This window comes from Pseudalkalibacillus sp. Hm43 (assembly GCF_051842935.1).
Taxonomy (GTDB): domain Bacteria; phylum Bacillota; class Bacilli; order Bacillales; family Fictibacillaceae; genus Pseudalkalibacillus.
In genome coordinates this window covers 57672-115342 of the sequence record NZ_JBPXRR010000001.1, presented here as the reverse complement: position 1 = coordinate 115342, position 57671 = coordinate 57672, and the positions used below count along the sequence as shown (strand labels likewise).

57 protein-coding genes (1 of these 57 only partly in view) are annotated in these 57671 nt (G+C 43.9%); 18 read left to right on the top strand and 39 right to left on the bottom strand.

Translation table 11 applies throughout. The features are described 5' to 3' along the window. From ACSVDE_RS00640 to ACSVDE_RS00620, 5 genes are all read right to left on the bottom strand, one after another. Positions 1-261 carry the beginning of a HelD family protein gene (locus ACSVDE_RS00640; protein WP_439301906.1) on the bottom strand. The gene continues 1848 nt to the left of window position 1, outside the view, so 261 of the gene's 2109 nt are visible here — the first part of the coding sequence; the start codon lies at positions 259-261; its stop codon lies beyond the left edge, outside the window. Between the two features lie 147 nt (positions 262-408). Then, on the bottom strand, positions 409-1356 hold the full coding sequence (locus ACSVDE_RS00635; protein ID WP_439299030.1) for an ArsA family ATPase: 948 nt from the start codon (positions 1354-1356) through the stop codon (positions 409-411). Between the two features lie 21 nt (positions 1357-1377). Then, complete coding sequence (locus ACSVDE_RS00630) at positions 1378-1644, bottom strand: cory-CC-star protein (protein WP_439299029.1); 267 nt, start codon at positions 1642-1644, stop codon at positions 1378-1380. Then, a complete protein-coding gene (locus tag ACSVDE_RS00625; RefSeq protein WP_439299028.1) occupies positions 1641-1952 on the bottom strand; it encodes a hypothetical protein in 312 nt (103 codons plus the stop codon). The genes ACSVDE_RS00630 and ACSVDE_RS00625 overlap by 4 nt, the downstream gene beginning before the upstream one ends. Positions 1953-2098: 146 nt before the next feature. Further along, positions 2099-3841 (bottom strand): carbon starvation CstA family protein, encoded by a 1743-nt coding sequence (locus ACSVDE_RS00620; protein ID WP_439299027.1) that lies wholly within the window; start codon positions 3839-3841, stop codon positions 2099-2101. Positions 3842-4001: 160 nt separating this feature from the next. Between ACSVDE_RS00620 and ACSVDE_RS00615 the strand changes: the two genes are divergently transcribed. After that, positions 4002-4382: an NUDIX hydrolase gene (locus ACSVDE_RS00615; protein WP_439299026.1), complete on the top strand. Its 381-nt coding sequence runs from the start codon at positions 4002-4004 to the stop codon at positions 4380-4382. A gap of 152 nt (positions 4383-4534) precedes the next feature. Here ACSVDE_RS00615 and ACSVDE_RS00610 read toward each other — a convergent pair whose 3' ends face one another. From ACSVDE_RS00610 to ACSVDE_RS00585, 6 genes are all read right to left on the bottom strand, one after another. Then, positions 4535-5557: a hypothetical protein gene (locus ACSVDE_RS00610; protein ID WP_439299025.1), complete on the bottom strand. Its 1023-nt coding sequence runs from the start codon at positions 5555-5557 to the stop codon at positions 4535-4537. A 39-nt stretch (positions 5558-5596) separates the two neighbouring features. Further along, on the bottom strand, positions 5597-6451 hold the full coding sequence (locus ACSVDE_RS00605; protein WP_439299024.1) for a hypothetical protein: 855 nt from the start codon (positions 6449-6451) through the stop codon (positions 5597-5599). Positions 6452-6598: 147 nt separating this feature from the next. Further along, entirely contained in the window at positions 6599-7927 is a 1329-nt protein-coding gene (locus ACSVDE_RS00600; RefSeq protein WP_439299023.1) for a S8 family serine peptidase, read from the bottom strand. Positions 7928-8263: 336 nt separating this feature from the next. After that, positions 8264-9163, bottom strand: a complete 900-nt coding sequence (locus ACSVDE_RS00595; RefSeq protein WP_439299022.1) for a glycine betaine ABC transporter substrate-binding protein — start codon at positions 9161-9163, stop codon at positions 8264-8266. Between the two features lie 9 nt (positions 9164-9172). Beyond that, positions 9173-9763, bottom strand: a complete 591-nt coding sequence (locus tag ACSVDE_RS00590) for an ABC transporter permease (protein WP_439301905.1) — start codon at positions 9761-9763, stop codon at positions 9173-9175. Positions 9764-9838: 75 nt separating this feature from the next. Beyond that, the gene (locus ACSVDE_RS00585) at positions 9839-10957 is read right to left on the bottom strand and encodes an ABC transporter ATP-binding protein (RefSeq protein WP_439299021.1); all 1119 of its coding nucleotides are present in this window, start codon (positions 10955-10957) and stop codon (positions 9839-9841) included. A 176-nt stretch (positions 10958-11133) separates the two neighbouring features. Here ACSVDE_RS00585 and ACSVDE_RS00580 point away from each other — a divergent pair, with 176 nt between their 5' ends. Beyond that, positions 11134-13677, top strand: a complete 2544-nt coding sequence (locus ACSVDE_RS00580) for a transglycosylase domain-containing protein (protein WP_439299020.1) — start codon at positions 11134-11136, stop codon at positions 13675-13677. 92 nt (positions 13678-13769) lie between these two features. On the opposite strand, the gene ACSVDE_RS00575 is transcribed toward ACSVDE_RS00580, so the two are convergent. From ACSVDE_RS00575 to hemE, 4 genes are all read right to left on the bottom strand, one after another. Continuing rightward, the gene (locus tag ACSVDE_RS00575) at positions 13770-15011 is read right to left on the bottom strand and encodes an ATP-binding protein (protein ID WP_439299019.1); all 1242 of its coding nucleotides are present in this window, start codon (positions 15009-15011) and stop codon (positions 13770-13772) included. Between the two features lie 198 nt (positions 15012-15209). Then, positions 15210-16598: a protoporphyrinogen oxidase gene (hemY, locus tag ACSVDE_RS00570; RefSeq protein WP_439299018.1), complete on the bottom strand. Its 1389-nt coding sequence runs from the start codon at positions 16596-16598 to the stop codon at positions 15210-15212. A 2-nt stretch (positions 16599-16600) separates the two neighbouring features. Beyond that, complete coding sequence (gene hemH / locus ACSVDE_RS00565) at positions 16601-17539, bottom strand: ferrochelatase (protein WP_439299017.1); 939 nt, start codon at positions 17537-17539, stop codon at positions 16601-16603. A gap of 33 nt (positions 17540-17572) precedes the next feature. After that, positions 17573-18604, bottom strand: a complete 1032-nt coding sequence (gene hemE / locus ACSVDE_RS00560; RefSeq protein WP_439299016.1) for a uroporphyrinogen decarboxylase — start codon at positions 18602-18604, stop codon at positions 17573-17575. Between the two features lie 402 nt (positions 18605-19006). On the opposite strand from hemE, the gene ACSVDE_RS00555 reads away from it, so the two are divergent. Then, positions 19007-19729, top strand: a complete 723-nt coding sequence (locus ACSVDE_RS00555) for a hypothetical protein (RefSeq protein WP_439299015.1) — start codon at positions 19007-19009, stop codon at positions 19727-19729. Positions 19730-19771: 42 nt separating this feature from the next. Here ACSVDE_RS00555 and ACSVDE_RS00550 read toward each other — a convergent pair whose 3' ends face one another. Beyond that, complete coding sequence (locus ACSVDE_RS00550; protein WP_439299014.1) at positions 19772-21817, bottom strand: methyl-accepting chemotaxis protein; 2046 nt, start codon at positions 21815-21817, stop codon at positions 19772-19774. A gap of 889 nt (positions 21818-22706) precedes the next feature. Then, on the bottom strand, positions 22707-24839 hold the full coding sequence (locus tag ACSVDE_RS00545; RefSeq protein ID WP_439299013.1) for a transglycosylase domain-containing protein: 2133 nt from the start codon (positions 24837-24839) through the stop codon (positions 22707-22709). A gap of 266 nt (positions 24840-25105) precedes the next feature. Here ACSVDE_RS00545 and ACSVDE_RS00540 point away from each other — a divergent pair, with 266 nt between their 5' ends. The 3 genes from ACSVDE_RS00540 to ACSVDE_RS00530 all read left to right on the top strand — a co-directional run bounded on the left by ACSVDE_RS00540 (position 25106) and on the right by ACSVDE_RS00530 (position 27228). Further along, complete coding sequence (locus tag ACSVDE_RS00540; RefSeq protein WP_439299012.1) at positions 25106-25621, top strand: antibiotic biosynthesis monooxygenase family protein; 516 nt, start codon at positions 25106-25108, stop codon at positions 25619-25621. A gap of 75 nt (positions 25622-25696) precedes the next feature. Next, a complete protein-coding gene (locus ACSVDE_RS00535; protein ID WP_439299011.1) occupies positions 25697-26599 on the top strand; it encodes a diacylglycerol/lipid kinase family protein in 903 nt (300 codons plus the stop codon). Positions 26600-26622: 23 nt separating this feature from the next. Beyond that, positions 26623-27228, top strand: a complete 606-nt coding sequence (locus tag ACSVDE_RS00530; RefSeq protein WP_439299010.1) for a class I SAM-dependent methyltransferase — start codon at positions 26623-26625, stop codon at positions 27226-27228. Between the two features lie 38 nt (positions 27229-27266). Here ACSVDE_RS00530 and ACSVDE_RS00525 read toward each other — a convergent pair whose 3' ends face one another. Together ACSVDE_RS00525 and ACSVDE_RS00520 are read right to left on the bottom strand one after the other, a co-directional pair. After that, positions 27267-27602 (bottom strand): DUF3243 domain-containing protein, encoded by a 336-nt coding sequence (locus tag ACSVDE_RS00525; protein WP_439299009.1) that lies wholly within the window; start codon positions 27600-27602, stop codon positions 27267-27269. Then, positions 27595-28122: a type 1 glutamine amidotransferase domain-containing protein gene (locus ACSVDE_RS00520; protein ID WP_439299008.1), complete on the bottom strand. Its 528-nt coding sequence runs from the start codon at positions 28120-28122 to the stop codon at positions 27595-27597. Before ACSVDE_RS00520 ends, ACSVDE_RS00525 begins: the two co-directional genes overlap by 8 nt. Positions 28123-28330: 208 nt before the next feature. Between ACSVDE_RS00520 and ACSVDE_RS00515 the strand changes: the two genes are divergently transcribed. Then, a complete protein-coding gene (locus tag ACSVDE_RS00515; protein ID WP_439299007.1) occupies positions 28331-28765 on the top strand; it encodes a ferritin-like domain-containing protein in 435 nt (144 codons plus the stop codon). 166 nt (positions 28766-28931) lie between these two features. Then, on the top strand, positions 28932-30131 hold the full coding sequence (locus ACSVDE_RS00510) for a M20 family metallopeptidase (protein ID WP_439299006.1): 1200 nt from the start codon (positions 28932-28934) through the stop codon (positions 30129-30131). Positions 30132-30166: 35 nt separating this feature from the next. Here ACSVDE_RS00510 and ACSVDE_RS00505 read toward each other — a convergent pair whose 3' ends face one another. From ACSVDE_RS00505 to ACSVDE_RS00495, 3 genes are read right to left on the bottom strand one after another with little or no spacing between them, the layout of a single operon-like run. After that, the gene (locus ACSVDE_RS00505; protein ID WP_439299005.1) at positions 30167-30898 is read right to left on the bottom strand and encodes an EcsC family protein; all 732 of its coding nucleotides are present in this window, start codon (positions 30896-30898) and stop codon (positions 30167-30169) included. A gap of 19 nt (positions 30899-30917) precedes the next feature. Then, positions 30918-32156: an ABC transporter permease gene (locus tag ACSVDE_RS00500; RefSeq protein WP_439299004.1), complete on the bottom strand. Its 1239-nt coding sequence runs from the start codon at positions 32154-32156 to the stop codon at positions 30918-30920. Positions 32157-32159: 3 nt separating this feature from the next. Further along, complete coding sequence (locus tag ACSVDE_RS00495) at positions 32160-32897, bottom strand: ABC transporter ATP-binding protein (RefSeq protein ID WP_439299003.1); 738 nt, start codon at positions 32895-32897, stop codon at positions 32160-32162. 570 nt (positions 32898-33467) lie between these two features. Between ACSVDE_RS00495 and ACSVDE_RS00490 the strand changes: the two genes are divergently transcribed. Next, the gene (locus tag ACSVDE_RS00490; RefSeq protein WP_439299002.1) at positions 33468-33890 is read left to right on the top strand and encodes an HIT family protein; all 423 of its coding nucleotides are present in this window, start codon (positions 33468-33470) and stop codon (positions 33888-33890) included. Between the two features lie 57 nt (positions 33891-33947). On the opposite strand, the gene ACSVDE_RS00485 is transcribed toward ACSVDE_RS00490, so the two are convergent. After that, positions 33948-34880, bottom strand: a complete 933-nt coding sequence (locus ACSVDE_RS00485; protein ID WP_439299001.1) for a hypothetical protein — start codon at positions 34878-34880, stop codon at positions 33948-33950. Positions 34881-34996: 116 nt separating this feature from the next. On the opposite strand from ACSVDE_RS00485, the gene serC reads away from it, so the two are divergent. Next, complete coding sequence (gene serC / locus ACSVDE_RS00480; protein ID WP_439299000.1) at positions 34997-36088, top strand: 3-phosphoserine/phosphohydroxythreonine transaminase; 1092 nt, start codon at positions 34997-34999, stop codon at positions 36086-36088. Between the two features lie 138 nt (positions 36089-36226). Then, a complete protein-coding gene (locus ACSVDE_RS00475; RefSeq protein ID WP_439298999.1) occupies positions 36227-36745 on the top strand; it encodes a tryptophan transporter in 519 nt (172 codons plus the stop codon). A gap of 26 nt (positions 36746-36771) precedes the next feature. Here ACSVDE_RS00475 and ACSVDE_RS00470 read toward each other — a convergent pair whose 3' ends face one another. Further along, a complete protein-coding gene (locus ACSVDE_RS00470; RefSeq protein ID WP_439298998.1) occupies positions 36772-37194 on the bottom strand; it encodes a YkvA family protein in 423 nt (140 codons plus the stop codon). Between the two features lie 570 nt (positions 37195-37764). Between ACSVDE_RS00470 and ACSVDE_RS00465 the strand changes: the two genes are divergently transcribed. Beyond that, entirely contained in the window at positions 37765-38136 is a 372-nt protein-coding gene (locus tag ACSVDE_RS00465) for a YtxH domain-containing protein (protein ID WP_439298997.1), read from the top strand. A 560-nt stretch (positions 38137-38696) separates the two neighbouring features. Next, complete coding sequence (locus ACSVDE_RS00460; protein WP_439298996.1) at positions 38697-39320, top strand: HTH-type transcriptional regulator Hpr; 624 nt, start codon at positions 38697-38699, stop codon at positions 39318-39320. Here the strand turns inward: ACSVDE_RS00460 and ACSVDE_RS00455 are convergent. Continuing rightward, a complete protein-coding gene (locus ACSVDE_RS00455) occupies positions 39313-39669 on the bottom strand; it encodes a DUF1878 family protein (protein WP_439298995.1) in 357 nt (118 codons plus the stop codon). The two genes, ACSVDE_RS00460 and ACSVDE_RS00455, sit on opposite strands and share 8 nt — an antisense overlap. A gap of 224 nt (positions 39670-39893) precedes the next feature. Here ACSVDE_RS00455 and ACSVDE_RS00450 point away from each other — a divergent pair, with 224 nt between their 5' ends. Further along, positions 39894-40430 carry a DUF3267 domain-containing protein gene (locus tag ACSVDE_RS00450; RefSeq protein WP_439298994.1) on the top strand — a complete coding sequence of 179 codons (537 nt, stop codon included), beginning with the start codon at positions 39894-39896 and terminating at the stop codon, positions 40428-40430. Positions 40431-40483: 53 nt separating this feature from the next. On the opposite strand, the gene ACSVDE_RS00445 is transcribed toward ACSVDE_RS00450, so the two are convergent. Continuing rightward, positions 40484-41071 (bottom strand): YpmS family protein, encoded by a 588-nt coding sequence (locus tag ACSVDE_RS00445; RefSeq protein ID WP_439298993.1) that lies wholly within the window; start codon positions 41069-41071, stop codon positions 40484-40486. A gap of 106 nt (positions 41072-41177) precedes the next feature. Here ACSVDE_RS00445 and ACSVDE_RS00440 point away from each other — a divergent pair, with 106 nt between their 5' ends. Then, complete coding sequence (locus ACSVDE_RS00440; protein ID WP_268963907.1) at positions 41178-41369, top strand: hypothetical protein; 192 nt, start codon at positions 41178-41180, stop codon at positions 41367-41369. Between the two features lie 156 nt (positions 41370-41525). Here the strand turns inward: ACSVDE_RS00440 and ACSVDE_RS00435 are convergent, their stop codons facing one another. Continuing rightward, positions 41526-41615 carry a YjcZ family sporulation protein gene (locus ACSVDE_RS00435; protein WP_439298992.1) on the bottom strand — a complete coding sequence of 30 codons (90 nt, stop codon included), beginning with the start codon at positions 41613-41615 and terminating at the stop codon, positions 41526-41528. Between the two features lie 92 nt (positions 41616-41707). Next, positions 41708-41794: a YjcZ family sporulation protein gene (locus ACSVDE_RS00430; protein WP_439301904.1), complete on the bottom strand. Its 87-nt coding sequence runs from the start codon at positions 41792-41794 to the stop codon at positions 41708-41710. A 214-nt stretch (positions 41795-42008) separates the two neighbouring features. Between ACSVDE_RS00430 and ACSVDE_RS00425 the strand changes: the two genes are divergently transcribed. Further along, positions 42009-42920 carry a peptidylprolyl isomerase gene (locus ACSVDE_RS00425; RefSeq protein WP_439298991.1) on the top strand — a complete coding sequence of 304 codons (912 nt, stop codon included), beginning with the start codon at positions 42009-42011 and terminating at the stop codon, positions 42918-42920. Between the two features lie 304 nt (positions 42921-43224). Here the strand turns inward: ACSVDE_RS00425 and ACSVDE_RS00420 are convergent, their stop codons facing one another. The 9 genes from ACSVDE_RS00420 to ACSVDE_RS00380 form a co-directional block, all read right to left on the bottom strand. Then, the gene (locus ACSVDE_RS00420; RefSeq protein WP_439298990.1) at positions 43225-43497 is read right to left on the bottom strand and encodes a sporulation YhaL family protein; all 273 of its coding nucleotides are present in this window, start codon (positions 43495-43497) and stop codon (positions 43225-43227) included. 71 nt (positions 43498-43568) lie between these two features. Continuing rightward, a complete protein-coding gene (yhaM, locus tag ACSVDE_RS00415) occupies positions 43569-44537 on the bottom strand; it encodes a 3'-5' exoribonuclease YhaM (protein ID WP_439298989.1) in 969 nt (322 codons plus the stop codon). A 16-nt stretch (positions 44538-44553) separates the two neighbouring features. After that, positions 44554-45762: an MFS transporter gene (locus ACSVDE_RS00410; RefSeq protein WP_439298988.1), complete on the bottom strand. Its 1209-nt coding sequence runs from the start codon at positions 45760-45762 to the stop codon at positions 44554-44556. Positions 45763-45795: 33 nt separating this feature from the next. Beyond that, entirely contained in the window at positions 45796-47130 is a 1335-nt protein-coding gene (locus tag ACSVDE_RS00405) for a sensor histidine kinase (protein ID WP_439298987.1), read from the bottom strand. Next, complete coding sequence (locus tag ACSVDE_RS00400) at positions 47127-47798, bottom strand: response regulator transcription factor (RefSeq protein ID WP_439298986.1); 672 nt, start codon at positions 47796-47798, stop codon at positions 47127-47129. Before ACSVDE_RS00400 ends, ACSVDE_RS00405 begins: the two co-directional genes overlap by 4 nt. Before the next feature lie 25 nt (positions 47799-47823). After that, positions 47824-50796 carry an AAA family ATPase gene (locus ACSVDE_RS00395; protein WP_439298985.1) on the bottom strand — a complete coding sequence of 991 codons (2973 nt, stop codon included), beginning with the start codon at positions 50794-50796 and terminating at the stop codon, positions 47824-47826. Between the two features lie 9 nt (positions 50797-50805). After that, a complete protein-coding gene (locus ACSVDE_RS00390) occupies positions 50806-52035 on the bottom strand; it encodes a metallophosphoesterase family protein (RefSeq protein ID WP_439298984.1) in 1230 nt (409 codons plus the stop codon). Between the two features lie 126 nt (positions 52036-52161). Then, positions 52162-53421, bottom strand: coding sequence for an ABC transporter permease (locus ACSVDE_RS00385; RefSeq protein WP_439298983.1), 1260 nt, complete (start codon positions 53419-53421; stop codon positions 52162-52164). Next, a complete protein-coding gene (locus tag ACSVDE_RS00380; protein ID WP_439298982.1) occupies positions 53414-54313 on the bottom strand; it encodes an ABC transporter ATP-binding protein in 900 nt (299 codons plus the stop codon). Before ACSVDE_RS00380 ends, ACSVDE_RS00385 begins: the two co-directional genes overlap by 8 nt. Before the next feature lie 132 nt (positions 54314-54445). Between ACSVDE_RS00380 and ACSVDE_RS00375 the strand changes: the two genes are divergently transcribed. Further along, complete coding sequence (locus ACSVDE_RS00375) at positions 54446-54631, top strand: YhzD family protein (protein WP_226548457.1); 186 nt, start codon at positions 54446-54448, stop codon at positions 54629-54631. Between the two features lie 93 nt (positions 54632-54724). After that, positions 54725-55231, top strand: a complete 507-nt coding sequence (locus ACSVDE_RS00370; protein WP_439298981.1) for an NUDIX hydrolase — start codon at positions 54725-54727, stop codon at positions 55229-55231. A 27-nt stretch (positions 55232-55258) separates the two neighbouring features. Here ACSVDE_RS00370 and ACSVDE_RS00365 read toward each other — a convergent pair whose 3' ends face one another. Both ACSVDE_RS00365 and ACSVDE_RS00360 read right to left on the bottom strand, forming a co-directional pair. Then, complete coding sequence (locus ACSVDE_RS00365) at positions 55259-55624, bottom strand: c-type cytochrome (RefSeq protein WP_439298980.1); 366 nt, start codon at positions 55622-55624, stop codon at positions 55259-55261. 140 nt (positions 55625-55764) lie between these two features. After that, complete coding sequence (locus tag ACSVDE_RS00360) at positions 55765-57252, bottom strand: aldehyde dehydrogenase family protein (RefSeq protein ID WP_439298979.1); 1488 nt, start codon at positions 57250-57252, stop codon at positions 55765-55767. Positions 57253-57671 lie beyond the last annotated feature (419 nt).

Genomic DNA, 57671 nt, shown 5'->3' with positions numbered 1-57671 from the left:
TCTAGAGACCCCGACTTTTCCGATACACAGCTCATCAGGGACCGATTTTCCTTCTTCGTGAAAATCGAGCCGACCGAAATACGGCTCTTCCTTCGCAATCCTCAGGTTTTGCCTCGTTTGCTCGCGGCTGTCATCAATCGCCTGTTCCGTAATATCCTCACCGTAATAGCGTCCGATTTTTTCCAACCGTGATAATTGATCTTCAATCTCTGCAGCGATTTGATCGAGTTGCTGCTTCTCCACTTCAAAGGCACTTTGAATCTTCTTACTCATATTCAGTTACCTCCTCTTTTAGATTTGTCCTGTAAAAAAGAGACAGAGTACAGATTTTACCAGATTTCTGAATCTAGAACAATCGCTTTTTGTCGGTCTTTAATAAAAAACAAAGGACACCTATGTGCCCTTTGTTTACGGTTGGACGTAAAGCTCTGCTTCCATTCTCTCGCTCACTTGATGTAGCGCTTCGAGCGATGAAACATCTCCGTCCAGCAACGGAATATAGATTTTTTCTTGTGCAAACGTTCGATTGATCCACTCGAGGTACTCTTTTTCCTGCTCCATCCGCTTTTGGAAAAACGAGCTCGTTTCCTCTTTTGGCAAAAGCTTGTTCACGACTAGCGTCCGAACATCGATCTCATGCTTCTTCAAAGTTTGGACGGCTTTTTCAGTCTCGACAATCGGAAGGCGCTCCGGATTCAGTACGAAGACATATTCCGTCTGCCGCTCATCCAGCAACACCTCACGGACTGCAGAGAACCGCTCCTTCCTTTTATGGAGGATGTCGTAAATCGGGTCCTCAATAGGTTCGCCGTCCTCCATCCAGGCAGAGTAGTTTTCGTTCATGCTCTGTCTTCGCTTCAACATGCCGTCGATCCAAGCGCCCATCAATTCCGGTAACGTCAGTAAACGAATGGTATGACCTGTCGGCGCTGTATCAAACACAATCGTATCGAACGCCGCTTTTTCATCAAGGATGATAGAGACAAGACGGTCGAATAACGCCGCTTCATCTGCACCAGGCGAGCCAGCCGCCAGGTCGATCTGTCTATGGACCTCTTCCACCATTTTCGATTTGACAAGCCCTTTCAAATTTTTCTTTACTCCATCTAAATATCGCTTCGTTTCTTCATCCGGATCGATTTCAATCGCCCATAGATTATCCGTCAAGGATTGCGGCTTCCCGGATAATGGCTTTTGAAAAATATCCCCGACATTATGCGCCGGATCCGTGGAGACCAGCAATGTCCGGTTTCCCTGTTTCGCAAGAGTCAGAGCGAATGCTGAAGCAGAGGTCGATTTACCGACGCCACCTTTTCCTCCGAAGAACACGATCTTTTTATTCAGTATCTTTTTCAATGGACCACACTACCCTTCTGTTCAGCAACAACGTATGCCTTCTAATGGTGATTTTTCCATCCCCATCCGCAAGTGCCACTCATGAAATCTTTCAATGATGACAGGATAGATTTCAAGCGTGTAATAGGAAACGGGATTCGGTATCCCTAACAGCTCTGATACGCATAACAGCAGGAATAGATCATCCTCGTCCCTCAGTTCTCTTTTGATTTCGGTTTTATGTGGATGGCTTAAGATCTCATCGTACATTTCAATCAACTTTTTGATCGACCACTTCATATCTGTCATTTTCCAACACCCAATTCTTGATGTATATTCTCCACAAGCGTTTCAATTGATTGAGAAGCCTGATTCATCCAATGTCCATTCAGAAACACAGCACCTCTCCGTGAACCCCAGAACGTATTCTTGATCATTGCGGTGAATCCGATCTGTCTTCTCTTCAACTGCCGGAACATATAATCCATGATGGAAATTGTATTGCGGGGGTCTACATAAATGACGTCGAGACGGTCCCCGAACCGCTCTACGATTTCCTGATACACCTTGCCGGTTTCTCTCATTTCATGAATGTCTTCTTCGAACTGATCGCTCATACTGATGAACCCGTCACCAGAAACACCGCCGCATCAGCCTCCACCGACCTCCGGCCAAACACGGATAATCAACAGCTCGTCCTTCATGAATCGTCCCTCCTTTATTGGTAAAAAAAGAAGGTCGGTATCCCGACCTTCTTTAATTGTTATGCGGACTTATCAATGTCAGAAGGTGTCCCTTTCTTGGAGAGGATGGTCATAGCCTCAAGTATGATCCAGAGCGCAAAGCCAAGGATGGCTGCTCCGAAAACGAACAACAACATGTTGGCATCTGAATCCCCAAGACCTGACCATTCGAATACGACCTGCTTCAACATCGCCCATACCGTCATGATGATGAGGAAGAGCATCGGAATGAACGTCGGCATAAAGTTTCTTCCTTGTTGCTTCAACCAGATCGAAATGAGTAATAAGCTGATTCCGGCTAATAGTTGGTTGGACGTACCAAACAACGGCCAGAGCAAATATCCACCGGAGCCGAAGCCATTCGGTCCTTCTGGAATAAGAACCAATGCAGCACTTGTACCAACAGCAATCGTCGTTGCGACGTGCGCTTTCGTAAGGGCAGGCACATTGTATTCCGTACCAAGTTCCGAAATGATGTAACGCATCAAACGAACGGATGTATCAAGTGAAGTCGCTGCAAAACTGATGACGATGACCGCTACGATCGTCGCACCGATATCCACCGGTATTCCGATTCCTGCCGCAAGCTGTCCAGCACCGTTGATGAAGTTCCCTAATCCGCCACTGCTTGCTGCAGCAAAACTGCTGTAAGCAGCGGTGAAATCTGCACCTGTTGCAAATAAGGTCGTTACTGCAATGATGGCAAGTAGTGCAAGCATCCCTTCACCGACTGCACCAGCATAACCGACAAAGCGGGCGTCCGTTTCCTTGTCCAATTGCTTCGAAGACGTACCCGAGGATACGAGTCCGTGGAAGCCTGAAATCGCACCACAAGCAATCGTAATGAACAACAGCGGGAAGATAGACATTTCAGCATTCGGATTCGTCGCAGGTGCTGTAATGGTCGGATGTGCAATCAAAACACCAGAGTATAGCATCAACAGTCCGATGACCAATTGGTGTGAGTTGATATAATCACGCGGCTGTAGCAGCTTCCAGACTGGTAAAGTCGAAGCGATATACACGTATACCATCAAGACGATGATCCAGACGAAGAACGCCATAGACACGCCATTCAATCCGAACATGACGGTCGTCTCTTCTCCACCGAACCATTTGACCAGGTCTACCTGGAGGGCAGGCACTTTAGAAGCAAGAACGGCAGCTCCATACATGAATGCCAGTGCAATGATTGAAGGCAACAGCATGCTGCCTTTCTTTTTGTATACAGAATACCCGATCCAGATCGCTAATGGGATTTGGATGAAGATCGATAATACCGAAGCCGGGAATTTAACAAATAGGTTTGCAATTGCCCAAGCAAAGACTGCGTTTACCATCAATACAAGAATAAGAATGATGAATAAGAACAATACTTTCGCACGTTTACCAATGAGCTTGCTCGCAATCGTTCCAACAGATTGTCCTTTGTTACGGACGGATAATACAAGTGTTCCAAAGTCATGGACACCAGCTGCAAAAACCGTTCCGAGGATGACCCAAAGGACCGCAGGCAGCCAACCCCAATAGACTGCAATTGCCGGACCGATGATTGGTGCAGCACCCGCTACAGAACTATAGTGATGTCCCCAAAGGACGAACCGGTTCGTCGGAACAAAATCGACACCGTCCTTATATTTGTGAGCCGGTGTCACATAATTCGGATCCAGTTTAAAGATTCGATCTGCAATATACTTCGAATAAAACCGATAACCTAACAAAAAGATTGATATTCCAACTAAAGCCAACACTAAACTATTCATTTCGCCTACCCCTCTCTTTCACTATTCAACATCCATAGTACGGAATCCGAAATATACTGTCAAGAAAATTCAGAATGTTAAAATGTTTGAAAATAATGTTAAACAAACAATTGATAAAAGGCGTACACTATAAGTAGGAAAAAAACTGATGGAGGTAATCATGATTTCACGAGCCATTATCATGAAGGATCGGAAAATACTTATGGTTAAGCAGCATGTAAAGCGAGGCGCAATCGTTTGGAATTTCCCCGGAGGCGGGGTTGAACAAGATGAAACCCCGGAAGAAGCATGTATTCGGGAAGTGAAGGAAGAGACGGGATACGACATCCGGATCACTTCCCTGTTTTCAAAATTCAAAGGTAAATTCACGTATTTAGCCGAGGTGATCGGCGGCGAGATGCATTTGGATCAAACCAATCCTGACAATGAAGATCTCCTCGATCTACGATGGATTTCACTAGATGATCTGGAAAAGTTCGATACGTATACACTGCCATTCGTCAAGAAATTATTAGATCAGGGTTCTAATGGAGAGGGTTAGGGTTCTGGATCATTTGAAATCTCCCGAATCACTATGTGGGCGTATCTGATAGGATGATATCGCTAAAATCTCAATGTCACCTATCCAGATGACGCATACAAATTTTCAAAGTAGAAAAAGGCTGGCCTGAAATGGCCAGCCTTCATCACTTATTATGGTAGTGCAACTGTTTTTGTTTCAGTAGTCGCTTCTTCCTCTACTTTAACTTCAGTTGTTTCTTCTACATCTGTTTCAACTTCTGTAGATTCTTCTTCATTGACTGTTTCTTCTGTCTCAGTGCTTTCTTCCGTTTCAGGAGCCACAGACAATTGGACAGCAGAGTTTTCTGCTGCATTAGCTTTTGCAATGTCGTTTGCGTTATATGCTTCAGAGTTCATCTTGTTTTCTTCAGAAGACTCGACTGTTGTTTCTTCTTCTGTGTCTTCATCAGTTTCTACGTCTTCTTCAGCATCTTCTTTTGTGTCTTCTTCAGTATCTGTGTCTTCTTCAGCATCTTCGTCTGTTTCTTCGTCTTCATCTTCTGTCTTAGCTTCTACGTCTGTTTCAACAGCTGGTTCTTCTGATTCAGCTGGTTCTTCAGCATCTGTTTCAGGTTCTACAGAAAGTTGAACTGCAGAGTTTTCTGCTGCATGTGCTTTTGCATTTTCACTTGCATGATAAGCTGCAGAATTTTTCTTGTTTTCTTCAGAAGGGTTTACTTTTTCCTCAGTAGCCTCATCTTTTTCAGTAGTATCTTCTTCTGCAACGTCAGTATCTTGCTCTTCTTCTACTGCATCTTCTGTAGCTTCAGTTGTCTCTTCATTTGATTCATCGGTTGCTTCTTCTTTAGTAGCACCTGTTTCTACGTTTTCTTCCGGAGTCACTGTTTCTTTCGGCTCTTCTTCCATTTCAGCTTTTGCTTTTACTGCAGAATTCTCTGACGCATGTTCCTTAGCCGTCTCACTCGCATTTACATGTCCTTGCGATTGTGCTTTATTCTCAGCAGATGGATGATCTTTCTTCTTCTTCATTTCTTTTTTCGTATCATCTTTTGCTTGGACTTCATCATGAGCTTGAACTTCTGCTTTCCCTTTACCTGCTGCTTCAGCTGAATCCATACCAAAGAATGCTCCTACTGAAAGTGCACCTGCTAATACAAAAGATTTCACTACCATTTTTCCGTTTACTCGTACCATCTAAATCTCTCCTTCTTCTCATTGATAATTATTTGTTGTTTACACAGCTTGAGAAAGAAGGTTTGATTTTGGTGGCGGTGAAGGAGGTGCATTGGTCCACTGATTGTGTGCCCTTCGATATTCCATTAAGAAGTCACCCTTAAGTGTGACCAACGGACCTTCCCTTTGTAAAAGTAAACCATATAAGGTAAAGCCACTTCCGGAACTTGTAGAATGACCATCTCCATTTCCTGTTGTTTTAGATAAATGTGTCATTGGATTCGACGGCATTACAACAGGTGCTTCTTTCCTTGGTTGATCCATTGGGAGAGGCGGTTCGTTTCCAGGTTCAGGTTGGTGGTTGCTGTTAACCTTTTGATCTAGTTGCCCTTCATTGCTTTTAGTCTCTACCTCACCTGAATCCTTGTTCTTTTTCTGAAGATGATTAGATGTTGAAGGTTTACTTTTCATTGGATCGTCATTACGCGCTTTATGTATTTTCGTGTCTTTATGGTCGGTCCCAACTTTTTCTTTTCTCTGATCTATACCTTTGTTTACCTTAGAAGAATCCTTTATTGCTCCAGGCTTTTTCGAAGGTCCAGTTGCTGGCTTTCCAGCAGATCTGTCCTTTTTATCAGATGGTTGACTTTGTTGGACATGATCAGGTCGCTTTTCACCTGCAACAGGATTTGCATTTTCATTAGTTCCCTTTGTATCAGTCTTTTTGGAAGGAGTATGATCTTTGGTTTTTGCCTCTGTAGATACCTTTTCTCCTTTTCCATTAGCAGCCTGTTCTTCTGCAGGTGGATGTTCAGGTTTTCCTTGATCAGCATGATCGTTCGCTAAAACTTCCGCCGGAACGAAAAGACATGCAGCCGTAACAACCCCTTTGACAAGCAGGGTTTTCATACGCACATACTTCACCCCCTTTCGTGTCTATTATAAAGTTCTACCTTTTCAGACAAATTCTGTCCGTTTAATCACTAAAAGTGCCAGGCACCTTTTAGAAAGTTGATGAATCAACGTTTCTGTGTGGTACCTGGCACTAACGTGAAGGTCTATTTATTTTACAGTATTGACCGCTTCATAAGCATTTACATAACCTGCGCCTACTTCGTGGAGCTCATAACCTGGCATTGCATCAGCAGTGTTGATCATCGTGTTCAAGATGTCATCTGGTGTCAATGCAGGGTTAGCTTCAAGCATCAATGCTGCTACACCGGAAATATGAGGTGTCGCCATGCTTGTACCACTTGCCGTCGTATAGAATGGCAGATGTTCAGGTGCAATGTAGTTGATGTCTTTCGTAGACCCTAGCGTGTTCATGACAAGACCTGTCGTAGACTTCGTTGCAACGATATCAACACCAGGTGCCGTGATGTCAGGGTGTACGAGATCATCCCCAGGAATACCTCGAGAAGAGAAGTCTGCGAGTTTCTTATCCTTCGTACCGGCTGCTACAGAAATAACCCATGGAGCAGCAGAATAAGGGTTCAATGTATCATTGTCTGGACCTTCATTCCCTGCTGCAAAGGAAACGAACATACCAGCGTCATGTGCTTTCTTACTTGCTACGTTGATTGGATCATTCGGTGAATATTCACCCGTTGTACCCCAGCTATTGCTGATGACATCGATTCCGTATTCTTCTTGATGTTCTAGTACATAATCAAAAGCCTCCAAAGCCCAAAGTACGCTGATTGCCTCACCAGTACCAAGTCCGACTAGCTTTGCATCAGGTGCTACACCTTTATACAAGCCGTCACTTGCCGTACCGAGTCCAGCAATCGTACCTGCTACGTGAGTACCATGACCAGAAGAAGTATCTGTGTTCAAGACGTTTTCTTGATAAAGTGCAGATCCACCAGAGAAGATGCTACCTGCGATGAATTTTACATTTTGTACGACCTTATCACCGAATGGAAGGTCTTGATGAGTCGCATCAATACCACTGTCGATTACCGCGACTGTCGTACCTTTCCCAGTGTATCCAAGATCGTTCCAAACTTTCTCAACACCGATCAATTGTCTTGAGTCACGAAGTTTATATTCCAATTGCTTATTGTAGAAAAGAGATGTTGCGTTGATCCCATTGGAAATAATGGACTCAACTTCCACTGCTGTCCCTTGAACAGCTACCATCGGAAGATTTTTGTAAGTCTTCGTCACTAACCCCAAGTCTTTTAAATCCTGCACTTGAGAGCTGGTCGGCATGGTCGGATACGTTACAACTGCCTCAACCGTAAACATGCTTCCTGCAGAATTCAGTACATTGGATAACGTTTCACCCACTTCGATGGATGAAGCTTTTGCTTGATTGTTGGATTGAGCTGCAAAAAACAACCCGACAACCATTGCCAAACTTAGGATAATTGAACTGAGTTTCTTCATTTTCTTCCTCCCCAAAATGTCTAAATTATCTTACATCTTAATTGTCTTGGAAAAGGAAGCTCTCTACAATCGAGCATTCGACATATATTTTAAGTAGGTACAAAACGCAGAATCATAGTACCTTTGATGTACCGGGTACTGTAAAAACCCTATATATTTAAGGTTTTTTTGAGTTCTTATACGAAAAAGCTCTGTTCTTAAGAATTATTGCCGAGACTTTCCTTGTCCTGCGGGTCACCGCACGCCCTGCGGAAAGCGAGCACATGAGGCGGAAATTGACGCCATCGAAAACAGCTTAAACAAAAAAATCCCCTCCACTAGGAGGGGAATTCTACATTAATCGATCAATCCTTTTTCCTTAAGGAAGTCGATTGCGACTTGTTTTGGATCTTCATTATCAATGTCGACTTTGGCATTCATTTGTGCCATCTCTTCGGATGAAATCTTTCCTTCCAATTCCTTCATCACCTTTTCCACATCCGGGAACTTGTCCAATGCTTCTTGGCGAATTACAGGTGCTGCAAAATATGGAGGGAAAAAGTTTTTGTCATCCTCCAACGTCTTCAGGTTGAACCGTGGGATACGCCCATCTGTTGAAAAGGCTGTGATAATATCCACTTCTCCGTCTTTTACCGCCTTATACATCAGGTTCGGATCGAGACTTTCCTTGCTTTTGAAATTAAAGTCATAAACTTTAGCGAACGGGTCATAACCATCTGCGCGTTCGTAAAATTCAGGAGGCGCACCGAAAATAAGCTGATCCGACTTCGGTGCCATTTCAGAAATCGTTTTGACCCCAAGTTCATTGTATGTTTCTTCTGTCATTGCAATTGCATAGTTATTTTCGAATCCAAGCGGTGGTAACCATACAATATCCTTTTCCTCTTTATAACCTTTTTTCGTTGCCTCATAGACCTCTTCAGGTGATTGATCCGGATTGTATTCTTTCTTCAATACAGCTAAGTATCCCGTACCGGAATACTCGACATACATATCGATGTCTCCGCCTTCCATCGCCTTCGTCAATACATCAACTTCACCAAGTGCTTCTTTCACTTGTACATCATAATCGGTATTACCTTTGATATATTCAGCGAGAATGTGAGGCAGGATGTATTGCTCGGTCCACTTTTTACCTGAGATGACGAGCGTGTCTCCACCAGCTCCTCCATTTCCACCGCATCCTGCAATGATTAGAATCAACATAAAAAACGGAATTAAAGTTTTCTTCAACATGAGATCCTCCTAGTCAGATTTTTTCAGTCCTTTTGGTGTGACGACTTTTTCGATACCTTTCAAGATCGCATCAAAGAAAATGGCCAATGCGGCTGCAGGCACTGCCCCTGCTAAAACCAGTTCGTTATTCAACGTACTCAAGCCACGATAAATGATATCTCCCAAACCACCTGCACCGATGAATGTCGCTAGTGTCGCGACACCGATCGTCAATACGGTTGCTGTTCGGATTCCAGCCATGATAACAGGCAGCGCGAGCGGTAGTTCAATTTTCCATAGTATTTGCGAGGAAGTCATCCCCATACCTTTCCCTGCTTGAATCAATGCATCATCAACACCGACGATTCCTGTATATGTATTCCGCAAAATCGGCAACAACGCATAGACCATCAACGCGATGATTGCAGGAGTGCTTCCAATCCCAAAGACTGGCAATAAGAATCCGAATAACGCTAAGCTCGGAATCGTTTGAAAAACGGCTGTAATACCGATGACGAATTCAGCGATTTTCTTCAATCTTGAAATGAAGATTCCAAGTGGAACAGAGATCAGGATCCCGATCAGTATCGAGACAAAAGATAAATAGAGATGTTCTTGCATGGCCGTGAAAATCGTTGGCCATCTTGAAATGAATGTATCAATGAATGTTGTCCATTCCAAAGGAGTCCCCCCTTCCTAAACGAGTTGTTTCATGCCAGCCAGCCCGCGCATCATACTTGAGCGGGTAATCAAGCCGACTAGACGCCCGTCTTCTACGACTGGGATCGTCTTTACTTCATGTTTTGCGAACATTTCTGCGATATCTGTATAGGACGTCTCCGTGGTCGCAAATTGCTTTACTTCATCCATGATGTCCTGAACTTTTTTCGACTCATCGCCATAATGATCTTCCAATACATCAAGCTCCACTACACCTTCCAGCTCACCTTTTTGATTCGTGACCATCAAGCTGTCGACTGTGTAGCTTTTCATGACTTTCAAAGCTTCAGCCAATCCACGGTTCCCTTTGACGGTTGCAACCTTTGAAAGCATCAATGAACGCGCTGTCTTGCCACCCATCTCCTTGTTCATCCGCTCTTCACCGATGAACTCTTCGACAAACTGATTCGCTGGGTGACGTAAAATTTGATCAGGTGTATCTAACTGGATGATCTGACCTTCGTGCATGATGGCGATCCGGTCGGCGATTTTCAACGCTTCATCCATATCATGCGTGACGAATACGATCGTCTTTTGGATGCTGTCCTGTAATGCCACGAGCTCATCCTGTAACTGCTCGCGGCTGATCGGGTCCAATGCACTGAACGGTTCATCCATCAGGACGACTGGCGGCTCTGCTGCTAATGCCCGGATGACCCCGATCCTTTGTTGTTGTCCACCACTCAATTCAGATGGATATCGTTTCTTGAATACATCTGGCTCAAGTCCGACCAGCTCCAACAGCTCGTCCACTCTTCGTATGTACTTGTCTTTTGACCATCCTTTCAATTTCGGTACGAGGGCGACGTTCTCTTCAATGGTCATATGCGGAAATAGACCGATCTGTTGTATGACATAACCGATGTTTCTTCTCAGTTCTACCGGATTTTGATCCTTTATATCTTTCCCATCAACTAAAATTTCTCCACTGCTTGGCTCCAATAATCGATTGATCATTTTCATCGTCGTCGTCTTCCCACAACCACTCGGACCGATCAACGTGACCAATTCTCCTTTATGTATGTGAAGGTTGATGTTCTTCAACGCTTGGAATCCATCAGGAAAGGTTTTGTTCACTTCCTTGAATTCAATCATTCTTCTAACCCCCTTTATCTGCTCCTTTTTTACCATCATTATAGAATACCCTCTGTACTATTTAATAAACACCCTCTTAGGAAATTCAAGCAACCTGCTCATCACATGTTTATTTATGGAAGCAACAGGGTAATTTTGTGTACAGATTAAATTGCCGAAAAGAAAGGTTGAGTCGTATGTTATCACGGTTTAAATGGAAGAAGACATCAAGAAAGCACAACAATCAGAAGGGATATATCAAAATCCTGCTTGCGACTTTCCTCGTCTTTTTCTTGATACTCCTCACAGGTGGGGTCACTGGTCTCGCGTTCATCCAAAGTGCTCCGAACCTGACGGAGGAACAATTGAAGAATGCACAGTCTTCAGCGATTTATGACATGAACGGAAATAAAGTAGCTGACCTGGCAGGTAGCGAACATCGGATTCTAGTAGACATCGATAACGTTCCAGAGCACGTTAAACAAGCTTTCCTAGCTGTTGAAGACGTTCGATTCAAGGAACACTTCGGGATTGATGTCAAACGGATTGCCGGCGCTGCACTTTCAAACATTAAAGAAGGATGGGGAGCTGAAGGTGGAAGCACCATTACACAACAAGTCGTAAAGAATACATATTTATCCCCGGAAAAAACGATTAAACGTAAGATCCAAGAAGCTTATCTTTCTATTAAAATGGAACGCAAGTATTCGAAGGACGAAATCCTCGAAATGTACTTGAACAAAATCTATTTTGGACATGGTGCTTATGGCATCGGTGCAGCAGCTGATGTTTATTTTGACAAGCATGTCGACGAGCTGACAGTTGCTGAAGCCGCTTTGCTGGCTGGTCTTCCACAAAGACCGAGTGGTTATGACCCTATGAAAAATCCTGATCAAGCTCTTGAGAGAAGAAACCTTGTCCTCTCTCTCATGGAGAAGCATGATTTTATAACGAAAGCAGAAGAGAAAGAAGCTACAGACACCAAGCTGGAAAAGATTTTGCACAAAAAATCTGATGAATCCATTTATCAGTCTTACATCGACTATGTGTTGGACGAATTGAAAGAAAAAGGAATCAAGGAAAGTGAACTTTACACTGGTGGCTTGAAAATTTACACAACCTTGGATCCTAAAGCGCAAACACATACGGAAAACATGCTTCGTAAAAATGATGTCATTCCGTATCCGAATGATCAGTTCAAAGCTGGTGTTGTCCTCTTGGATACGAAAACGGGGGCAATCCGAGCAATCGGTGGTAATCGGAAAAGTGCCGAGGAACAAATCAAACGTGGTTTCAACTTCGCTACGGACATTAAAAGGCAACCCGGATCGACGATCAAGCCGATTTTAGATTATGGACCGGCAATTGAATTTGAAAAATGGTCGACTTATCACCAGATTGAAGATGAAGAACTTGAAATTGACGGGAAAGAATTCCAGAACTGGGACGAGGAGTATCACGGAATGGTTTCCATGAGAGAAGCCCTTATCCAGTCTTATAACATTCCTGCAATCAAGACCTTCATGGAAATCGGTGGCGAACGGTCCGTCAAATTTGCAAACCAGCTTGGCATTCCGTTGAAACATGCTTTTCCAGCTTATGCAATCGGTGGTTTCGGAGATGGCGTTTCCCCGCTTCAAATGGCCGGTGCGTATGCTGCATTCGGAAATCAAGGAAACTATACCAAGCCATATGCATTGACGAAAATCGAATATCCGAGTGGAGAAACGAAGTCGTTTGAGACAAAACCGAAAAAAGTCATGAACCAATATACCGCCTACATGATCACGGATATGCTAAGAGATGTGGTCAAGCGTGGAACGGGTACACTTGCGCAAATCGATGGTCTCGATGTGGCAGGAAAAACAGGGACGACCAACCCGCCTGAAGGCATCGAAGACGGTTCGACAGATGCATGGTTTGTTGGATATACGACTCAATATACAGCTGCTGTTTGGACAGGTTATGAGCAAACTAGTGCTGAACAATTTGTAACCAATGAAGATTCCAAAATTTCAAAGCTTCTTTTCAAAGAAATCGTGGGACACGTATCCAAGGATGTCGAAACACCAGGATTTGAACAACCTTCTACTGTAAAAGAAGTGAAGATTGATAAGCGGAATGGACAAAAGGCATCCAGCTATACCCCATCGTCCAGTATCATTACTGAACTATTTGTAACAGGGACAGATATCCCGGATGCCTACAAACCTGTAATCAAGAAAAAACCTGAAAAGAACGACACGAAAGATAACGAAAAGCGTAAGAAAGAAGAGGAAGAAAAGAAAAAACGTGAAGAAGAGAAAAAGAGAAAGGAAGATGAAGAGAATTCCGGAGACGACGGCTCTGGTGACGATTCCAGCGGAGGCGACTCCGGTGGCGACGGTTCTGGAGATGGATCTGGCGGCGGTGACTCTGGTGGCGACGGTTCCGGTGGCGGTGACTCCGGTGGTGACGGATCTGGTGACGGTTCCGGTGGCGGTGACTCCGGCGGCGATGGCTCTGGAGATGGATCCGGCGGCGGTGACTCCGGTGGAGATGGCTCTGGAGATGGATCCGGTGGCGGTGACTCCGGTGGAGATGGCTCTGGAGATGGATCCGGTGGTGGTGACTCTGGCGGCGATGGCTCTGGAGACAGTTCCGGCGGCGGTGACTCCAGCGGCGACGGCTCTGGTGACAGCACTGAATCTGGAGATTCATCTAATTCAGACTCCAATAAGAAAAAGAAAGACAACTCATAAATCAGGCCTAAGTCTTGCCAATTCGGGCTTTCTTACAAATAAAAAGGACCAACGACTCTCATAAATAAAAGCGCCTCAAGGGGCGCTTTTTTCTATATTAAAGGAATTCTCACTGTAACAGTCGTCCCTTTGTTCGGCAAACTTTTATAATAGATGGACCCCTTCATATTTTTGATCAACTTATACGTAATCATCGTACCAAGTCCAGTTCCCTTCGTCTTGGTCGTATAGAAAGGGAGTCCGATTTTTTCGAGCTCTTCATTTGTCATACCTTTCCCATTGTCTTCAATGAGGAGGTCTATATGACCTGGGGTCGTGACTTTCTCTTTGATGACGATTTGACCACCGCCTTCAATTGCTTCAATCGCATTCTTTATCAAATTGATGAGACACTGCTTCAAGTGTTGTTCATCCGCTTTGACAAAATGATGTGCCTTCAATTTCGATTGGATGACGACATTATGATAAACCCCTAAAGGGGCAAGCAATGAAATCGTGTCTTCCACCACTCGTTTCAGATTGATTTCATTAAGAGTCAATTCATTCGGTTTTACCAAAGCCAGATAATCAGAAATGATCTTATTGCTCCGGTCCAGCTCATCTACCAAAAGAGGCGCATACTGCTTCAATTGCTTGTCTTTCGTATCGGTAGAAAGAAACTGGATCATCCCTCTGACTGTGGTCAGTGGATTCCTGATTTCATGTGCGATGGACGCAGCCATTTCCCCTAGTATGGACAGCTTTCCTAAATAAATGGTCTCTTCTAATTGCATGTTGATGCGAAGCAGACGATCAATCAAAGTGAGCATCAAGAAGAAAGTGATGACGAGTGGAACGAAATAAGCCACATAAAATTGCATACTCAGAAAGTCAATATAGATATTCAGAATCAAAATGTAAAATAGAAAGTACAGGAAAATCGCCAGGAAGCCTGGTTTCCACTTCTTATGTGCATCCTTGAACATTTTCGAATAACCGAGGCTGGTCAATAAAGCGACGATCGTAATCAAAACACCTACCCACGCAAATTCCCCACCTATACTCAATCTCGCCATGATGATGAAAAATGCACAGATTCCACCTGGAATGATGCCAGCGTACAAAGTGACGATCAGCAAGGGTACTGTCCTCAGGTCGAAAACCGTTGACCTCAACACCTCGATAGGATAAGCCATACATAATAAGGCAGCAATCGAGCTTAACACACCAAAGTATACTTTTTCCTTTAAAGTGATGGATCCCCTGTATGTAAAAGGGAACAGCATATTTGCGATAAAAGTGATTGAAACGATAATTGAAATGTTAACGAAAATCGGTTTGATGAGTTCTGCCATCTGTATCCCTCTGAATCTCTGACTTCCAATGTAAATGTAATATGTACCATTTGTCATTATAGCAGAACATGTTTAAACCTAATAGCTCAATAATGATGCATATTACAGCTTATATCCAAAGAAAAGCTGACACATAAGTGAAAACCCGCTCCAAAGATAATCTTTGACAAGAGGTTGTTCCATGTGCCAGCTCGGCTCTTATTTCAACGACTGTATAACGTTCTCTGCTGCTTTTTCTCCAGATACGATACAATCCGGCAAACCGATGCCGTCAAATGAGGCACCCGCCAAACGCACACCTGGATAATCACGATCAAGCAATGCTTTAACCTTTTCTTTATTCTCTTGGTGACCGACGAGATACTGAGGCATCGCCTTTTTCCATCGCGTCACATAGTAGAACTCAGGTGTGGCTTGTACATCCATGATGTCGGATAAGTCATCCAACACTTTTGATAAAATCGTGTCATCTGATTCATCCACGATGCTTTGATCATGCTCCCTACCGACATAACAGCGGAGCAATACATAACCCTCAGGCGTCGTGTGCGGCCACTTCTGATTGGTCCACGTACATGCTGTGATGGTATATGGTGACTTTTTCGAAACGACAAAACCTGTCCCATCTAATTCATTCGTAATGGCGGATTTCGGAAATGCCATCGCGATCGTGGCGACAGATGTCGCCGGAACCTCACCAATCAGCTCGCGTATTTCATCACTGAAGTATTGAGCTGCTCTACGACCTGGTGTCGTGACGATGATATGATCCCCTTCAATTGAAGCGTTGTCCTCGAGCTTGATCGAATAGCCTTCCCCTTCCTTTATAATGGAAGTGACGGAACTATTTTTGCGAATCTCAATTCGTTCATCGAGCTGCTGTTCAAGTTCAGACACGAGAGAAGACAGTCCCTGTTTCAATGTAAGGAAAACTCCTTTTGACGAGCCAGACTTCTTACTCGGTTTCCGAGTCCGCTTCATCCCAAGAATCAAACTGCGGTGTTTGCTTTCAATGGTCTCAAATTGAGGAAACGTCGATTGCAAGCTGATTCGGTCGATGTTGCCGGCATAGATTCCAGATAACAGTGGCTCGATCATGTTCTCGACGACTTCAGTGCCGAGTCTTCTCTTAAAGAATGCACCGACTGACTGATCGCCTTGCACATTGCTTTTTGGCAACACAAGATCCAAACTCGCCCTTGCCTTCCCTTTTAAAGAGAAAAGACTGCTTGATACAAAAGGACTCATCTTCGTCGGAATCCCCATCACAGCCCCTTCAGGCATCGGATGAAGCTTTTTACCATAAAGGATATAAGCTTGTCCCGTGTGATTGTTGACGAGATCGTGATCCAGTCCGACCCGCTTGATCAGATCCGTCATCGCATGTTTCCTCTCCAAGTAGGAATCCGGTCCCCGTTCGATGACGAACCCATCTCTATGGATCGTCTCGATCTTCCCGCCTAGACGTTCCGTTGCCTCCAGGAGGGTAACTTTCGCAGAGATGTTCTGTTTCTCGATTTCATTTTGTAAAGAAAAAGCGGCAGAAAGACCTGTGATCCCTCCGCCTATGACGACTATTTGTTTCATGTTTAATCCCGGCTTTCCAGCTTTTTCGAAACGACACGAGCCAGCGTTTCGATGAATTCAGGCTTGGCATTCGGCATTTCTGGTCGATAATAGTTGGCACCAAGCTGATCAGTGACCACTTTACATTCATAGTCATTGTCGTATAGAACTTCCAAGTGTTCTGTAACAAAGCCGACTGGACAATAGATGAAATTCTTGAAGCCTTCTTGCTCAAACAAGTCTTGCGTCAAGTCCTGAACATCTGGTCCGATCCAAGGTTCTGGAGTGTTCCCCGCACTTTGCCAACCAGTTGTGTAGTTGGAAGCTCCTGCTTCTTCTGCTATCAATTTCGCTGTCTCTTCTAGTTGATCCGGATATGGGTCTCCCATCGAGATGATTCGTTGCGGAAGACTATGTGCTGAGAAGATCACGACTGTACATTTATGGTCCTTTTCTGGTATTTCAGTATAGATCTGCTTGATTCTCTCTGCCCAGTAAGAAATGTAACCAGGCTCATCGTACCAGGAATCCACCGGTGTGATTTTTGGACCCCCTAGCTTTTCAGCTTCTTCCAATGCACGCCCGTTATACGACTTGACGGAGAAAGTTGAATAGTGAGGAGCCAGTACGATGCTGATCGCCTCTTCAATACCATCCTTATGCATTTCTTGGACTGCATCTTCGACATACGGGTCGATATGCTTTAATCCTAGATACGCTTTGAATTCGATATCATCATACATCTCGTTAAGCTTTTCTTCGAGTTTGTCTTTTTGATCGTTTGTGATTTTCGCAAGAGGAGAAACCCCTCCAATTGCTTCATACCTTTCAACTAGATCCCTTAAATCTTCTTGGGGTGGTTTTTTCCCTCTGCGGATATGAGTGTAATATGATTCGATTTCGTCTGGGTGTCTTGGCGTTCCGTATGCCATGACCAGCACCCCGATTTTCTTCTTTTTCAATTCATTCACCCCATCTCAATTGATTAAAAAATGTTACTTAGCTGTATATTCATGTACGAAAGCCGTTAAACGCTTCAACGTATCTGGATCCACTTCAGGGAATACACCATGACCGAGGTTGAATATGAACTTGGATGATTCTGTCCCTTGGTCTAGGATTTCCTTCGTACGTTCCTTTATTACATCCCATGGTGCGAGCAACAATGCGGGCTCAAGATTCCCCTGGACCGTTTTGTCGATGCCCCGAGCTCTCGCCTCACGGATCGGTAAGCGCCAGTCAAGTCCGACAACATCGAGCGGTAGGTCGTTCCAATCATTTGCAAGATGGCTTGCACCGACCCCATGCATGATCAGTGGAACATTCTCTTCTCTCAGCTCTGTAAAGATTCTCTCCATGACCGGTTTGATATATTTCTGGTAATCCGCCACATTCAAAGCGCCGACCCACGAGTCGAAAATCTGGAACGCCTGTGCACCCGCGTTAATTTGGGCTTTTGCATAACGGATGACCGTATCAGCCAACTTATCCATCAATTGGAACCATGCTTCAGGCTCAGAATACATGAACGCCTTCGTCTTGTAATAGTTCTTGGAAGGTCCACCTTCAATCATGTAGCTCGCAAGTGTAAATGGAGCCCCACTGAAGCTGATTAAAGGTACAGATAGCTGTTCGCGCAATAGTTTAATCGTATCGAGCACATAAGGAACATCCTGAACCGGATCGATCTCTCCAAGTCGATCCACATCCGCTCTTGATCGAATCGGATTGTCAATGACAGGTCCGATTCCTGATTTGATTTCCACATCCACTCCAATTGCCGGTAGCGGGGTCATGATATCTTTATAAAGGATGGCTGCATCTACATCGTATTGTTCGACAGGAAGTCGAGTTACATATGCACACAGCTCTGGTTGATGCGTAATTTCAAACAAAGAATTTTTTTCTTTGATTTTTCGATATTCCGGTTGAGAGCGCCCTGCTTGTCTCATGTACCAAGTCGGGACATGTGTGACTTCTTCTCCTCTACACGCTCTTAAAAATTGATCATTGAATTGTTTCGTCATGACTACTCACCTTTCATGTTAATACCTTGACGTCGTTTCGTCCGTTGCATAGTCGAATTATCATCATTGTAAAAGAAAATAAAAACATTGTCATTTTATAACCATTATAACTATACTTGTAATGCTGAAATATGTATACAGCCACAAGGAATCTGTCATAATTTAGTCGTAAATTTGGCCTACGGTTTCAACAGGACCTATGTAGGGTATTTTGTTAAAACGATTACCATCTATAGGGAATTTTGACATCTACATAGAAGTAAATTCGTAGTTCCCGATTTTTCGTCTATACTATTACAGAACTGTATCAACAACTAAATCATACAAAAACCCTTTCCTATGTTCGAAAGGTTGAAGGTGGGGATTCCGACAATGAGTTCATTACGCAAGGAGAGAAGAAATATGCATAAGAAAGAGAAAGGCGGACCTAAATGGTATAAATTCGCCTCGATCTTCTTCATCGGATACGGCATCATGTATCTAGTGATTTTCATCAAAAAACTCTTCTTTTCTTCATTGACCATTGAAGATATTTCGAGACTTTATCTATATGACCTGGAAGCTTCTTTCATATTCAGTATTATTGCCGGTACGATCATTTTCATGTTCGTCTATACAAAATTACAGTTACGTCATAAGCAGAGGATCTTGTTCGACCAGCTGCCGAATCTTTTCATGCTCAGGATGATTCTTTATATCTGCCTTTATTTCTTGATCATATTGATATTATTGGGTCTATACATGATTTTCACGACCCTCTTCATCCAACGGACTGGCGGCTCACTGAACCTATCGTATTCCGTCTATTATTGGGCAGTGGTCTTCTTATTCGTCGACCGGCTTGCGAGTTTCTTCCTGATCGATAAGGTAAGAACGAAGCAATTGATTCTCTTGCCGTTCCTTATTTTTTATTTAGGGGTTCTCATCGGCTTCAAATTCCAAACGACCTACCAATTGGTGTTTCAATTCATGGGCAACGGTTTGGTGATGCTGATGTTCGGACTCTTACTCGTCGAACGGTACCGGATCTATCGCAATCAAAATAATGCTCCATCGGCTCCAATGGAAGAAAACATTCCAGAAGATAACGATCGAAGAGAAGATGAAAGAACATTTGAAGATTAGAAAAAGAGGGTGCCCATTGTGATTGGGCACCCTCTTCTATGCTTATACTTCCTTATTCATTTCCTTTTGTTCTTCTACTGCTTCTTTTTCAACCTTGAATTGCTGGACCAATTCGATCAATGCATTACTTGCTGTATTCAAGGCTTCTGCTGAGTCACCGACCGTTTCCAGTGCCCTTTGTTGCTCATCTGTCGAAGCACTCACTTCTTCAGAAGAAGCTGCTGCTTGCTGAGCGACCGCTGAAATGTTCTGGATCGATTCCATGACCGCTTCTTTATGCGAATTGAGGTTTGTAACGTCGTCTCCGATAGACGAAATCGACGTAATCATCGTATTCAAGGATTCAGCTAACAGCTTGAACGCTTCCTCTGTACCTTGGACGACTTCGCTTTGTTCAGCTGAAATGACTTTTGTATGATTCATTTCTATGCCGACACGCTTCGATTCGTCTTCAATCCCTTTCAGGATGGTTTTGACACGTTCAGTCGCCACTGCAGATTGTTCTGCCAATTTACGTACCTCAGTCGCAACGACAGCGAATCCTTTTCCACTTTCACCTGCACGTGCAGCTTCAATGCCTGCATTCAAGGCTAACAAATTCGTTTTCTCTGAAATCTCCGTAATCGTTGTAATGACTTCTTCTACTTCTTTAATCTTGTCATTCAAGCCCTGGATGACAAACTCTACGGACTCGAGCACCTGGTTGGATTCCTGGTTTTTCGTACGTAGTGTTGTAATTTGATCCATTCCTCGTTGGTTCGCGTCGTTCGCACCATCTGAAAGTGCCAACATGGATTTCGTCTGTTCACTGATTCGCTCAATGTCCTCAGACAAATTGATCGCACGTACATGTGTCGTCTCAACGTCGGATGCTTGCTGGGATGACCCTTTTGCGATATCTGTTACCGCCCGGGAAACTTCTTCACTAGAAGCAATCGTCTCCTCTGCAACCGCGCTCAGGTTTTCAGCCGATTCCGTTACCTGGTATGAAGAGTTTTTAACACTATGCAGTAAGGAACGCATCTTATCGACCATTGAATTGAAGTGGATCGTCAAGTCTCCGATTTCGTCCTTACTGTTTGTCACAGCATTCACAGTCAGATCACCTGATGCGACCTGGTTCAATTGATCACGTAGCTCTTTGACAGGTCTTGTGATGCTTCGTGCGAAGAAATAGCTGATTCCGATTGAAACCAATACGATGATCAACGCAATGATGAGAATGACATCTCGGATGTTTCCAGCTTCTTGCGTAAGAGCAGTGTTCGGTGTTGATGTCCCAACTTTCCAACCTGTAAGATCGATCGTATCGAAATTGACGAATCTATCATCCTTTTGATCCTCAACTGCATTGACTTTGGATGCGTACATTTCTTCTACATACGCATTCTTTTCGATCGCTTTTTCCCCTTTTAATGTCGGGTGGACCATCGCTAATCCGGATTTATCGAATAAGAACGGATAGCCGTCATATTTGACTTCTGTATTGGTAACGACATTTGCCAGGTTTTGAAGACTCATATCCATCGCAACGACACCAAGCACTTTGTCGGTACCAGGATCCACGACAGTCTTTGCGGTCGTCAAAACATATTCTCCTGTAGCCGCATCTTCATATGGATCCGTCCATATCACAGCCGATGGGTCTTCAGTAGCTGACTGATACCACGGTCTGGATGTTGGATCGTAATCTCCCGGCAACTCCAAGAATGGCGTAATCTTCATTTTCTTGTTCGGACTAGCTAAGTAAAGGTACGCAACGTTTTCGTTCAGATCTAAATATTGCGCGAAATCCCGATCGACGATTTTCCAGTCGCCGTCTTCCGTATCGGCACCGCTTTGGGAGGATTTCAAGGATTCAATGATCCTTTCATCCTGACTGTAACGCACCATTGTTTGTTCAATACCTTCAAGGTACATGCTGATCTGGCTCGACATCTGGTCGACTTTCGCCTCTGTCTGGGCTTTCACATTCGATTCCATCGTATCTTTAACCCGGTCGTATGTAAGGAAAGCAACCGAGAATAGGGAAACGAACAGAATGAGTCCCATGACAAGCATCAGCTTGGTTTGTAGCTTTTTAAACATATCCCTAACCCCCTGTGTAAATAAAAAACCCTCTGTCCATTTTCATATCGACTTCCCTATGAAAATGTTTACATTGCAACCTTAGGTCGAAAATCCTATTTATTGAAAATTTCTGAATGCTTGAACGGTACCAGGTACCATTTCGGATCCCTTGCCTATCAAGAGGTTTGAAATGGTACCTGGTACGCATAAAATATTCCACAAAAAAAAGACCCGAATCACTTTAAAGGGTTCTGATACCTGTCACAAAACCGTAATTTACTTTAGAAATTGCATATGGAAATGCATAGATAATTTCACTGTATTTCATATCGTATAAGATAAAAAATAAGCCGAACTTTCAATCCATTACGGATCGATGTGCGGCTATTATTCTATTCCAGTTCTTTAAACTAAAGCGCTCGATAATTAATGAAGAATGACTAATTCATAAATCTAACGGACATTGAGGACCTTATTTCTATAAATTATTCATTTTCACTAAACTTAACGGACATATGATACCTTATTTGGTTCAAAATCATCCAATACAATATACTTTTTAAAAAATAGCGCATCTGATGTCCGTTTGCACACCGAAATTAGCGTTTTTGTCACAAATAACGGATCTGATGTCCGTTAAACCCTATCTCCCACCTTCAACAATCCTGCTTCCGCATTCTAACAAAAACAACTAATAGTAAAATGCAGGTCAATTTGCAAACATACAGGGGATTCTGTAAGCTTACAAATTCGTATGCAAATGTTCAAACAATTTAACGTTCTATTTGAGCAATAATCCTTACAAAAATAGTGCCTCAAATTGCTATGCAATTAGGGCACATTTTAGTCAACATATTTATTGTTTGTGATAGATAACCGAACCGGTTAGAATCACTTCGGATCTTTTTTAGAACAAGGAGGAAGAGATAACATTCGATGGCTCTCCATCCTGTTCTGTCAGCGGATTGAAAGGGACGACATAGAAATCCGGGAATGTGAACAGCTTCGGTGAAACGACCGTGTAGCTCCCTTTCCCTACGACTGTATCGATCTTTTCAGCTCCATCATCAGTACGAATATAAATCTTGTACATGAGACGATCATCGTCAGAAGGTGTCCAGGAGAGACGAATGCCAGGTACTCCGAACCGATTGAACGCATATTGTGCGCTCAAATCATCGATTTCGATCAGTTCAATCGGAGGCTCAAGATCTTTGACCCCTTTTGGCTTGGTAAACGATAAATTCTCCTGCCCTGGTATTTGATTGATGATGTCTTTGAACATGAGCGTCGCATCTGAGCTGGTGCCTGCCATGTACTGCCCTTTCGTCGTTCGATCATAACCGATCCAGACAGCACCGACAGCTTTAGGTGTATAACCTGCGAACCATAAGTCTTTGTTTCCTTCTACATCATCCATCGTGGTGGTCCCCGTTTTACCGGCAAGTGCTGTGTTGACAGAACCTCTGCGGCCAGTCCCATCATTTACAACCGACTCGAGCATTCGTGTCATGAACCACGCATTTTGCTTAGAGAACACTTTCTTCTCCTCTACCTTCGCTTTACCGACCAACTTACCATCCCGGTCATACACTTCTTGTACGAAGTAAGGCGTCACCATTTCACCCTCGTTGGCAAAAGCGGAAAACGCACGTGTAATTTCCAATGGGGAGACGCCGTTATCCAATCCACCTAATGCGATTCCCAATTGCCTCTCTTCTACATCCATTCCAAGCTCTTGAACGTAAGACAATGACTTGGACAACCCGATTTCGTTCAACAGCCAAACAGCAGGTGCATTGAGAGAATCCTCGATCGCTTCATACATGGAAACGGTCCCTTTGTACTGACCATCATAGTTTTCAGGTGTGTATCCGTTATATTTCAACCGCTCATCCTTAAGAATCGAGTAAGGCTCCCATTTGCCGGCTTCCATAGCTGGCCCATAAACCGCAATCGGCTTGAAGGTCGATCCTGGCTGACGCTTCGCGTTCACCCGGTTGAAACCTTGACGCACATAATCACGGCCCCCTTGGACGGCCATGACACCACCTGTATCTGAATCCATCAATACGAACGCGCCTTGCGGAGACGTTTCAGGATTCGATCCTCTGAAATACTTATCGTTTTGTATCGCTTGAAAGGAGGCTTCTTGGGCTTCCGGACTCATCGGCACAACGATCTTGTATCCCCCTTGGAGAACCTCCATCGTCGACAGTGCATATTTTCCCTTCATCTCTTCTAACACCATGTCAATGTAAGTCAGGTAGGACGGATCTTTTTCCAATCGCTTGATATCCAGCGCAACAGTCTTCCCTTGTGCACGGACCGCTTCTTCCGGAGAGATGTAATCGAGCCGCTCCATCAATGAAAGAACTGTATTTCGTCGTTTCTTGCTCTCTTCAATGTTCTGAATCGGTGAATAACGTCCCGGTGCTTTCGGCAACCCGGCGAGTAACGCACCTTCTTCAACGGTCAGCTCACTTACATCCTTATTAAAATAGAGCTTAGACGCAGCCTGAATGCCATATGCACCGTGGCCGAAATAGATTTGGTTCAGGTACATTTCGATGATTTCTTTTTTCGTATACTTCCGCTCCAGATTGATGGCGATGGTCGCTTCCTTCGTCTTTCTCAACAAGGTTTTTTCATTCGTCAAGAAGATGTTCTTAGCAAGCTGCTGGGTGATGGTGCTCCCACCTTCCACTTTACTTCCTGAGCGAATATCCTTGTACAAAGCACGGATGATCGCTTGAAGATCGATCCCAGGGTGACTGTAGAATCGGCGGTCTTCAACGGCTACGAAGGCTTGTTGGACATGTTTTGGAATTTCCTCAATGTCGACCAGTTCCCGATTTTGAGCATAGAGCTTCGTTATTGTATTCCCATCTTCGTCTACGAGCGTTGAGGCCGAGCTCATGACGAGATCTTTTTCATCAATGACATAATTTCCTGCGAACACAATCGCTATGAATACGAGCAATGAACAGAGAATGACCCCTACTGCCCAAAGCGATATGCGCGTTGCTTTTTTCCACACAACGCATCAACTCCTTCTAGAAGTACAAATGCTTTTTCCACTTTACCCAATATTTACGTCCATTACCACCTTTTCGTTTCGTTTAGTATGACACTTTGAAGGGTAAATCATGAATAAATCTCTTTTTGTCCATATTAGTGAAAAGGTAAAGTAAAAAGTCTGGTGATTTGTAATAGGATTCATAAGCGAAAATTCACGACACTCCTGCGGGAACTGTGAACCTACAAGGAGTAATCCCAGCTAAAATGAAGAAAGGACGATGTCAAATGAACTATCATATCGCCTATGGAACGGAAGATTTTTTAGAATCACTATTGGAAAAATACCAAAATGAAGAGGGCAACTTCTATTTGCTTGACGGGCCGGAAGAATCCATCTTGATACATAGAACAACAGGTGAAAGTCTATTTGAATCCGGTCATTCCTATGAAGCAATTGAAGAGTCTGGAGGGTTTGACGGAGCGAACTTCGTCGTCTTCAACAACATCCCCGTCTCATCCGAAGGTCGTCCAGTCTTCGAGGATCGATTCAAGCAACGCGCAGGGCTCGTGGAGAATGAACCAGGTTGCGCAGGAATCATCATCTTGAGACCGAAAGACACCGACACGTACATCGTTTCGAGCATGTGGCACGAGGAAAAAGACTTTGAAGCGTGGAAAGAATCCTCATCGTATGAAAAAGCCCACAAAGGCAGAGGGACAAGCGAAGGTCTGCCTCAAACCATTTTTACCGGAAAGCCATATATCAAGTCCTTCCATGTCCAACAAAAAGTTGAAAAATAAACGGAAGAAACTTGGCATGATACGGCCAGGTTTTTTCGTGTGCTTCCAGAGGCCAGTATGAAAGGAGAATCTACCTTGAACATCAATCGCGTTGATCTTATTATCAATCCAAATGCGGGAAATGGGCGACTTCATCAACAATTGGATAACATCGTGGCAGAGCTTGAGGAGCATTTTCCTGAGGTGAACGTAAACGAGACACATGAACCCGGTGACGCATCGGAATATGTGAATGAACTGGGAGGAAAATCAGATTTCATCATCGGCGCTGGAGGCGATGGGACGATTTATGAACTCATCAATGCACTTGCCCCCCTTTCTGATCGACCTGCATTCGGCATCATCCCTGGGGGCACATGCAACGATTTCTCAAGAGCGTTGGGCATCTCTCAAAATCCGTTAGAAGCAACGAAACAAATTTGTGAAAAGAACTTTAGAGCGATTGATGTCGGTAAATGCAGCAATCAATACTTCCTGAACTTTTGGGGCATCGGGTTGATTACCGAAGCTTCAACAAATATCAATCCGAAAATGAAGGAGAGTTTCGGCCGGTTATCGTACTATTTAAGCGCAATCCAATCGATCAGTGAAGATCGTTCATTCACATTGAAATTGGAGTCCGATGAATGCGCTTACGAAGGGGATGCCGCGATGGTCCTCATAGGTAATGGTCCATTCACCGGTGGCGTCCGAGCGTTTTTCCCTCAATCCAATATTGAGGATGGCAAGCTTGAAGTGCTCATTATCGAGTCCAACCGGTTTCAAACGTTCTGGGATATGCTCAGGTCCAAGGTGATGAATGATGTTCCGAACAGTGAAGACATCTTATATTTCCAATCGAAAGAGATCAAGATTGAAGCAAGTCCGAAACAAACGATTGATTGCGATGGCGAGCGCGATTACGAGACACCTTCGACAATCACCGTCCTCCCTGGCCATATCCAAATGGCGGTCGGGAACTATCCAAACAATCCGTAAAGAGTAGATTGAAGGGGGTTCGAATGAATCAACAGACCCAAGTTCGTAAATTCGATAAACAGGCGAAAAAATATGAACGTCTTCAAACGAAGGATCCGACTTCACGATACCGAAAGAGGATCATTCCAGAGGCTTCAGGAAAGGTTTTGGAAGTCGCTGTCGGAACAGGGTTGAACTTCCCTTACTACAATGAGGTAGAGGAAGTCATCGGCATTGACTTCAGTTCTAAAATGTTGGACTCTGCCCGAAAGGTGACACACCTACACTCTTTTCCAATCCAACTCCAGCAAGCAGATGTGGAAGAAGTGAATTTTGAAGAGAACCAGTTCGATACGATTGTTTCCACTTTGTCATTTTGTTCCTATGAAAATCCTGTTACGCTTTTGAACCGTTTCAACCGTTGGTGCAAACCGGGTGGTCAAATACTGATGATGGAGCATGGCAAGTGCACCAACCGGGTACTGGCCTGGGGACAGAAACAACTGGATCCACTCGCCTACAAAATGATCGGCTGTCATCAGGACCGTGAAATCTCCCGGTTCGTAGTAGAATCGGACCTAGAAGTCCATAAATTTGAACGGGCGTTGGCAGGCTTCCTCTACTTCATATGGGCAAAACCGAACAAATAAAAAAGACAGCCATCAATCGGCTGTCTTTCTTCATGTGATTAGTCCACCATGCGGACGAGCATGTGGGCTAACATATGTTGTTGTTCATCGTTCCCCGCACTCCATAGTTCCTTAAGAAGCTTTTCCTCTCGGTTTCGCGGTTCTTCATTCTCCGCCAGATAATCGGCCACTTTTTCAGCCGCTTTCGCCAATTGTTCTTCCGACATGCCCATCTTTTCACCTAAACGAACACGCTTTCCGAGATACTCTTTGAACACATCAAAGTTTTGTAAAATCTGATCACGTTCTTCTTCTGGAATTCGGTCTACAGTGGATTTCACTTCTTCTTCATGTAGTCTGTCGTTCTTATCTACCATGTGATTCCGTTCAGACATTTGAGGTCACTCCCTGTTTCAATAATTTTTTGGATTCTTCGATAAATACTGGGATATCATCCGGCTGTCGGCTTGTGACAAGGTTGCCGCCACATACGACGACAGGCTCATCAAATACGTTCGCACCCGCTAGCTTCAGATCCATTTGAATAGATTTGAATCCAGTGATATTTCGACCTTTCAGTACATCTGCTGTGATGAGGATCTGCGGTCCGTGACAGATGGCGAACACCGGCTTCTCTCGATAAACAATCTTTTTCGCAAATTCAACGATTCGGTCATCCGCTCTTAAAATGTCAGGAGAAAATCCTCCAGGTATGAAGAGTGCATCAAAATCGTCGGGGTCTACTTGATTGATCGTCTGATCGACTTGAACCGAAGCATCCCCTTGTTTACCTGTGATTTCTTTTTTATCTGTGCTGATGATGGTGAGTTCATGTCCATCTTCTTTAAATGCTTTTGCTGAATCCGTGTACTCTACATCCTCAAACATATCGGTCATTAATACTGCAATTTTCATTACTTAGCATTCACAACCTTTCTATAAATTCTTTGACTAGACTGCTTTTTCTATTCCCGATATGGCTTTGTTTAAACCTAGGCATGATGAAACCTTCGTGTCAGAAGTCTCGTGAAATTCATGAACAGGAAGTTTAATTATGGATGCCAGAGGGTACATTAAACACGTGAATGAAGTATGAAATTTCATTGGAAAGGATGATTGACTAATGGATAAAGATCTCCAAGAACTAATTGATGGACTAAATGAAGACCTTGCTAACGAATATGCTGCAGTCATCATGTACACATACAATGCTGCAGTCGTTTCGGGGATGTATCGCTCGGTCTTGAAGCCTTTCTTTGAAGGTGAAATTACAGATGAATCAGGTCACGCGATGTACTTATCTGAAAAAATCAGTACACTCGGAGGTACGCCTACGACGACACCTGCAGAAGTCAAACAATTGACGGATGTCCGCGCAATGCTAGAAGAGGCGAAGAAAGCAGAAGAAGATACAATTGAGCGCTACGAAACGCGTAAGAAACAAGCAGCTGCTCTGAATATGACTGAACTTGTTGTCAAACTGGAAGACTTCATCGCAGATGAAACACACCATATGGAAGAAATGAGCCGATTATTGAAGGACCCACGCCTTTCATAAACTCCATAAAAGACTGAAGGACATTGCCCCGTGCAATGTCTTTTTTCATGTTGTAAGAGAACTGTAGTTACTTGAAACATTTCATTCATGCATAACGGAGGTGAACATGCTATACTGTCAAAAAGACTGACTTTTCAAACTTTTAATCCACGTGAGGAGGAGCAATATGAAAGACTTTTATGAGCTCATAGACCAGCATTATGATGAAATGGTTGAAATCCGTCGTTATCTCCACCAATATCCTGAATTGTCGTTTGAAGAAGTGAAAACATCCGTATACATAGCAGAATATTACGAGAAGTTGGGAATTCCTTATCGTGCCAATGTCGGCGGTAACGGTGTCGTTGCCACAATCAAAGGAAAAAAACCCGGTAAAACGATTGCGCTCAGAGCCGACTTTGATGCTTTGCCAATCCATGAACAAGCGGATGTCCCCTTCCGATCCAAAAATGACGGAGTGATGCATGCATGTGGTCATGATGGTCATACCGCTACTCTACTCGTCCTCGGAAAAGTTCTGAATCAGCTGAAAGATGAGCTGGAAGGAAACGTGGTTCTCATCCATCAGCATGCTGAAGAACTCGTGCCTGGCGGAGCGATTTCCATGATCGAAGATGGTTGCCTGGACGGAGTCGATTATATTTATGGCGTCCATTTATGGGCAACTGATGATGTCGGGCATGTCTACTATAGAGAAGGTCCCTTCATGGCAGCGGCTGACCAATTCAATATCAAGATCGTTGGACGAGGTGGACACGGTGCGCAACCTCACTTGACGAAGGACTCTATCATGACGGCTTCCCAGCTCGTGGTCGCCTTGCAACAGATTGTGAGCCGTAACGTCGATCCATTGGAATCTGCAGTCGTCTCAGTCGGATCATTTGTAGCGAACAATGCTTTCAATGTCATCGCTGACACAGCTGAGCTGAAGGGAACCGTTCGTACGTTCAAGGAGGCTGTACGCGGAAAAGTCGAGTCTCGAATAGAGGAAGTCATCAAAGGGATTTGTGACGCTTGTGGAACAGATTATGAATTTACGTATACAAGAGGCTATCCGCCACTCGTCAATCACAAAGAAGAAACAGAGCATTTGAAGAATGTCGCTTCACAGCTGCCGGGCGTCCTATCCGTCAGTGAAAAAGCTGCACAGATGGGCGGAGAGGATTTCGGCTACTATCTCCAGCACGTACCTGGAAGCTTCGCATTCGTAGGAGCCAAAGATCCGAATGCCGATGACGTGGCACCTCACCATCATCCTAAGTTCATGATTGATGAACGTTCACTTCCGATTGCTGCTAAATTGCTCGGAGAGGCAACGTTGTCTCACTTGAACTACAAGGCAGAAAAGAAAGTCGAAACCAAATAAAAGAAAAAAAGAGGTTGATCCGCTCAAAAGGCAGATCAGCCTCTTCTTTCTTGTAACGTTCTTAATCGATAACAGTTCATGGCGGTTTCACCCAGTTGATCGAGGAAATTGTAATTCGCATACGCTCCGACGATCGCCCCGAATCCGGGGATCATTTGAAGCATTTTCGCCAAATCGATATGGTCCCGATACGTGATTTGGAACTTCTTCCAATCATAGTCCTCCTGGATCGAGGATTTCGAATGCCATTTCTGTTTCGTCTCCTCCCAGTTTTTGATCGCATCGTAAGTCTCTCTGCGAACGTCATCACTGGAAAAAGCGAGCAAGAACACGTGAAGTAGGAAGACCCTTTCCTGGACATCTTTCGTATCGTATCCATAGATCCTCGCTGCTTCGAAAAGGAACCTCATCTTGATGCCGAGCAACAATGGGAAATCGGCCAGCCCCCAAAGGATACCACCCGCACCCGTTCCTGCCCCTTCTGCCATGGCTGTCTTTTTATATGCTGCTTTCCTTTCAATTAATAACGCATCACGTTCTTCTAATGACACACCAAGTACCGGAGGTTTTTTCGTCGTAAACTCCGTTCCGGTCAAAGTCGCTTTCACCATATTCCGGATACTGTTGGTCACAACGTTATGCACCTTCTCTGGGATCCGATCATTAATCTGTTGCTGGATCCGTTTTGCGGCTCTTTTATAAAGGGGAGAGCGCTTCAGGATTCGCCTCTCCCATTCTTGGAGCTCATTTTGTATTCGACTTTCCAAGTGAGTCCAACTCCTTTGTTTATGACGAACGACCTGCAATGATAAATCGTTTACTCAACTGCTTGAACAATACAATCCTTACGAACGCCAAGACAAGGAACAGTCCAGTTATAAGTACGATGCCTGTATGGAAAAAGGACATATGCTTCAAATAGCTCGCTATCGTAAATAAAGCGACCTGAATCAGCATGATCTTCATCAACAGATTCTGGAATGTCTCAAACCGGATTTCCCTTGAGACAGGATACAGGTCTACCCAGACTTTCAGATCGTAATGTGGCCACATCGTCGTAAGTTGGATCGCTGTCATGTACAGGATCAGCACATTCGCCGTCCATAACAACATACCGGATGGCAAAATAATCATCAATACGATTCCGATGACCGTCAATCGCAAGAAAATGCCAAAGTAATCGTTTGAACGGATGAACGCTCTGGAATACATATAGCTATATATATTACGCGATGGACCGGACAACAAATTGAGGATCGGAGTCGCCCATGCCCTGTTCTTCACTTTCCGATTCAGTTGAGGAACCTCGACGAACATATTCGCAATCCGATAGAAAAGCATCAATGCGTCATTTTCGAGTCCGATCAACCGCTCCCACTTTAACGTATGGTTGTTGGCCAACGGACGATAAACCACTATATAGAGAATGGCCAATCCGACGACCAGGACCCCTGTAACGATCCAGAAACCTTGAAGGATGGAATAAAGCGTCAAGAGGACGGCCGCAAGGCGGATGATCGGTAACGTCTTCCGCTTCGTTCCATCAGGCACTCGTAATTCTTCCCATCTGGCGAAAAGATTCCAGCCTGTCAGGAGTAAAATCAACAGGATACTCGCGAAGTAAGAAGCCCGTTCCGAGGTTACCTGGGAGAAATACAACGGTCCAAGGACAAGTAGGACGAGCAGTACATTAAAGGCTTGCATCGTATAGCTGTATAATAAGGATCGCTGTATATAAGGTCGGAACCTCTGTTCCAAAGGCAGGAGGAAGTTCGCATCCGGGTACTTCAGAAAGGTACGGATCTTTCCTCTTCCAACCATGAAGAATAGAATGATCGTCATCAATTCCACCGCAGGAAAGTTCTCTGGCAGGACCTTCAACAGCTGTCCATAATAAAAACTACCGACCAGAATCGCCACATAGATTGAAAATAAGAATCCGCTGTTTCCGATGTAACGTAAATATTTGATGGCCATGCTCCAAAATTCGTTCGCACGTTCTTTCCATAGTGTCTTTACACCCATAGGTTAAGCTCCTTTAGTGATTTGGACATAGATCTCATCCAATGTCGCATTCGGCATGTTCATTTTCTGTTGGATTTCGGTGAGGGTTCCACTTTCCATCACCTGTCCTTCATGTAAAATGACGAAGCGATCACAGTAGCGTTCTGCAGTGGAAAGGATGTGCGTAGATAAAAGGACCCCGGTACCCCGCTCCTTCACCTGGATGATCAGATCGAGGAACGATTGGATTCCGAGTGGATCCAGCCCGACGAAAGGTTCATCGACGACGAATAAAGAAGGTCGGACCAAAAACGCACACATGATCATGACTTTCTGTTTCATCCCTTTGGAAAATTGACTCGGATACCATTTCAGCTTATTTTCCATCCGGAACTCTTTCAGCAATGGATCGACCCGTTTTTTCAAATCCTCTGCGTTGATATCATAGGCCATGGCGGTCAGTTCAAGATGTTCCCAAAGCGTCAATTCATCGTACAGTACCGGTGTTTCTGGGATGTAGGCGATTTGTGAACGATAATGATCGGGACCTTTGGCGATTTGTTTTCCGTTCACTCGAATCGCACCCGAAATCGGCTCCATCAATCCTAGAATATGCTTGATGGATGTACTTTTGCCGGCTCCATTCAGGCCGATGAGTCCTATGATTTCTTTTTGATTCACTTGGAAATTCACGTTATGTAAAACAGGCTGCTGTTGGCTATAGCCTCCTGTCAGATCTTCTACCTCAAGTACACGTTCCATACTGAACCCCTTTCCGGCTTTCATCTGTTTTTTCTATCATACCAAATTCATCGTCGGTACGCTCAAACTCTAGCAATCGGGTATGTAACGAAGATTTTTTGGAAAGGATGATAGGTGAAGAAGGTATCCCCTCTTCTTCAAAAGAAAAGAGAAAGAGATTGCTGTTGTGTAATCCAACTTCTTGGAGAGAAGCTGATGGCGAGATGCTATCGTGACTCTTCTGACAATGACCACTTTCCCAAGCCATTGTTCATGATCTCTTGTTTCTCTTTTCTTCTCTGACCTCTCCGGAGAGCTCTATCATTGGATAGGGCTCTTCAATTTTTTCTAAAGAGAATGAGAGATACTATACATGAAAAGGGACTCCTGAGGTCGCAACACGACGAATGGGCTCACCGCACGCCCCGCGGAAAGCGAGCATCCTGGAGCGGAAATCAACGACTTACAAGAGCAACAAAGTTTGCGAATAAAGCCTTATATTTTATCCATCCCCCTTGTATTGGGACGACTTCTTCCCTCTATGATACAATGACAACAACAAACCATCATTCTCAGAAAGGTGTGAGCTTCATGCAAGATTGTATCTTTTGTAAGATTGTAAATGGTGACATCCCTGCAGCAAAAGTATATGAAGATGAGCACGTTTTTGCATTTCTAGACATCAGTCAAGTGACGAAAGGGCACACGCTCGTCATCCCGAAAGAGCATCACAAAAACCTATACGAATTGCCAGCAGAGGCAGCTGAAAAAGTGTTTTCCGTCGTACCGAAAATTGCAAATTCCATCAAGGATGCATACGATCCAATCGGGCTGAACCTCCTGAACAATAATGAGGAACCGGCTGGACAGTCCGTCTTCCATTATCATGTACATATCATCCCCCGCTACGGACATGGAGATGGATTCGGCGCCGTTTGGAAAACGAATGAAAGCGAATATTCCTCTGAGCAATTGCAAGAAATCGCGAACAAAATTTCAGAACCGCTCCTGTAATACGAGTAAAAGGCGACTTATTGAAAAGTCGCCTTTTTTTCATTTCCTTATTCGCTCTTATTTATAGATGGCCAATAGCTTCCGAACGTCTTCCGCATCCTTTTTCAAAAGTGACCGCTTCATTTCACCGACTTTATGGATGTAATCCGGTTCACTCCAGTCGGGATGATCGAACCTGGCATCGAATTGTTGGAGCCATTGTTGCATTTCTTTATAAAAAGTCGTATTCCATCTGAGTTGATGGATGAACTCCTCTCGCGTTCCATGGAACTGAAAACGATCTTTCACCAAATCGAGCATATCCGCTTGCCACTTCGCGGGAATTTTAGATTCGCCTCTGATGTCCTTGAACCGGAACCACTGGTCATCTATCTGCAAGGCATGTGGATAATAGTACGCATATACCGAATCAAATCGCTCCCCATTCGCCGTGATCAGCTTTTGCCCCCGATGTTCACGAAGAACATAGCCTCCTTCTGTACGGTTCATATGTTCCAATTGTTCTGGATCGACGAAAGTCAGCCAGATTTCCGTCACAGCATCTTTTACAGGTGCAACGATTGCAGGCAGTGAACCATATGGCGCTAGGAATGATCCATACACAATGTCAGAATCGACCATGGACGCTCTCAGATTCAGGACGAAATCGTTCAAGTTCTTATTCAAATTGAACTTATACCTGAGCTGGGCGAGACATATGTTGGAACCATATGCCACTAAAGGAACTCTCTCTTCTAAAGGCAATAATTCATTTTCATGAAGAAAATCTCCGATGGATAACGTATAGTCGGAGGGGTCCTGAAAAGAGCCCGCCAGTGAGGAAGAATCAGAAACTTCAACCTTCAGATCTTCAATGGACACGCCTTTCTTCTCAATGATCCGATGTGCTTTCCCTTCGAAATAAATGAACGAAGAGGCCGGTCTTGGTCCTGGATAAATATCCGGGTGATCATAAGGGCTGACATCGATCGGTTTATTTTCTTTATACATGTTTTCATCCCCTTACATCTCTGGTGCAATTCAAGTATAATGAATTTTCAGACTCATTACTATAACGAAAAAACGCGATGATCAATCCTCGAAAATGGAGCAAGGAGTGTCGTTTAATGGAGAAAATGGTTTTCAACCCTGGTCCAACCGCCCTGCCCGATGAAGTCCTTTCAAAAGCCAAAGCAGGCTTAGGAAAAGAAACGTATGAAGGCTTGTCCCTTCTTGAATTAAGTCATCGTAGTACAGAATATCAAGCGATCCATGACAATGCAAAGCAAGCTCTCCGTCGTTTCTTGAACATTCCGGCTACACATGAGGTCCTTCTTTTACAAGGAGGTGCCAGCCTGCAGTTTACGATGGCTCCGATGAATTTGTTGCGGACTTTTACATGTGGGTATCATATCGTAACTGGCTCCTGGAGTAAAAAAGCGTACTCTGAATCCAAAAAGATCGGTACGACACACATGCTGACAAGCAGTGAAGACGCCAAATTCTCCTACATCCCCAAGGCAACCGATTGGCACTCCACTCAATTGGATCCTGATGGTTATGTACATATCACAAGCAACAATACGATCTACGGCACCCAGTGGCAAAATTTCGAACAACTACCTTCTCTTCCACTCGTGGTGGATATGTCCAGCGACATCGGTACAAGACCGATTCCATGGGAAAAAGTTGCGCTAGCCTATGCAGGTGCTCAGAAAAACCTTGGTGCATCTGGTGTTACAGCTGTATTCATCCGGAAGGATCTGCTATCTCGTGATTCTTCAGATTTGCCCGCCATGCTTGATTACAAAACGCATGCGGAAAAAGGCTCCCTTTTCAATACCCCGCCGACGTTCAATATCTATGTATTGGGTTTGATGGTCGACTGGATGATCGAACAAGGTGGAATGGACGAATTCCAGAAAAGGAGCGAGCAAAAATCTCAGTTGCTTTACGAGCTCATCGATGACAGTGATGGTTTCTATACCGGTCATGCAAAATCATCCAGCCGTTCTCAAATGAATGTCACCTTCCAGCTGCCGGACGAACAACTGAACAAACGTTTCTTAGAAAGTGCGAAGCAATCAGGCTTTGTCGGCTTATCCGGGCACCGGTCCATCGGCGGATGCCGCGCATCTTTATATAACGGAATCACATTAGAGGCTTGCGAGAAACTGGTTGAATTCTTGGCGTCTTTTCGTCGCACACATACGAAATGATGGAAGAAAGTGTATAGGACAAATTCCTTCCCATCTACTGGCATCCTTGATAAAATAGTCACATCCGTTTAACTCGCAATAGGCACGAGCGCACTATTGGGGTAGACGAGACGAGTTGAGAAGAGGAGAGGATTCACAATGAAATCCATTCAATTAGCTTTAATTGGAGTATTACTTGCAGTAGGTCTTGTATTGCACGCTATCATTCCAGGGATTTTAGGAGCGATGAAGATCGATATGCTCCTGACGATGATGTTCCTGGCGATCATCCTATTCCCGAATAAAAAAAGCGTCGCAGTCACAGCCTTGGCGACAGGCGTCATTTCTGCGTTGACGACGACTTTCCCAGGTGGTCAGCTTGCTAATCTGATCGACAAACCAATTACCGCTTTCGTCGTATTCGGTTTATATCTTACATTAAAAAAATACCACGGGAATGTGGTATTAGTGTCATTCCTGACCGCTGTCGGCACAGTCATCAGCGGTGCGATCTTCTTAGGAGCCGCAGCAATCATCACCGGGTTACCGGCACCTTTTGCCGCACTGTTCCTAACAGTCGTCATCCCGACTACCATCGTCAACACGATCGTCATGACCGTACTGTATCCGATTTTACAAATGGTAACAAAAAGATCCAACTTCGCATATAACGCATAAATAGAAAAGCGCAAAAAAACCGATGCCTATCCAATGGTATCGGTTTTCTTCTTTTCATCTTCTTCCCATGATAAAAATTGCTGCAGTTCATTGTTGACTGTTTTCCAGATGTATCCGATTACGGCGATGTCATCCACTAAGCCTAAACCAGCGATAAAATCCGGTATAGCATCCACTGGACTCAAGAAATACAATAATCCGGCTGTGACCATAACGATGGATTTTTTAGAGATATCTCTATAGTTTCCGAGACGATATTGATCCACAAGGCGAATCAACGCTTGTATCTTGTCCAAAAATCCTCTTAAGGCCTCCTGGATGTCATCTTTTTGGAGCTTTGCACGTACATTCTGGACCATGTTCCCGCTTTCCGACTCATCGGCAATCAGGACACGTGCCCTTTTCAACATTTTCCTGAAGTACATGAATACCTTGATCTTCTTCAACATCTCAACCGCCTCCTTCTTATCTTATTTTCCACATCTTTCTTCATCTTAATCCGATAAGGGAAGTTTGCCAAGATGCTAATTGAAAGTATTCTGGTATCATTCGAGAGGTTTGGATACACTACATTGGGACGAATCCGTTGTCATCAAAATTTGATCACGAAAAAAAGAACGACAAGCAAGAGACAGACACTTCCGATCACACCGAAGAGCTTTCCGATACTTTGTTTCTTATAGACACTCACATTTCGGAATGAGTACCTTTTCGTATCGAGAAACATCCTTGTCATTAGAAATAAAAGAAGTAAGCCGAGTATGGCCAGTACGATTATTCCGTAGATCATCTCACATCACCCCATATCATCCTATGATAGAGACAACCGGTTTATTCCCCGAGTATTGTTTTATCATGTCGATTTCATGGGAATGTTTTGTAGAAATGGTCGAACGATTTATAGAGGTTTATCGAAAGGTCTCGCGAATTATGTATTAAGAGACTTGTCTTGTTTGCCCTGAACATGTCACATGATCTGGTCAGATGAGAAAAGATCACGAAAGGAGAAGGTATCTAGGATGAAGAAAACTCAAAAATCAGTATTAATCGGCTTTGCGGTAGGAAGTATCGTCACGGCGGCAGCAACTCTATTATCGACACCGAAGTCAGGTCGGGAGCTCCGTAAAGACATTAAGGATTCGACTAATAAATTGAAGCTCACGATCATGGATGTGAAGAAGGAAGGCATCAGCCTGAAGGAACAGATCGTACAAGTTTCTAAAGAAGGTGTCGATGCGTTCAAGGAAGTCGCTACCGATTTGAAGGAAGATATCAAATCGTGGAGAAAAGACATCGAGCCGAACGTTGAAAACATCAAGGAAGACATGGATACGATCCAAGAATCGGTTTCTGAACTTCAAGAAGAATCAAAGAAACCAGTTAAGAAATAATCCATAAGCTACAAAGCTGTCCCACAGGGGCAGCTTTTTTATGTTGGTGGTGTTAAAATCTTCATAATCATTACTATCACTACGAGTGTATGCCTCTCTTAGGGAAGAATAGCTCCTATTCATTACCATCACTAAGGTTTTTGCCTCCCATAGGGATGAATAGCCCTTATTCATTACCATCACCTTGGGTTTGACCCTCTCATAGGGATGATTAGCCCTTATTCATTACCATCACCGCGGGTTTGACCCTCTCATAGGGAGGATTAGTACTAAAATGCATTTTGTGGCAAAATGAGAAACAATCTAAACCTTTTTTACAAGTTGCCGATAATAGATGAGTAATACAAACTATTGTACAATAATAGAAATTCCATTAATTTTAAATTTTTCTTATCGATAAAAAAAGGTTTTGTCCTTTTTTGTCGAAATTAGACTAATATACACTACAATTTACATAGATTTAGACAGTTCTTACTGTTAAGAAGTTATGAATAGTTGGATATTTCGCTTTATAAATCTAACAATTCCTGTCATAATTAAGTTAAGAATGGAGGCTCATTATGGAAAACAAGAAAGATTTTTCAATGAAGGAAGCAATGATGTTCAGTCACAAAGTTGCTCAAATCAGCAAAGCGATGTGGAAATGCGTAGAAAAAGACTGGCAAGGATGGATCAAACCATTTGGCCTGAATATTAACGAGCATCATATCCTCTGGATCGCCTACCACTTGGAAGGAGCTTCGATCTCTGACATCTCCAAGTATGGTGTCATGCACGTTTCTACTGCCTTCAACTTTTCCAAAAAGCTTGAAGAACAAGGATATCTGACATTCTCTAAAAAAGAAAACGACAAACGGAACACGTATGTAAAATTAACGGAGTCAGGACGAGATCTTCTGTTAAGGACCATTGAAGCGTATGAGCCTGAAGAATATGGCATTTTCGGTGCCTCACTCAAAATCCGTGAATTATATGGGAAATTCCCTGAGTTCGATGAATTGATGGCTGTCATCAGAAGTGTGTACGGCAATGAATTCATGTCCATTCTCGATACAACGGTTACAAAAATTGACCAGGAATTTGACGAAGTAAACGGTCAATTGCTTCCGAACAAAAATAATCCAGATGCAAAACACCTTGACGAACAGGAAGACGAAGAAACTGAAAAATTAGCCACTACTTAATTTGACTTTCTTTCTCTTTCATCATCTCAATTAACTCTGCAGTCAAGATTTTGAAATACCCTTGTCTGTTCAGAGCATTTGCAGTCATGAAAGGATGCAAAGTCAAATTAAGCATGCCTACATAATGAAGAAGAAGAGGAGTCTGATCGAGCATACCGGCTTCTCTTAAATCTTCCTTTTTGCGTTCCAACTCTTCGAACAACCGATAAATGTCTTCAACCTCTCCTTCACTCAAGTTTTTCTCCACAATCATCCGATACCATGGATATTCTTTCTCATCCATCGTTCTGATCAGCAACTGTTGATAGAAAGAAAGACGATCAATCTTCTCACGATCTTGATCATTCATTTTAAAACACTTCCTATACTGGTTAAATCCATCGTTTTCTTACTCTTTATTGTACCCCCACTTTCCCTGCGTGAAAATACTTCCAAATGCTTTATAATTTTTTTGTAAAACCTATTGATTTTTTAAATAAAACATCGTAATGTATGTACGTGGTTTTTGAAAAGTAAGGTTTTCACCTTTTTCCACACTTAATGAACAATCCTAATAAAAGAAGGTGATTCAGCATGAATTGCTTCAAGTCAATCAACTTAATCAGAGAATACGGTAAATTGCGATTAGGGCTCCTTTCGACGATGTTCAGTCTGACGTATTTTATCGTTTATTTTATGTTGTTTAGAATGTTTCACCCGGAAACAATCTACACTCAAACCGGCTTGTTGTCGATTTTGGTACTGGCTGTTTTGATTATTCCATTGCATACATTGTTGCATTGTATACCGATTTGGATGACGGGAAAAAAAGCTTGGATGGAGTTGGCAGATAACCGTTTCTCGTTCTTCTGCCGTATTCCGGACGTATTGCCAAAGAGAACAGCATTAATTGCGGTCTCATTCCCGCTTGTTGTCATTACCTCAGTTTCATTAGTAGGTCCTTTGTTCTTCCCGGAATACTTGCATGTATTTGCGATTGTCTCCACATTGAACATGTTCTATTGTCTTAAAGACTTGATCTATGTGATGCACTTGTGGAATGCACCGAGTGATTCTTTCTTAGAAGACAGTCCGACAGGATTCCAAATCATCGTACGTCGTACTTTTTAAAATTAAAAGTCGCAACATCCACAAACAAAAAAGGCTGCCGAGGCAGCCTTTTTTTATTCTTCTGTAATGTAATACACCTTGAAACGGATATTATCTTCTTCAAGATCGAATGAATCTGCTTTCAAGAACAACTGATCCTGAAATTTGTATTCGGTCAACTTCACGAGTATCGTTTCTTCATTATCATTGATTTCCACCCACGGAGGCAATTTCGTACTGCCTTTGATGAACTCCAAAATTTTCTCACCCGGAAGTTTCAGTGCTCCAAGCTTGATTGATTCCTCTTTTAAAATCAGATTCCCGTTATCAAGCACTTGTGGTTCGAAGTCCATCGTAAAGTCCACTTGATTAGAAAAGAATGTAAAATAGCCGGTTACCTGGACATTATCTTTCAGACGGACATCATAATCGAATTTAGGATTTCGTCCTGATTTCAATTCGGTCAACTGTTCTTTAATGAGGAAATTCAATTGTTCTTTTGAAGATTCGATATTGAATATCGCTTTCCCCTGTTTCGCTTCCTGCCTTCTCATCTCTTCTTGATTCTGATCGCTGACGAAAATCAAGGATACGACGATGATCGGTACGATGATCATGATGGTAAGCAGTATGAAAAAGGCTGATTTCCACCTGAGTTTCAACGGTTTTCTCCTCCTATCTCTCTTGTCTCATGATAGTTGTCACTGTTCAATTGGTTGATCTTTTGGTATGTTTAATATACAATCTCTAAACGTTGGAGGTTCAATTATGACACTAATCGCAATCTACTATATAGCATTCGCAAGCGTTGTACTATTCTTGTTCAATTCTTTGACGAATCGTCTATGTATCCAAAAAAACATCCCTGCCGAAAAACAGGTGAATGTATTCCGATGGATCAACATCATGATTACGATATTACTGGTAAGCTCCTATATTGAAGTCATTTATGTCTCATAATAACTCATTATTCCCCAGAACGGTTATGGAGCAAACATGGTAACAAGATGATTATATAGGACAGCTTAGCCGAAAGATAGTATGTATTTTTTCGGATAAGTAAACAAGAGGCTGACAAGCAAGTCAGCCTCTTTCTTATTCCCCATTATTATCCTATTAACCTAGACAAGCGCATCCTACGATAATCAAAAGGATGAACAATACGACGATAATCGCGAATCCTTTTCCATATCCGTATCCACCCATGATCTCACCCCCTGTTCTGGTGTTGCTTTATCCTATGCATCCATATAACCCAAAGCATAGGCGGCTATCCTTCGTTTGTTAAAAATTCCTTTCTAACAGAGGCAGCAAGCTCCTATGATGATTAACAAAAGGAACAATACTACGATCAAAGCAAAGCCGCTTCCATATCCGTAACCCATTGCAATCCCTCCTTTTGGTGTACAGTATAGTGTATAAGTCTAGAGCAATTTTGATTAGACCAATGCCCTTATTTTGAAAAACGGGCTCCTGCACAAGCAATTCCAATAAATGTGTATTTTTTCTCATATTTGCGGTCCAGAGTGTATTTTTAATAGAGGGATATGCTATAGTAGAACATGTGAAAAAATTTCTACTTCATAGGAGTGTATGTCGATGAAAAAGTGGATCCTATCCATTGCAGCCGCAACGACGATCTTTGGGGTCGCAGCATGCAGCAATGACGGCGCATCAGGAGACAGTAAGGTCCTGGTGGAAACAAAAGCAGGAGAAGTGACACAAGAGGATTTCTACAATGAGTTGAAGAAACAACCTCAATCCGAACAAATACTTAAAGAGCTCGTACAATATAAAGTTCTTTCTGAGAAATACGAAGTAACGGATAAAGAATTGGATAAAGAAATCGAATACTTGAAGAGTCAATTCGGTGGAGAAGAAGGATTCAAGAACGCTCTTGAACAAAGCGGAATTAAAGGTGAAGATGAACTTCGCGATGTCGTGAAACGTAACCTTGTATTCTTCAAAGCTCAAACCGAAGGAATCGAAGCTTCTGAGGAAGAAATGAAGAAAATGTACGAAGAGCAATATAAAGTAGAAGAAGTAGAAGCTCGTCATATCCTTGTAAAAGACGAGAAAACGGCGAAAGAAGTGAAGCAGAAGCTTGAAGACGGCGGAGACTTCGCTAAATTGGCGAAAGAATATTCTACAGACCCTGGTTCTAAAGAAAAAGGTGGAGAGTTAGGCACATTCGGTCGCGGACAAATGGTCCCTGAATTCGAACAAGCAGCATTCACCCTTGAACCTGGTAAGATTTCTGAGCCAGTGAAATCCCAACACGGCTTCCACATCATTGAAGTGTTGGATCAAAAAACACAATCATTTGAAGATGCAGAATACCAAATCAAGAAAACACTACTTCAGCAAAAAGCTCAAGAGCAAGCACAGAAAAACCCTGAATCCAATCCAATCGACAAAGCTCTAGAAGATGCTGATATCGATGTAAAAGTGGACGAGTACAAAGACTTGTTCAAAAAGGGCGGCTCTGAAAACCCTGAAGAAGCGAAATAAAACGTTCAATAAGGAAGAAGCTGACCTCGCGTCAGCTTCTTTTTTCATATGTGTGGGTTTGTGGAATCGCCAGGAGTTGTGGCGTTTGGGCTATATTTTCTGATTTTGGTCTATAATTCTGGAATCTGATCTATAATTTCTGAATCTGGTCTATAATTCCGAAATCTGGTCTATAATTCTGAAATCTGATCTATAATTCTCATCATCAGGCCCTTTTTGCAGATTTTTTCTTCCTCAAAAATAAAAAAGCTGATTCGACACCCCATTAAGGTTGTGCTGAATCAGCTTTTTCACCTATATATGCTCATTCTCCTGATGCATGGTCTCTTCGCTTCTTTTCTTCTTCAATCCGTTCCATATACACTTTACCTTCTTCTTCGATGTGGACACGATCAAGCTTCTTGTCCTCCATCGCATGGTGCCATGCCCGGTATCCCGAGTAGGCGATTCCGGCCATCACGAAATACATCCACCACGGTACACCTGACAAAACGGGCGTGAGGCTTGCGTATATACCTGTCCATTGCAATAAGACAAAAAATAAAACAACCGTTGCGACTACGTAAAGGCGACGCATCACAATTCCTCCCTTTGTAGACAAGCATTGATATTACAAAGGTATGTAGGAAAACGGTTGTTTATGACAGATTACATATTGGTCGGTACAGTCTTTTTATGATCCATCAGAGGTTTATAGAAGGAACGGTTATCGAGGGCAAAGACACGCTCCGTATATTCACCTGGTTCGACTTTACTCAAGGCACGGTCCATCATGTTCATCTTCGCATCGATGTTATCGATATAATGGAGAATTTCCGCCTCACGGACTAATGGCGGTTTAGGACTTCCCCACTCTGCTTTATGATGGTGGCTCAAGACCATGTGCTGGAGGATGACGACCTCTTCCCCATCAATGTCCAGTTCTTGTGCCGCTTCCTTGATTTCTTCGACCATCATCGTGATGTGTCCAAGCAGATTCCCTTCAAGTGTGTAGCTTGGTGCAACCGGACCGGAGAGTTCCCTCGTTTTTCCAAGGTCATGTAAAATGACACCGGCATAAAGAAGGTCGGTATCCAATGATGGATACAACTGTGCGATCGACTTCGCGAGACGAAGCATCGAGACCACATGGAACGCAAGCCCGGACACAAAGTCATGATGGTTCTTCGTCGCAGCAGGGAAATCCAAGAATGCTTTCTGATGCTTCTTCACGAGGTGACGCGTAATGCGTTGGATGTTCGGGTTTTTCATTTCAAAAATCGCCTGGGTGATCACTTCGATCATTTCATCTTGTGCAATCGGTGCAGTCTCGACGAAATCATGAACACTGACGCCATCCGCTTCATTCGATAATCGGATCTGTTTCACTTTCAACTGATTTTTCCCGCGGTAGCTTGTAATGTCACCCATCACACGCACGATGTACTCAGGCAAATATTGCTTCTCATCTTCAGGTGATGAATCCCAAAGTTTCGCCTCGATATCCCCTGTATGATCCTGGAGAATGAGGGTCATGAACGGCTTGCCTGTACTCGTCACCCCTTTGGATGCTGATTTGATCAGCAGAAAATCATCAAATACATCGCCTACATCATATTGCTGGATACCTCGTTTCATTCCGTTACCTCCTTAATTAATTACTGTTTTCAATTGTACTGTTCTCGACCTTTGATGCTGTCCATACTTTCACTGCGGCCAGTGCAACCAACAATACAGCTGCTCCGAGCAAGTATGGAATATGTATGTTGACCTCGAATAAGAAGCCTGCAACGACAGGTCCGACTGCATTCCCCAGACTCAAAAACGAGTTGTTCAATCCCATGATCGTCCCTTGCTGTTTTCCGGCAAGTTTTGAAATGAAGGAATTGAGTGATGGTCTCAGAATTGAGTTTCCTAAAAAGAAGATGGATACGGTCAAAAGAACCGTCACATAATCAAACGCAAATACCATGAGGACGAACCCGATGGCACTCAACAGTAATGATCCGGATACGACTCTATTGTCTCCGAACCGCTTTGTGAGCCTTCCGACGAGCGTTCCTTGAGCAATGGCACCGATCACGCCCGTCACTGCTACGATCACGCCGACTTCAGCTGGGTCATAACCATACCTCTTCAACGCGTAAAATCCGAAAATGGAAGTGAAGTTCGCTAAGGCGAAGCTCATCACGAAGACAAGCACGAGCAAGAAGCCGACCGGGCTTTTCAGCGCGGTCATCATCCGGACGAGATGATTGACTTTCTCTTCATTCTTCGCTGCTTCCTTGTCTGCATCGGACAACGTTTCTTTCAACATGAATACCGATACGATGGCTGCCAACGTACCTGCGCAACCGGCAATCAAAAATGGTAATGAGAGCTCGATTTCAGCGAGCCAACCACCGATTCCCGGTCCGATGACAATTCCTAACGCCATGGCTGCCCCTAAAAGGCCCATGCCTTTCCCTCGATCTTCTTCTGAGGTGACATCTGCAACATACGCCATTGCTGTCGGCATGATTGCAGAGCCGAAAGTCCCTGCGAGAATTCTGGAAGCGTACAGCATCCATAGATCCGTTGCAAAAGCAAAAATGAATTCCGCTGCAGCAAATCCGAACATCCCTAGGGTGATGAGCGGCTTACGACCGATTCGATCCGATAACCTACCCCAGAACGGGGCAAGCAAAAACTGCATGAATGCGAAGGAAGCGACCAGCAAACCGAGATCCCTTCCTGTTGCGTTGAATGCTTCTACATAGTAAGGGAGAATCGGAATGACCAGTCCGATTCCGACCATGATGATAAATAGGTTCAACATTAATAAAAGCAATGGTGCCGTTTTCTTCTGTTTAGCTTCTACCATGAAATCATCCTTCTAACGACATACGGTCCATATTCAAATGACCATCCGAATCCATACGCCATCCTGATGGTTTTGGACCTCTACAGTACCATTATGAAGTTCTACGATCCGTTTTACAATAGCTAAGCCAAGACCAAACTGCCCCTTATTGCTTTTCTGGAACGGTTCGAACAATCCATCCAGGTCCTCTTCCGGTATGCGCTCCCCATCATTCTTTACAAGCATGTAGGTTCTCCCATCCTTTTGATCGGCCGTAATCTCGATATAAGAGGATGCATAACGGAAAGCATTTTGTATCAGGTTTTCAAATACAACCTCCCACTGCTTGCGGTCACCATGGAAGACCACCTCTTCACCCTCAAGAACGACAGAAAGGTCTTCACGTTGATAACGGAACCGATCCAACACCTCATCGAGCAAGGTACCGAAACGGATTTTCACAGCATCCGGTTCTGTATCTTGCAACATATCCAGCTTTGAAAAGTAGATCATATCCTTGACCCGTTCTTCCATCCGCCCGGATTGCTGAAGGATGACATCCATCATCCCCTCGAGATCCTTTTCAGGCATCACGCCGTCTTTCACGGATTGCGCATAGCTTTTGATCGTCATGATCGGTGTCTTCAATTCATGGGAAGCGTGTTGGATGAACATTTTCTGAGACTCGTCATTCCGGATGAGATTCTGCCTCATCCGCTCGAATTGGTTCGATAAAAGCTCGAAATCCTGATCCCCTTTCAGCTGTAACGGCTCTTTCCAATCCCGGTTCCCGATCTGCTCGAACCGCTCTCCGAGAACCACTAAAGGCTTCCGCAAATAATTGGACAACCAGATAGCAGGGATGATGCTGATCAGGATACCGATTAGGAAAATCCATATCAAACGTTCCCAAAGCCGTTGGACGAGCTGATCCCGATAGGTGTCCCACATGTAAGAGACCAGATACGTCGGATTCCCGTTCACTTCTATGGGACGGATGATGTAAAAGAGCGAAGCTTCACGATAGGTCAGTTGGAATTCTCCGACTTGGCCATCCAGCGTTGAAACGTTCTCCCAGATTTTACTCAGTACGACATCCGGTACGACATCCCCTTTCAACAGGAACGATTGATTCCCTAATAGAAGATGTCCGACAGACCGGGTCGCTTCCCTCCGCTCGATGAAATTCATGCTAGAGTCGGGTAGCTGCTGCTCTGGACTCGTCCCTTGCAAAATCAACTCCTGCTGCTCTTCAATTAATCGATACGTTTCGTCTGTGAGGGCTTCCCTCATGGAAAGCGGGTAGATGACCACGACAGAAAGCCCGACCACAAAGACCAGTAGGAAAAATGATAGCCAGATTCTCTGAGCGATACTCAACTGTTTCATGGATGCTCGATCCTATAACCGCCACCGTACAACGTCTCCAAATTCAAGCGGGGCATCTTCTTTCGTACCCGGCGGATGACGTCATCGACTGCTCTTTCTGATCCGACATAATCCTTACCCCAAACGGCCTCAAGGATTTCCGATCGTTTTTTCGTTTCATTCACATGCTCGGATAAAAAGAGGACTACATCGAATTCCTTGGAAGTCAGGTCGATTTCCTCTTCTTTATGGAAAACTTTCCGCTCTATAGGTTGGATGCTGTATTGATTGACCCACCGGGTTTGCAGCCTTCCACCTGGTCCTTCATAGATGCGCTGCAACAGTTTCTTCGCACGGATGACGAGTTCTTTTGGCAGAAACGGCTTGGAAAGATAGTCGTCACTGCCCAATTCCAAACCTTTTACACGGTCGAGATCTTCGTCTCTGGCAGAAGCGAAGATGACAGGGGTTTCCATCTTTTCTTTGATTCGGCGTAAAAGCTCGTATCCATCGATGTCCGGCAGCATGATATCCAACACCCATAGATGAGGAGGGTCTTCCATCGCTTCCAATGCACTGTTGCCATCCGGAAAAACCTTGACCGTCCAGCCTTCCTTTTCCATATACGCTTTCATCAGTAAAGAGAGGTCTGTCTCATCTTCTACCAAATAAATCAAGTAAGCTCCCAAATCTATTCAACTCCTAAATCCATTGTTAGAACGTTTGCGGCTGCATCGTGTTCGGTGAGGGTAATCGGATCGATTCTGTAGATAACGGCTCAGCAGTCGTCTCATGACATGTAAAATAGAGAACCTGTCGCTCCTTCGCGATCGTTTGTATCAATTCAGATGCAAGAATTCTTCGCTTCTGATCAAAGTTAACGAGGATATCGTCCATGATCAGTGGGAACGCTCCGCTATTCTCATATTCCCCTGCCAATGCAAACCGTAGTGCGAGATACAGTTGTTCCATCGTTGCGCGACTCAATTCTTCTGGTCTGAAAAGGATTGAATCGTTCCGTTCAATGAGGAAACTTTCTTCCCCTTTCGGAGCAATCAATCTGGTATATCTTCCTTCAGTCAGTTTATCGAGATAGTTTTCAGCCCGACGCATGACTCTTGGTTGTCTTTCAGCTTGATAGTTTTGTTTCGCCACATTCAATGCGTGCTGGGCTGTCCTGTAAATCGCCCATTGCTTTGCTTGCTCGTTGAATTCACTTTTCGCCATTTCAAGGGCATGCAGTTGATTGGAGTAGGATCCGTCTTCTTCCAGGTGTGTGATATTCGCCTGAAGTGTGGCACATTCATCTCTTAAACCATCGATTCTTCCATCAGCCTGTTCAATTTGATGATTCAACTCATTCAACCGTTCCTTCGTCTGTTCAAAGGTCTGCTTTATATCCATCAGTTCATCCACAGTCTCTTCGGTAATCGAATGTTCCAGCTGAGCATTGACCAACTGCAATTGCTCCATAAGATTGTTGAACTTTTCGTTGGCTTTCCCTTTCGACCAGAAGGTCTCTTCATCATTGACTTCCGCTGTGGCGAAAAGCTTCTTCATTTCATTCTCATACTGTGATGCTTTCTTTTGGAAGCCTTCCATCCGTTTCAGAAGATCCTCCTGCTCTTTTTCCAAGTGCTTCAATTGCTCTTGTTTTTCAAGCTCTTGTTTCAATTCTGATACTAATCGATTCATTTCTCGGTCAAGATCATGGCGATCGGAAATGGTATTTTGAGAGAGCCGTTGAAGTTTAGACATGAGTCGATCCATTTCATTTTGAAATTGTACACGTCTTGATTTAAGTTTCTCCAATTCCATTACCCGGCGCTTCAACCTATCAATCCGATCGAACAGCTCAAGCATCATATCATTCGGTACATGATCAGGCATATTGAAGGTTTGCCGCCAAGAGTGCAGCTCCTCCTTTACTTGAATGTCGTCAAGTTCCCATTGATCATATAACCTTGCAACCCGTTGATATTGTTTTTCCAAGTCAATCGTCTGCTCTTCCAGGTGCGCTTTCTGAATAGTGAATTGTTGCTGTTCCATCAGGATCTTTTCCAGTTTTTCCTTTTCATTTTCATCATAGTCCTGGTTGGATAACTGGCGCTCCAATTGCTTAATCTCTTCTTCGATGAACTTCCTGTCTGTTCCATTCCCTCTACTATTCAGGATCACACCTGTCCCAGATAAAGCGATACCGATAATCAATCCGGTGATGAGATCTCCGTTCATGATCCAGAATGCGGCGAGGATGATTCCTAATCCGATCAACATCCAAATCATCATCTTTGGGATCGGATACGGATTGTCGGACTTCTGCATTTGCTGTAGGCGGGATAATTGCTCTTTGATTTGAGATGGAGAATGACTCGTAAGGCGTTTCAGTCGTTCCTTATACGCCTCCACCTTCTCCTTTTCTACTAGACGGCTCTTCAGTCTGGCCAGCTTATCTTCGTTTTCTTCCAACTGGACACGTGAATGCTCTAAATCGTGATCTAAACGTTTTTGTTCACTTTCCAGTCGATCCAGTTTTTTCAGTATCGTCGTCAACTGTTGTTTAGAGACTAAATCTGTATTCGCTGAACGTACCTGCTCTTCTGTCCATCCTGTACCGACGGCATCTTTCTCTTCAACAATCTCTGATTCCAAGTGAGAGATTTGCTCGTTCAATTTATCATAGTCGGATTGTCGACCCTGGAACAGATGATAGGAACGTTCCAGCTCGTTAAGTTCAGAGGCTTGCGCCAACCTTTCTGTGTCCAAGTCAAGTTGATCTTTTGTTTGTTCGGTTTGCAGGATTAAATCTTCTAAATGTTGGACTTCACCTTCAAGTTCGAGCATCCGCTCTTTTGCCATCTTCAAACGTTTCAGACCTTCTTCAGGAAAAGGCGTCGCGTTCGGGAGCTCATCCAGTTGTGTCTCGATCGTCCTCTTCTTTTCCAATAAAGGATGTATGGAAAGGAAATGCTGTTGCTTCGATGCTGCCGTTTGCCATCTGGATCTTTCCTGTTCAAGCTCGGACAACTCTTCTTTCTTCACATCGAGCGTTTCCTTCTGTGCTGAGTACTCGTCAAGCTTGCTTGACCACTGTTTCACTTGTTGATCCAGTTCTACCAATTTCTCAAGCTTCTGATTCAAAAGCGGATTCTTGCCGTTCGGCTTGAACAATTTGTTTTGCTCATCTTCAAGGCGATCGGATATCGTGTTCAATTGCTGTGCGCCGGTCAGTCCAGCATTGAACAAGTACTCTCCTAGCTGATCGGCTTTGATTTCATTCACCTTCTGTAGTCCATCCAGGTTGAAGCAGAAAATATTCCGGAATATCATATGGTTCACTTCGGCTAAGACTTGATTGAGCAACTGTTCATCAGCTGTACTTCCGTCTTCGTTAAAAAGCTGGACTGTCCCTGAAGCACCTCCAGTCCGTTCAATGGTCAACATCCCATAACGCTCCGTTTCAATCTTCAACCTTCCGCCATAAGCTTGAGTCGTTTTCGGTTCATACCGGAGTCTCTTTTCGCTTTTCTTCGGAAAACCGAACAGCATGTACTCTACGAAAGCCATCAAGGTCGATTTACCCGACTCATTCTCCCCGAGTATGACCTGGATGTCCTCTGACTCAAAGTCGATCAGACGGTTTTCAAAGCGACCGAAGCCAAAAATATGTAAGCTTTTCAGTTTCATATGTCCCGCCTACCTTCCTGACTCTCTCGTCATCGTTTCAATCAATAGATTCTGTGCTTCACGTTTGATTTCTTCAGCATCAAACGCTTCCCTGGAAACAAACCGTTTCGCTTTTCTATGTTTTGAGAGTGGTTGCAACACTTCGTCCAATTGATCCAGTCCATCGAAAACTTCCATCATTTCTTTCAGAAAATGAGAGTCTTTCAATTCTCGCAACAGGTCTTCGTTTCGATGCTCCACTACCAGTCGATTGATCCAAACGAAAGAGGCTTCATCCTCTTCCCCTTCCTGCAGATGGTCGAGCATTTCCTCTATGACGGATGGGTCCTGGAACTCTGATTCAAACGGGTGATCCGGAGCGATGGATACAGACAATATCGTACCGGTCAGATTAGAACGAAACGTTTCCTTGAGTTTCTGCAACCCGTTTAATAGATCGTCCATCCCTCCTATTCCTTCAGCTGATAAAGTCGTCGTTTGCCATTGGATCGGTGCGGTCTGGATGAATTGAAGGTGGTTCCCCGCTTCTGAAAGTTCTACGAGATAACACCCTTTCGACCCTTCCTCTTTCCGATTCAACCCTTGGATGTTTCCTGGATACACGATAGGTGGCTCTTGATTCAGTTCTGACCGTATGTGAATGTGGCCAAGCGCCCAATAATCAAAAGGTTTTTCAATAAGTTCTTGTATGGTGAAAGGGGCATAAGGGTCATGGTCCGTATTACCTCCGACAGTTCCGTGCAGCAACGCGATGTGGAACGGTGCACCATCAATGACCTCATAACGAGCTGCGATATTCTCTGTGACAGCTCTTTGCGGATAGCTGTACCCATACAGATGAGCGACAACATCATTGTTTTTATGAAAAGAATGCATATCTGGCTCTTCACTTCCAAAGAAATGGACATTCTCCGGCCAGGTAAGCTGGACGAACTTCCCTTGAAGATGATCATGGTTGCCGTGGATGGCGAACACTTCAATGCTGGCTTCTTCCAATCTGATAAATTGCTTTTTCAAAAACAGCTGCGCTCTTAAACTCCGATTCGCCCCATCATATAAATCTCCGGAGATGACGACAAAATCGACTTTCTGCCGAATCGCTTCCGTTATGATTCTCTCAAAGGAGTCGAAGGTACTTTGTTTGATACGCTCGAAAATCGCTTCTGGTAAATGTCCGAGTCCTTTGAAGGGTGTGTCTAAGTGTAGATCTGCTGTATGTATAAAACGGACTTTTTGCATGAATTCATCCTCCTTTCTTAACTTTAGTTTCCTTATACGCATTTTACCATATTATACGAGCGTTTGTTCGTTATCTTGTCATGAGAAAACCCTGCAAACAGGTCCGTTGCAGGGTTTGTATCGAGCTTATCGTTTTGCAAAAATCAGTGCTTTCTTCAAACTCTTCAAGCTGGTTGCATTTCCGTACATGAGGACGCCTCCTCGGTATACTTTCGCAGCAATCATTGCGAAAATTCCGATGGTCGCAACCAAAATCAAGATCCCAATCATGACTTCCCAAATCGGGATGTTCAGCATACCCGCTCTCAAGAACATGATCATCGGTGTGAAAAATGGAATGTAAGAAGTGATCGTCACAAATGTGGCATCCGGGTTACCTAACCCAGACATGGCGATCATGAAGGCCACCACAATGATCAAAATGACAGGTGTGATGACTTGATTCGCTTCTTCCACTTTGTTGACGAGAGATCCCAGCATCGCAAGCAATGTCGCATACAGAAGGAATCCTAATAAGAAGAAGACGACCGCATAAATCATCGTAGAAACCGGTAATTGATCGATCGCAATGAAATCTGTGAAACTATCGATGGATGATGGTGTATCTGACTTCGGCGCAAATTTCATCGAAATGAAACCAGCTCCGAACAATAGTGCAAATTGTGTCAGCCCCAACAATGCGATCCCGAAAATCTTGCCGAACATCTGCTTAACGGGAGAAACGCTTGAAATGAGGATTTCCATGACTCTTGACGATTTCTCTGTCGCAACTTCTGTCGCAATCATGGAACCATAAAAGATAACCGCAAAATAAATGATGAACAATAAGACATAAACGATGGAACGTGCCTGATTCAACTCTTCTTCCGTTTTCGCATTTTCTTTCAGTGCTTCCGTTTCAAAAGAAACAGGCGAATATAAATTAGATAGCTCTGCCGGGTCCACGCCCAGGTTCTGAGTCGCAATCATGACTTTCGTTTGCTGCAGGCTGCTTTCAATCTTGTTCATCCATCCAGCATCCGATACACTCTCGGCCTTGAATAGACCTGTTGGCAAGCCTTCACTGTTCTCTTCTAACACGAGGAGAGCATCATACTCGCCTTCCCGGACTTTTTCTTCCGTTACGCTTTCGGATTCCGTCACTTTGACCATCTCGATATCATCCGATTCTGCTTCCACTTGCTGTTTCAAAGGTTCGTAAAAACGGTCCGAAGAATCGATGACGGCTACTTTTTGTACTTCTTCTTCATCAAAAAGTCCGACAATCGTCTGCATATTGGTCAATCCGACAACCAGCAGCAAAGAAGCGATCGTCGTTATGATGAAAGCCTTGGTACGAAGACGGGATTTGAATGTATGGGCCATGACGATCCATAATTTATACATAAGATGCACCTACTTTCTCAATGAAAATATCGTTCAAGGATGGCTCTTCCAGGTCGAATTTACGAACAAATCCCTTTCCCTGGAGCATGTCGAAGATTTTACCCGCGATATCTTCACTTTCCACTTGAAGCCTAACCCCTTCTGTCACTTCCTTGTAGCCAACAACACCCGGAACCTCCTTCAAGAAAGCCAGATCAAAATCCGCATATACGGTGACATTCTTTTTGCCGAATGATCGTTTGACATCTTTCAACGAACCATGCACGACTAGATTACCTTTATGAAGGATGCACAAATGTTCACACAGTTCTTCTACATGCTCCATTCTGTGGCTAGAAAACACGATTGTCGTACCATTCTTCTTCAGCTCGATGACCGCTTCTTTCAACATTTCGACATTGACAGGATCGAGTCCACTGAATGGTTCATCAAGGATCAGGATCTTCGGTTTATGTAAAACCGCAGCGATGAATTGAATCTTCTGCTGATTTCCTTTTGATAACTCTTCTACTTTTTTATTTTCATATTCCGGAACCTTGAACCGCTCCAACCATTTTTTGATTTCAGGAATGATTTCAGATTTCTTCATCCCTTTCAAGCGTCCAAGATAGAGCAATTGATCCGATACTTTCAAGCTTGGATAGAGCCCTCTTTCTTCTGGCAAATAGCCGATCAATTCTGAATCACTCGTCGTAAGAGGGTTGTTGTTCCAGGTAATCCGTCCGCTCGTCGGGTTCAAAAGTCCAATCATCATTCGGAATGTCGTCGTTTTTCCAGCCCCGTTCGCCCCTAATAAACCGAATATCTGATGCTCGGGAATTTCGAATGAAACATGGTCCACAGCTGTGAAGTTCCCGAATTTCTTCGTCACATTTTCAATATGTAAAGTCATCGTATCGCTCCTCTCTCCCTTAATAACGTATGGTGGAGGAAAAAGTTTCATGTTTTTGTTAATTTGAATTGAAAGAAGGAGATTCGACATAAGACTAGAATATATGCAGGAAAAGGAGGCTTATACACCATTATGAAAATGTACATTGTAACCGTATTCGATAAAAAAGGCTCCAAGATCTACGAGGAATCCTTCGAAGCCCCGAATAATGATGAAGCGAAGAAAATCGGACAAAGCATTTTGGAGGATAACAGCTACGAAAACCACACGAGCCGAGTGACTTCACCCGCGGGAGAATTAGTCTTATTCCACAGATAGACGGCATCTTTATTCGATGCCGTTTTCTTTATTAAGGAATATGATTTCTAGAGGGTTGTCAAAGAGATTATATAGAAATATGGGAGGCGTCCTATGGGATTCAAGCCATTATTGAGGCATAGAGATACGACCGTTAACGAAACGAAAACGGGCTCTTTGTTTATCGAAGAGTCGGAGTCTGCTTCCGTAGCAGTAGTAGCCATGCGCGGTACAAACTTGGTCGTCGTTGAACAGTACCGACACCAGTTGGGTAAAAACACGTTCGAGTTACCCGGTGGAGGCCTGGATTCAGGAGAAGAACCGATCGCCGGTGCTAGACGAGAATTGGAAGAAGAAACGGGAATTCAAGCGGGTAAGCTGATTCCTCTAGGCACCTTCTTTCCACAACCGTACTTTACAAACCGCCACTCGCATTTGTTTTTCACTGAGGAAACCCACCAGACGGGAATGCAAAACTTAGATGAAGACGAAGACATCTCTGTCCATCAAATTCCAGTCAGTGAAGTTCTGGAATCAATTGAACAGGGGCATTATGCAGACGGAGAGTTGGGCTATGCACTCTTTCTGTGTATGTTGAAGGGATATATTAGAAAGGGCTGATCACAACGGATCAGCCCTCTTCTCACTTTATTTCATTGTCGCAAGCCATGCAGCAACGTTCTCAGCTTCTTCCCCTTCAAGCAGGTTTGGAGGCATTCCACTACCGCCGTTTTTGATTTGCGCTAAAATTTCTTCCTTGTTCATATCTTGACCGACTTTTTTAAGACCTGGAGCGGTTCGACCATCCAGATTTTCTCCGTGACAGGAAGCACAACTCTGGTTGAAAGACTCTTGAGCTGCAGCAGCATCTACCGTGCTAGATCCGCTTTCAGCTCCACCGTTTTCCTCTGTTGAAGCACCTCCATCGGAGGATTCTTCACTTCCACCGCCGCAAGCAGCTAATCCGACCACGAGCAATAAGGCAATTCCGAGTATAAATAGGTTACGTAACATGCAAACACCTCTTTTAGGACTTTTCTTCATGATAACATTCTTCTACCCTACGGAAGATGCGAGAAAACATCAACATAAAAAAAGCTGGTCCTCATCGACGGACGCCGATGGTTGGACCAGCTTTTTATATTTAAGAGAAATCAGCTCATGTTGATCCAGACGCTCTTCACTTCAGTGTAGTTATCAAGCGCATAGGATCCCATTTCGCGTCCGATACCGGATTGTTTGTAGCCTCCGAACGGAGAAGCAGCATCGAATGCGTTGTAGCAGTTCACCCAAACCGTTCCTGCTTTGATACGGTTCGCTACATAGTGTGCACTCTTCAGGTTCTCAGTCCAAAGACCCGCAGCCAACCCATAATCAGAATCGTTCGCACGGTTGATGACTTCATCAAGATCATCGAACGGCATCGCAGCAACGACAGGTCCGAAGATTTCTTCCTTCGCAATCGACATGCTGTCATTCACGTCAGCAAAGATTGTGGGAGATACAAAGTAACCTTGGTCGTAAGGCTTTGTTCCGCCTGTTAAGAGCTCAGCACCTTCGCTCTTACCTTTTTCAATGTAATTCAATACACGATTATGTTGCTCTTCTGATACGAGTGGTCCCATTTCAGAGTTCGGATCGAGTCCAGGACCTTGCTTCAATTTTTCAGAGTGGGAGACAAGATCAGCCATGACATTGTCGAACGCCTTCTTCTGGATGTAAAGGCGAGATCCCGCACAGCAAACCTGTCCCTGGTTGAACATGATTCCAGAGAATGCACCTGGGATCGCTTTCGACATATCCGCGTCTGGGAGGATGATGTTCGGTGACTTACCACCAAGCTCTAACGTTACACGCTTAAGATCCTTAGAAGCTGTGCTCATGATATGCTTACCAACTTCAGTAGATCCTGTGAACGCGATCTTGTCGACAAGCTTATGCTCGATAAGCGGACCGCCTGTTGTCTCACCATAACCCGTTACGATGTTGACAACACCTTCAGGGAATCCAGCTTCTTCAATCAATTCAGCTAAGTATAGTGCAGAAAGTGGTGTTTGCTCTGCAGGCTTCAATACGATTGTACATCCGCTTGCCAGTGCAGCTCCCATTTTCCATGCAGCCATCAAGAGTGGGAAGTTCCAAGGGATGATCTGTCCAACTACCCCAAGTGCTTCATGGCGCGTATAGTTGAAGAACTTTCCGGATACAGGAATCGTTTGTCCTGTGATCTTTGTCGCCCAACCTGCATAATAGCGGAAATGCTCGATTGCAAGCGGAACGTCCGCATTTGTCGTTTCACGGATCGGCTTACCGTTATCCAACGTGTCCAATTGTGCTAATTCTTCTTTATGCTCTTCCATCAAATCAGCAAGCTTATAAATGAGGCGGCTTCTGGAAGCAGCACTCATCTTCGACCAAGGGCCTTCGTCGAATGCTTTACGAGCAGCCTTAACAGCTCTGTCTACATCTTCATGTTCTGCCTCACTCACGACAGCAAGGACTTCACCATTGGAAGGATTCAATGTTTTGAACGTCTTTCCAGATACAGAAGGTTGCCACTGTCCATTAATGTACAGTTTCTTCGTTCCGTTCAAAAACTCCGCGACTTTCGGCTTTAACTGAGCGTCTAATACTTTTTCCATCATAATCCTCCTTCAAATTTTAAGATGCATGACATAATTTCTCGAAGAAGGAGGGGTATCCCTACCGCTTAACATTCTTTTAACATTCTTTCCATCGTGCTTTCTCAACAAAAAACGAGGTGGTATATTTTAACATATGAAATTTTGCTGTAATAACAGGAATTTTAGCGATTGCATGTTGTGCGATTCGTAGCAGATTTTGTCAGAGGGTTCCATAAGAAAATCAGAGAAATTGAAAGGGTTTTCATTTTCTGTAACATTTGTAACATTAGCAGGGGCTAGATATGATGAATGAGAATCAACTTGTGGAACTTTTATGCCTACTTAGGGAACTTTGCTACTCACTTGTGGAACTTTCCCGCTCACTTGTGGAATTCCATACTTTTTTACCATGAAAAGAACCGCCCCCCAATGCGGAG

Coding starts and splice junctions, on each gene's coding strand:
- ACSVDE_RS00630 (WP_439299029.1), bottom strand. CDS start 1,644: ATGACAGATATGAAGTGGTCGATCAAAAAGTTGATTGAAATGTACGAT.
- ACSVDE_RS00625 (WP_439299028.1), bottom strand. CDS start 1,952: ATGAGCGATCAGTTCGAAGAAGACATTCATGAAATGAGAGAAACCGGC.
- ACSVDE_RS00620 (WP_439299027.1), bottom strand. CDS start 3,841: ATGAATAGTTTAGTGTTGGCTTTAGTTGGAATATCAATCTTTTTGTTA.
- ACSVDE_RS00615 (WP_439299026.1), top strand. CDS start 4,002: ATGATTTCACGAGCCATTATCATGAAGGATCGGAAAATACTTATGGTT.
- ACSVDE_RS00610 (WP_439299025.1), bottom strand. CDS start 5,557: ATGGTACGAGTAAACGGAAAAATGGTAGTGAAATCTTTTGTATTAGCA.
- ACSVDE_RS00600 (WP_439299023.1), bottom strand. CDS start 7,927: ATGAAGAAACTCAGTTCAATTATCCTAAGTTTGGCAATGGTTGTCGGG.
- ACSVDE_RS00595 (WP_439299022.1), bottom strand. CDS start 9,163: ATGTTGAAGAAAACTTTAATTCCGTTTTTTATGTTGATTCTAATCATT.
- ACSVDE_RS00590 (WP_439301905.1), bottom strand. CDS start 9,763: ATGCAAGAACATCTCTATTTATCTTTTGTCTCGATACTGATCGGGATC.
- ACSVDE_RS00585 (WP_439299021.1), bottom strand. CDS start 10,957: ATGATTGAATTCAAGGAAGTGAACAAAACCTTTCCTGATGGATTCCAA.
- ACSVDE_RS00580 (WP_439299020.1), top strand. CDS start 11,134: ATGTTATCACGGTTTAAATGGAAGAAGACATCAAGAAAGCACAACAAT.
- ACSVDE_RS00575 (WP_439299019.1), bottom strand. CDS start 15,011: ATGGCAGAACTCATCAAACCGATTTTCGTTAACATTTCAATTATCGTT.
- hemY (WP_439299018.1), bottom strand. CDS start 16,598: ATGAAACAAATAGTCGTCATAGGCGGAGGGATCACAGGTCTTTCTGCC.
- hemE (WP_439299016.1), bottom strand. CDS start 18,604: ATGACGAAACAATTCAATGATCAATTTTTAAGAGCGTGTAGAGGAGAA.
- ACSVDE_RS00555 (WP_439299015.1), top strand. CDS start 19,007: ATGCATAAGAAAGAGAAAGGCGGACCTAAATGGTATAAATTCGCCTCG.
- ACSVDE_RS00550 (WP_439299014.1), bottom strand. CDS start 21,817: ATGTTTAAAAAGCTACAAACCAAGCTGATGCTTGTCATGGGACTCATT.
- ACSVDE_RS00540 (WP_439299012.1), top strand. CDS start 25,106: ATGAACTATCATATCGCCTATGGAACGGAAGATTTTTTAGAATCACTA.
- ACSVDE_RS00530 (WP_439299010.1), top strand. CDS start 26,623: ATGAATCAACAGACCCAAGTTCGTAAATTCGATAAACAGGCGAAAAAA.
- ACSVDE_RS00525 (WP_439299009.1), bottom strand. CDS start 27,602: ATGTCTGAACGGAATCACATGGTAGATAAGAACGACAGACTACATGAA.
- ACSVDE_RS00520 (WP_439299008.1), bottom strand. CDS start 28,122: ATGAAAATTGCAGTATTAATGACCGATATGTTTGAGGATGTAGAGTAC.
- ACSVDE_RS00515 (WP_439299007.1), top strand. CDS start 28,331: ATGGATAAAGATCTCCAAGAACTAATTGATGGACTAAATGAAGACCTT.
- ACSVDE_RS00510 (WP_439299006.1), top strand. CDS start 28,932: ATGAAAGACTTTTATGAGCTCATAGACCAGCATTATGATGAAATGGTT.
- ACSVDE_RS00500 (WP_439299004.1), bottom strand. CDS start 32,156: ATGGGTGTAAAGACACTATGGAAAGAACGTGCGAACGAATTTTGGAGC.
- ACSVDE_RS00495 (WP_439299003.1), bottom strand. CDS start 32,897: ATGGAACGTGTACTTGAGGTAGAAGATCTGACAGGAGGCTATAGCCAA.
- ACSVDE_RS00490 (WP_439299002.1), top strand. CDS start 33,468: ATGCAAGATTGTATCTTTTGTAAGATTGTAAATGGTGACATCCCTGCA.
- ACSVDE_RS00485 (WP_439299001.1), bottom strand. CDS start 34,880: ATGTATAAAGAAAATAAACCGATCGATGTCAGCCCTTATGATCACCCG.
- serC (WP_439299000.1), top strand. CDS start 34,997: ATGGAGAAAATGGTTTTCAACCCTGGTCCAACCGCCCTGCCCGATGAA.
- ACSVDE_RS00475 (WP_439298999.1), top strand. CDS start 36,227: ATGAAATCCATTCAATTAGCTTTAATTGGAGTATTACTTGCAGTAGGT.
- ACSVDE_RS00470 (WP_439298998.1), bottom strand. CDS start 37,194: ATGTTGAAGAAGATCAAGGTATTCATGTACTTCAGGAAAATGTTGAAA.
- ACSVDE_RS00465 (WP_439298997.1), top strand. CDS start 37,765: ATGAAGAAAACTCAAAAATCAGTATTAATCGGCTTTGCGGTAGGAAGT.
- ACSVDE_RS00460 (WP_439298996.1), top strand. CDS start 38,697: ATGGAAAACAAGAAAGATTTTTCAATGAAGGAAGCAATGATGTTCAGT.
- ACSVDE_RS00455 (WP_439298995.1), bottom strand. CDS start 39,669: ATGAATGATCAAGATCGTGAGAAGATTGATCGTCTTTCTTTCTATCAA.
- ACSVDE_RS00450 (WP_439298994.1), top strand. CDS start 39,894: ATGAATTGCTTCAAGTCAATCAACTTAATCAGAGAATACGGTAAATTG.
- ACSVDE_RS00440 (WP_268963907.1), top strand. CDS start 41,178: ATGACACTAATCGCAATCTACTATATAGCATTCGCAAGCGTTGTACTA.
- ACSVDE_RS00435 (WP_439298992.1), bottom strand. CDS start 41,615: ATGGGTGGATACGGATATGGAAAAGGATTCGCGATTATCGTCGTATTG.
- ACSVDE_RS00430 (WP_439301904.1), bottom strand. CDS start 41,794: ATGGGTTACGGATATGGAAGCGGCTTTGCTTTGATCGTAGTATTGTTC.
- ACSVDE_RS00425 (WP_439298991.1), top strand. CDS start 42,009: ATGAAAAAGTGGATCCTATCCATTGCAGCCGCAACGACGATCTTTGGG.
- ACSVDE_RS00420 (WP_439298990.1), bottom strand. CDS start 43,497: ATGCGTCGCCTTTACGTAGTCGCAACGGTTGTTTTATTTTTTGTCTTA.
- yhaM (WP_439298989.1), bottom strand. CDS start 44,537: ATGAAACGAGGTATCCAGCAATATGATGTAGGCGATGTATTTGATGAT.
- ACSVDE_RS00410 (WP_439298988.1), bottom strand. CDS start 45,762: ATGGTAGAAGCTAAACAGAAGAAAACGGCACCATTGCTTTTATTAATG.
- ACSVDE_RS00405 (WP_439298987.1), bottom strand. CDS start 47,130: ATGAAACAGTTGAGTATCGCTCAGAGAATCTGGCTATCATTTTTCCTA.
- ACSVDE_RS00395 (WP_439298985.1), bottom strand. CDS start 50,796: ATGAAACTGAAAAGCTTACATATTTTTGGCTTCGGTCGCTTTGAAAAC.
- ACSVDE_RS00390 (WP_439298984.1), bottom strand. CDS start 52,035: ATGCAAAAAGTCCGTTTTATACATACAGCAGATCTACACTTAGACACA.
- ACSVDE_RS00385 (WP_439298983.1), bottom strand. CDS start 53,421: ATGTATAAATTATGGATCGTCATGGCCCATACATTCAAATCCCGTCTT.
- ACSVDE_RS00380 (WP_439298982.1), bottom strand. CDS start 54,313: ATGACTTTACATATTGAAAATGTGACGAAGAAATTCGGGAACTTCACA.
- ACSVDE_RS00375 (WP_226548457.1), top strand. CDS start 54,446: ATGAAAATGTACATTGTAACCGTATTCGATAAAAAAGGCTCCAAGATC.
- ACSVDE_RS00370 (WP_439298981.1), top strand. CDS start 54,725: ATGGGATTCAAGCCATTATTGAGGCATAGAGATACGACCGTTAACGAA.
- ACSVDE_RS00365 (WP_439298980.1), bottom strand. CDS start 55,624: ATGTTACGTAACCTATTTATACTCGGAATTGCCTTATTGCTCGTGGTC.
- ACSVDE_RS00360 (WP_439298979.1), bottom strand. CDS start 57,252: ATGGAAAAAGTATTAGACGCTCAGTTAAAGCCGAAAGTCGCGGAGTTT.